This window comes from Roseomonas haemaphysalidis (assembly GCF_017355405.1).
Taxonomy (GTDB): domain Bacteria; phylum Pseudomonadota; class Alphaproteobacteria; order Acetobacterales; family Acetobacteraceae; genus Pseudoroseomonas; species Pseudoroseomonas haemaphysalidis.
Map to the genome: position 1 here is coordinate 169,018 of NZ_CP061177.1, position 55,074 is coordinate 224,091.

At 70.1% G+C, this 55,074-nt stretch carries 57 protein-coding genes (1 of these 57 only partly in view); 12 read left to right on the forward strand and 45 right to left on the reverse strand.

Going from position 1 to position 55,074, the window contains the following annotated elements; translation table 11 throughout:
- On the forward strand, positions 1 to 5,888 hold the 3' portion of the coding sequence (locus IAI59_RS00750) for an Ig-like domain-containing protein (protein WP_207417702.1). The gene continues 3,151 nt to the left of window position 1, outside the view; only the last 5,888 of its 9,039 coding nucleotides appear in the window; the start codon falls outside the window, past its left edge; it ends in the stop codon at positions 5,886 to 5,888.
- A gap of 196 nt (positions 5,889 to 6,084) precedes the next feature.
- Here the strand turns inward: IAI59_RS00750 and IAI59_RS00755 are convergent, their stop codons facing one another.
- From IAI59_RS00755 to IAI59_RS00775, 5 genes are all read right to left on the reverse strand, one after another.
- Positions 6,085 to 8,148, reverse strand: a complete 2,064-nt coding sequence (locus IAI59_RS00755) for a methyl-accepting chemotaxis protein (protein ID WP_207417703.1) — start codon at positions 8,146 to 8,148, stop codon at positions 6,085 to 6,087.
- 73 nt (positions 8,149 to 8,221) lie between these two features.
- Entirely contained in the window at positions 8,222 to 9,826 is a 1,605-nt protein-coding gene (ggt, locus tag IAI59_RS00760) for a gamma-glutamyltransferase (RefSeq protein WP_207417704.1), read from the reverse strand.
- A 2-nt stretch (positions 9,827 to 9,828) separates the two neighbouring features.
- Complete coding sequence (locus tag IAI59_RS00765) at positions 9,829 to 10,686, reverse strand: alpha/beta hydrolase (RefSeq protein ID WP_207417705.1); 858 nt, start codon at positions 10,684 to 10,686, stop codon at positions 9,829 to 9,831.
- A gap of 207 nt (positions 10,687 to 10,893) precedes the next feature.
- Positions 10,894 to 12,507 (reverse strand): ABC transporter substrate-binding protein, encoded by a 1,614-nt coding sequence (locus tag IAI59_RS00770; protein ID WP_207417706.1) that lies wholly within the window; start codon positions 12,505 to 12,507, stop codon positions 10,894 to 10,896.
- 61 nt (positions 12,508 to 12,568) lie between these two features.
- The gene (locus tag IAI59_RS00775) at positions 12,569 to 13,243 is read right to left on the reverse strand and encodes a GntR family transcriptional regulator (RefSeq protein WP_237180745.1); all 675 of its coding nucleotides are present in this window, start codon (positions 13,241 to 13,243) and stop codon (positions 12,569 to 12,571) included.
- Positions 13,244 to 13,566: 323 nt separating this feature from the next.
- Here IAI59_RS00775 and IAI59_RS00780 point away from each other — a divergent pair, with 323 nt between their 5' ends.
- Positions 13,567 to 14,511 (forward strand): LysR family transcriptional regulator, encoded by a 945-nt coding sequence (locus IAI59_RS00780; protein ID WP_207417709.1) that lies wholly within the window; start codon positions 13,567 to 13,569, stop codon positions 14,509 to 14,511.
- A gap of 28 nt (positions 14,512 to 14,539) precedes the next feature.
- Here IAI59_RS00780 and IAI59_RS00785 read toward each other — a convergent pair whose 3' ends face one another.
- Entirely contained in the window at positions 14,540 to 15,283 is a 744-nt protein-coding gene (locus tag IAI59_RS00785) for a tetratricopeptide repeat protein (protein WP_207417710.1), read from the reverse strand.
- 56 nt (positions 15,284 to 15,339) lie between these two features.
- Complete coding sequence (locus IAI59_RS00790) at positions 15,340 to 15,954, reverse strand: DUF1194 domain-containing protein (RefSeq protein WP_207417711.1); 615 nt, start codon at positions 15,952 to 15,954, stop codon at positions 15,340 to 15,342.
- 140 nt (positions 15,955 to 16,094) lie between these two features.
- Between IAI59_RS00790 and IAI59_RS00795 the strand changes: the two genes are divergently transcribed.
- Positions 16,095 to 16,751, forward strand: a complete 657-nt coding sequence (locus IAI59_RS00795; protein ID WP_207417712.1) for an exopolysaccharide biosynthesis protein — start codon at positions 16,095 to 16,097, stop codon at positions 16,749 to 16,751.
- A gap of 40 nt (positions 16,752 to 16,791) precedes the next feature.
- Here IAI59_RS00795 and IAI59_RS00800 read toward each other — a convergent pair whose 3' ends face one another.
- From IAI59_RS00800 to IAI59_RS00820, 5 genes are all read right to left on the reverse strand, one after another.
- Positions 16,792 to 17,343 (reverse strand): cob(I)yrinic acid a,c-diamide adenosyltransferase, encoded by a 552-nt coding sequence (locus IAI59_RS00800; protein WP_207417713.1) that lies wholly within the window; start codon positions 17,341 to 17,343, stop codon positions 16,792 to 16,794.
- A gap of 27 nt (positions 17,344 to 17,370) precedes the next feature.
- A complete protein-coding gene (locus tag IAI59_RS22915; protein ID WP_237181166.1) occupies positions 17,371 to 18,156 on the reverse strand; it encodes an energy transducer TonB in 786 nt (261 codons plus the stop codon).
- Complete coding sequence (locus tag IAI59_RS00810; RefSeq protein ID WP_237180746.1) at positions 18,153 to 19,028, reverse strand: cation diffusion facilitator family transporter; 876 nt, start codon at positions 19,026 to 19,028, stop codon at positions 18,153 to 18,155. Before IAI59_RS00810 ends, IAI59_RS22915 begins: the two co-directional genes overlap by 4 nt.
- A 445-nt stretch (positions 19,029 to 19,473) precedes the next feature.
- The gene (metH, locus tag IAI59_RS00815; RefSeq protein WP_207417715.1) at positions 19,474 to 22,974 is read right to left on the reverse strand and encodes a methionine synthase; all 3,501 of its coding nucleotides are present in this window, start codon (positions 22,972 to 22,974) and stop codon (positions 19,474 to 19,476) included.
- A gap of 15 nt (positions 22,975 to 22,989) precedes the next feature.
- Entirely contained in the window at positions 22,990 to 23,943 is a 954-nt protein-coding gene (locus tag IAI59_RS00820) for an ArsR/SmtB family transcription factor (protein ID WP_207417716.1), read from the reverse strand.
- Positions 23,944 to 23,972: 29 nt separating this feature from the next.
- On the opposite strand from IAI59_RS00820, the gene IAI59_RS00825 reads away from it, so the two are divergent.
- Entirely contained in the window at positions 23,973 to 24,335 is a 363-nt protein-coding gene (locus IAI59_RS00825; protein WP_207417718.1) for a hypothetical protein, read from the forward strand.
- 211 nt (positions 24,336 to 24,546) lie between these two features.
- On the opposite strand, the gene IAI59_RS00830 is transcribed toward IAI59_RS00825, so the two are convergent.
- The 5 genes from IAI59_RS00830 to IAI59_RS00850 all read right to left on the reverse strand — a co-directional run bounded on the left by IAI59_RS00830 (position 24,547) and on the right by IAI59_RS00850 (position 30,847).
- Positions 24,547 to 25,641 carry an SMP-30/gluconolactonase/LRE family protein gene (locus IAI59_RS00830; protein ID WP_207417719.1) on the reverse strand — a complete coding sequence of 365 codons (1,095 nt, stop codon included), beginning with the start codon at positions 25,639 to 25,641 and terminating at the stop codon, positions 24,547 to 24,549.
- A gap of 92 nt (positions 25,642 to 25,733) precedes the next feature.
- Complete coding sequence (locus IAI59_RS00835) at positions 25,734 to 26,249, reverse strand: GNAT family N-acetyltransferase (protein WP_207417720.1); 516 nt, start codon at positions 26,247 to 26,249, stop codon at positions 25,734 to 25,736.
- A 292-nt stretch (positions 26,250 to 26,541) separates the two neighbouring features.
- A complete protein-coding gene (locus IAI59_RS00840; RefSeq protein WP_207417721.1) occupies positions 26,542 to 27,927 on the reverse strand; it encodes an esterase-like activity of phytase family protein in 1,386 nt (461 codons plus the stop codon).
- 141 nt (positions 27,928 to 28,068) lie between these two features.
- Entirely contained in the window at positions 28,069 to 29,679 is a 1,611-nt protein-coding gene (locus IAI59_RS00845) for a DHA2 family efflux MFS transporter permease subunit (RefSeq protein ID WP_237181167.1), read from the reverse strand.
- 4 nt (positions 29,680 to 29,683) lie between these two features.
- On the reverse strand, positions 29,684 to 30,847 hold the full coding sequence (locus IAI59_RS00850) for an HlyD family secretion protein (RefSeq protein WP_207417722.1): 1,164 nt from the start codon (positions 30,845 to 30,847) through the stop codon (positions 29,684 to 29,686).
- 149 nt (positions 30,848 to 30,996) lie between these two features.
- Between IAI59_RS00850 and IAI59_RS00855 the strand changes: the two genes are divergently transcribed.
- The 8 genes from IAI59_RS00855 (at position 30,997) to IAI59_RS00890 (ending at position 39,374) form a co-directional block, all read left to right on the forward strand.
- On the forward strand, positions 30,997 to 31,656 hold the full coding sequence (locus IAI59_RS00855; RefSeq protein WP_207417723.1) for a TetR/AcrR family transcriptional regulator: 660 nt from the start codon (positions 30,997 to 30,999) through the stop codon (positions 31,654 to 31,656).
- Positions 31,657 to 32,013: 357 nt separating this feature from the next.
- A complete protein-coding gene (locus tag IAI59_RS00860) occupies positions 32,014 to 33,144 on the forward strand; it encodes a type III PLP-dependent enzyme (RefSeq protein ID WP_207417724.1) in 1,131 nt (376 codons plus the stop codon).
- A gap of 89 nt (positions 33,145 to 33,233) precedes the next feature.
- On the forward strand, positions 33,234 to 33,698 hold the full coding sequence (locus IAI59_RS00865; RefSeq protein ID WP_207417725.1) for an Lrp/AsnC family transcriptional regulator: 465 nt from the start codon (positions 33,234 to 33,236) through the stop codon (positions 33,696 to 33,698).
- Positions 33,699 to 33,836: 138 nt separating this feature from the next.
- Positions 33,837 to 35,429, forward strand: a complete 1,593-nt coding sequence (locus tag IAI59_RS00870; RefSeq protein WP_207417726.1) for an ABC transporter substrate-binding protein — start codon at positions 33,837 to 33,839, stop codon at positions 35,427 to 35,429.
- Between the two features lie 4 nt (positions 35,430 to 35,433).
- Complete coding sequence (locus IAI59_RS00875) at positions 35,434 to 36,405, forward strand: ABC transporter permease (protein WP_207417728.1); 972 nt, start codon at positions 35,434 to 35,436, stop codon at positions 36,403 to 36,405.
- Between the two features lies 1 nt (position 36,406).
- Positions 36,407 to 37,342, forward strand: a complete 936-nt coding sequence (locus IAI59_RS00880; protein WP_207417729.1) for an ABC transporter permease — start codon at positions 36,407 to 36,409, stop codon at positions 37,340 to 37,342.
- An 8-nt stretch (positions 37,343 to 37,350) separates the two neighbouring features.
- Positions 37,351 to 38,370, forward strand: a complete 1,020-nt coding sequence (locus IAI59_RS00885) for an ABC transporter ATP-binding protein (RefSeq protein ID WP_207417730.1) — start codon at positions 37,351 to 37,353, stop codon at positions 38,368 to 38,370.
- A complete protein-coding gene (locus IAI59_RS00890) occupies positions 38,367 to 39,374 on the forward strand; it encodes an ABC transporter ATP-binding protein (RefSeq protein ID WP_207417731.1) in 1,008 nt (335 codons plus the stop codon). Before IAI59_RS00885 ends, IAI59_RS00890 begins: the two co-directional genes overlap by 4 nt.
- Before the next feature lie 234 nt (positions 39,375 to 39,608).
- Here IAI59_RS00890 and IAI59_RS00895 read toward each other — a convergent pair whose 3' ends face one another.
- From IAI59_RS00895 to rplC, 28 genes are all read right to left on the reverse strand, one after another.
- Complete coding sequence (locus IAI59_RS00895; RefSeq protein ID WP_207417732.1) at positions 39,609 to 40,250, reverse strand: glutathione S-transferase family protein; 642 nt, start codon at positions 40,248 to 40,250, stop codon at positions 39,609 to 39,611.
- Positions 40,251 to 40,263: 13 nt separating this feature from the next.
- Complete coding sequence (locus tag IAI59_RS00900) at positions 40,264 to 41,091, reverse strand: NAD kinase (protein ID WP_207417733.1); 828 nt, start codon at positions 41,089 to 41,091, stop codon at positions 40,264 to 40,266.
- A gap of 137 nt (positions 41,092 to 41,228) precedes the next feature.
- Entirely contained in the window at positions 41,229 to 41,657 is a 429-nt protein-coding gene (gene rplQ / locus IAI59_RS00905) for a 50S ribosomal protein L17 (protein ID WP_207417734.1), read from the reverse strand.
- 27 nt (positions 41,658 to 41,684) lie between these two features.
- Complete coding sequence (locus IAI59_RS00910; RefSeq protein WP_207417735.1) at positions 41,685 to 42,701, reverse strand: DNA-directed RNA polymerase subunit alpha; 1,017 nt, start codon at positions 42,699 to 42,701, stop codon at positions 41,685 to 41,687.
- Positions 42,702 to 42,726: 25 nt separating this feature from the next.
- A complete protein-coding gene (gene rpsK / locus IAI59_RS00915; protein WP_207417737.1) occupies positions 42,727 to 43,122 on the reverse strand; it encodes a 30S ribosomal protein S11 in 396 nt (131 codons plus the stop codon).
- A 1-nt stretch (position 43,123) separates the two neighbouring features.
- A complete protein-coding gene (gene rpsM / locus IAI59_RS00920; RefSeq protein WP_120637997.1) occupies positions 43,124 to 43,501 on the reverse strand; it encodes a 30S ribosomal protein S13 in 378 nt (125 codons plus the stop codon).
- A 304-nt stretch (positions 43,502 to 43,805) separates the two neighbouring features.
- The gene (locus IAI59_RS00925) at positions 43,806 to 44,459 is read right to left on the reverse strand and encodes an adenylate kinase (RefSeq protein WP_207417738.1); all 654 of its coding nucleotides are present in this window, start codon (positions 44,457 to 44,459) and stop codon (positions 43,806 to 43,808) included.
- A 43-nt stretch (positions 44,460 to 44,502) separates the two neighbouring features.
- Positions 44,503 to 45,870: a preprotein translocase subunit SecY gene (secY, locus tag IAI59_RS00930; RefSeq protein ID WP_207417739.1), complete on the reverse strand. Its 1,368-nt coding sequence runs from the start codon at positions 45,868 to 45,870 to the stop codon at positions 44,503 to 44,505.
- A 109-nt stretch (positions 45,871 to 45,979) separates the two neighbouring features.
- Complete coding sequence (rplO, locus tag IAI59_RS00935; RefSeq protein WP_207417740.1) at positions 45,980 to 46,474, reverse strand: 50S ribosomal protein L15; 495 nt, start codon at positions 46,472 to 46,474, stop codon at positions 45,980 to 45,982.
- Between the two features lies 1 nt (position 46,475).
- On the reverse strand, positions 46,476 to 46,673 hold the full coding sequence (gene rpmD / locus IAI59_RS00940) for a 50S ribosomal protein L30 (RefSeq protein ID WP_207417741.1): 198 nt from the start codon (positions 46,671 to 46,673) through the stop codon (positions 46,476 to 46,478).
- Positions 46,666 to 47,283 carry a 30S ribosomal protein S5 gene (gene rpsE / locus IAI59_RS00945; RefSeq protein WP_207417742.1) on the reverse strand — a complete coding sequence of 206 codons (618 nt, stop codon included), beginning with the start codon at positions 47,281 to 47,283 and terminating at the stop codon, positions 46,666 to 46,668. The genes rpmD and rpsE overlap by 8 nt, the downstream gene beginning before the upstream one ends.
- Positions 47,284 to 47,295: 12 nt before the next feature.
- Positions 47,296 to 47,658, reverse strand: coding sequence for a 50S ribosomal protein L18 (gene rplR, locus IAI59_RS00950; protein WP_207417744.1), 363 nt, complete (start codon positions 47,656 to 47,658; stop codon positions 47,296 to 47,298).
- Positions 47,659 to 48,195: a 50S ribosomal protein L6 gene (rplF, locus tag IAI59_RS00955; protein ID WP_207417746.1), complete on the reverse strand. Its 537-nt coding sequence runs from the start codon at positions 48,193 to 48,195 to the stop codon at positions 47,659 to 47,661.
- A gap of 13 nt (positions 48,196 to 48,208) precedes the next feature.
- Complete coding sequence (gene rpsH / locus IAI59_RS00960; RefSeq protein WP_207417749.1) at positions 48,209 to 48,607, reverse strand: 30S ribosomal protein S8; 399 nt, start codon at positions 48,605 to 48,607, stop codon at positions 48,209 to 48,211.
- Between the two features lie 15 nt (positions 48,608 to 48,622).
- Positions 48,623 to 48,928, reverse strand: a complete 306-nt coding sequence (rpsN, locus tag IAI59_RS00965; protein WP_207417751.1) for a 30S ribosomal protein S14 — start codon at positions 48,926 to 48,928, stop codon at positions 48,623 to 48,625.
- 65 nt (positions 48,929 to 48,993) lie between these two features.
- Entirely contained in the window at positions 48,994 to 49,554 is a 561-nt protein-coding gene (gene rplE, locus IAI59_RS00970; RefSeq protein WP_207417752.1) for a 50S ribosomal protein L5, read from the reverse strand.
- Positions 49,551 to 49,868 carry a 50S ribosomal protein L24 gene (gene rplX, locus IAI59_RS00975; protein ID WP_207417753.1) on the reverse strand — a complete coding sequence of 106 codons (318 nt, stop codon included), beginning with the start codon at positions 49,866 to 49,868 and terminating at the stop codon, positions 49,551 to 49,553. The genes rplE and rplX overlap by 4 nt, the downstream gene beginning before the upstream one ends.
- 1 nt (position 49,869) lies before the next feature.
- Positions 49,870 to 50,238 carry a 50S ribosomal protein L14 gene (gene rplN / locus IAI59_RS00980; RefSeq protein WP_207417754.1) on the reverse strand — a complete coding sequence of 123 codons (369 nt, stop codon included), beginning with the start codon at positions 50,236 to 50,238 and terminating at the stop codon, positions 49,870 to 49,872.
- 11 nt (positions 50,239 to 50,249) lie between these two features.
- A complete protein-coding gene (gene rpsQ / locus IAI59_RS00985) occupies positions 50,250 to 50,540 on the reverse strand; it encodes a 30S ribosomal protein S17 (RefSeq protein WP_207417755.1) in 291 nt (96 codons plus the stop codon).
- Between the two features lie 16 nt (positions 50,541 to 50,556).
- Complete coding sequence (gene rpmC / locus IAI59_RS00990; RefSeq protein ID WP_207417756.1) at positions 50,557 to 50,763, reverse strand: 50S ribosomal protein L29; 207 nt, start codon at positions 50,761 to 50,763, stop codon at positions 50,557 to 50,559.
- 4 nt (positions 50,764 to 50,767) lie between these two features.
- Positions 50,768 to 51,190 (reverse strand): 50S ribosomal protein L16, encoded by a 423-nt coding sequence (gene rplP / locus IAI59_RS00995; RefSeq protein ID WP_207417758.1) that lies wholly within the window; start codon positions 51,188 to 51,190, stop codon positions 50,768 to 50,770.
- A gap of 11 nt (positions 51,191 to 51,201) precedes the next feature.
- Positions 51,202 to 51,879 carry a 30S ribosomal protein S3 gene (gene rpsC / locus IAI59_RS01000; RefSeq protein WP_207417759.1) on the reverse strand — a complete coding sequence of 226 codons (678 nt, stop codon included), beginning with the start codon at positions 51,877 to 51,879 and terminating at the stop codon, positions 51,202 to 51,204.
- A gap of 1 nt (position 51,880) precedes the next feature.
- A complete protein-coding gene (gene rplV, locus IAI59_RS01005) occupies positions 51,881 to 52,285 on the reverse strand; it encodes a 50S ribosomal protein L22 (protein ID WP_207417760.1) in 405 nt (134 codons plus the stop codon).
- A 6-nt stretch (positions 52,286 to 52,291) separates the two neighbouring features.
- On the reverse strand, positions 52,292 to 52,570 hold the full coding sequence (rpsS, locus tag IAI59_RS01010) for a 30S ribosomal protein S19 (protein ID WP_109517962.1): 279 nt from the start codon (positions 52,568 to 52,570) through the stop codon (positions 52,292 to 52,294).
- A gap of 5 nt (positions 52,571 to 52,575) precedes the next feature.
- The gene (gene rplB / locus IAI59_RS01015) at positions 52,576 to 53,409 is read right to left on the reverse strand and encodes a 50S ribosomal protein L2 (RefSeq protein ID WP_207417761.1); all 834 of its coding nucleotides are present in this window, start codon (positions 53,407 to 53,409) and stop codon (positions 52,576 to 52,578) included.
- 4 nt (positions 53,410 to 53,413) lie between these two features.
- Positions 53,414 to 53,710, reverse strand: coding sequence for a 50S ribosomal protein L23 (locus IAI59_RS01020; RefSeq protein ID WP_207417798.1), 297 nt, complete (start codon positions 53,708 to 53,710; stop codon positions 53,414 to 53,416).
- A 29-nt stretch (positions 53,711 to 53,739) separates the two neighbouring features.
- Positions 53,740 to 54,360, reverse strand: coding sequence for a 50S ribosomal protein L4 (rplD, locus tag IAI59_RS01025; RefSeq protein ID WP_207417762.1), 621 nt, complete (start codon positions 54,358 to 54,360; stop codon positions 53,740 to 53,742).
- 12 nt (positions 54,361 to 54,372) lie between these two features.
- Positions 54,373 to 55,059 carry a 50S ribosomal protein L3 gene (rplC, locus tag IAI59_RS01030; RefSeq protein WP_207417763.1) on the reverse strand — a complete coding sequence of 229 codons (687 nt, stop codon included), beginning with the start codon at positions 55,057 to 55,059 and terminating at the stop codon, positions 54,373 to 54,375.
- Positions 55,060 to 55,074: the final 15 nt, after the last annotated feature.

Below are 55,074 nucleotides of genomic sequence, written 5' to 3' on the forward strand. Positions count from 1 at the left end.
TGCGCGTGGTGGTGCGCGCGGTGGCCGACGCGCCGCTGCTCACCGTGGCCGACCTGCAGGGCCAGGAGGACGTGCCGCTGCGCCTGAGCGGCCTTGGCGGGGCGCTGCGCGACACGGACGGGTCGGAAACCCTGAGCTTCCTGCTGGATGGCCTGCCGGCCGGCGCCAGCCTCACTGCGGGCACGCGCCAGCCGGACGGCTCCTGGCGGCTGACGGCGGCCGAGCTGGCGGTGGCCGAGCTGACGCCACCCGCCAACCTGTCCGGCAGCTTCGCGTTGACGCTGACCGCGGTGGCGACCGAGCAGGGGGACAGCGCGTCCAGCGCGGCGACCTCGGCCGGCTTTACGCTGCGGCTGGACCCGGTGGCGGATGCCGGCAGCATCGGCGGCGGCAGCAGCGGCTGGGAAGACAGCCCGATCCTGCTGCGCCCGGTGTTTTTCACGCCGGACACCGATGGTTCCGAGCAATGGGCGGCGGTGTCGCGGCTGTCCGGCGTGCCGGAAGGCGCCAGCATCAGCCACGGCCGCGCCGTCGCGCCCGGGGAGTGGGAGGTGCCGACCGCGGCGCTGCGGGCGGGCGAGGTGTTCCTGACCCCGCCGCCCGACAGCGATGCCGACATCGTGCTGACCATCACCACCGTGCTGACCGACAGCGGCAACGGCACCACCGACAGCCGCGTGGTCAGCGGCCGCCACACCGTGGCCGTGGGCGCCGTGGCGGATGCGCCGCTGGTGACGGTGGCCGACCAGCAGGGCAGCGAGGACACGCTGCTGCGCCTGGCCGGGCTGGGCGGCGCGCTGCGCGACACGGACGGGTCGGAAACCCTGAGCTTCCGGCTGTCCGGCGTGCCGGCGGGCGCCAACCTCAGTGCCGGCACGCGGCAGGCGGACGGCTCCTGGCTGTTGTCGCCGGCGCAGCTGGCCACGCTGTCCATGGCGCCGCCGTCGCAGTTCTCCGGCCGCTTCAGCATGACGCTGACGGCCATCGCGACGGAAGGCGCGGACGGCCGGCCCAGCGCCGGCACCAGCGCCAGCTTCACCGTCAGCCTCGACCCGGTGGTCGATGCCGGCAGCATCAGCGGCAAGACCAGCGGCAAGGAAGACACCGCGATCGTGCTGCGGCCCAGCTTTTCCACGCCGGATACCGACGGTTCCGAAACCTGGGCGGCCTTCAGCCAAGTGGCCGGCGTGCCGGCTGGCGCGCGGCTCAGCCAGGGCACGGAGCTGTCGGCCGGCGTGTGGCAGGTGTCCACCGCCGCGCTGCGGGCCGGGCAGGTCAGCGTCACGCCGCCGCACGACAGCGACGCCGACTTCACGCTGCGCATCACCACCACGCTGTCCGACACCGGCAACGGCATCACGGTGAGCCGCAGCGTGACCGGCAGCTACGCCGTCACCGTGGTCGCGGTGGCCGATGCACCGGTTGCCACCGCCGCCGACAGCAGCGGCCTGGAAGACCAGTGGATCGGCCTCACGCTCGGCGCCGCGCTGCGCGACACGGACGGATCGGAAACGCTGTCGGTCAGCCTGCTCGGCGTGCCGGCGGGGGCCAGCCTGTCGCGCGGCAGCCGCGCCGCCGACGGCAGCTGGACGCTGGGGGCGGGCGACCTTTCGGGATTGATGCTGCTGCCGCCGAAGGACTTCTCCGGCCGCATCGCGCTGACGCTGAAGGCCGTGGCGTCGGACCACGACAACAGCACCGCCACCACCACCGCCGCCTTCGCGGTGCAGGTGGCCGGCGTGGCGGACACGCCCGTGCTGCGCACCGGTGGCGTGGCGGGCGCCGAGGACAGCGCCATCGCGCTGCACGCCAGCGCGCTCACCACGGATCTGGACGGGTCGGAAAGCATTGTCGCCTTTCGGCTGGCCGGCGTTCCGGCGGGCGCGGTGGTGCGCGCCGGCGGCACCGTCCTGGTCGCCGAGGCGGATGGCAGCATCCTGGTGCGCCCCGACACCATGGGCAGCCTCAGCATCACCCCGCCACGCGATTCGGACCGTGACTTCGTTCTGCGCATCTCCGCCATCTCGGCCGAGCCCAACGGCAGCCGCGCCGAAAGCCCGCCCACCGACCTCGCGGTGCGCGTCTACGCCGTGGCGGATGCGCCGGTGGTGGCGGGCGCCGGCGGCAGCGGGCGGGAAGACAGCCCCGTCCTGCTCGACCTCGGTGCCGCGCTGCGCGACACGGATGGCTCGGAAACGCTGTCCGTGCTGGTGGGCGGCCTGCCGCCGGGCGCGCGGCTGTCCGCCGGCACCTGGCGCGGCGACGGTCAATGGTCGCTGACGGCGGAGGAAGCGCGCACCGTGTCGCTGCTGCCGCCGGCGGATTTCTCCGGCACCATCGCGCTGCGCGTCACCGCCATCGCGCAGGAAAGCGCCAACGGCGCGCAGGCCCGCACCACCGCCATCCTGCCGGTGGTCGTGGAAGGGGTGGTGGACACGCCGGCGGTGGGCGGCATGGACGGCCATTCCGGCGACTGGGGCGTCATGCGCGGTGCCGAGGACCAGCCCATCGCCCTGCGGCTGGACCCCGGGCTGCGCGACCGCGACGGGTCGGAGCAGGTGGTGGGCCAGGTGGTGCTGGGCGGCATCCCGCCCGGCGCGGTGCTGCGGCTGGCCGATGGCAGCGTGGTGGCCCCGGATGCCGACGGGCTGTGGCGCATCGATGCCGCGCGCATGGCCGGCGTGACGCTGCAGCCGCCGCCCGACAGCGACGACGCCATCGCCCTGACCGTCCGCATGACGCTGCGCGACGGCGAGGCATGGCAGGAGGTCGGCGGCCGGATGCTGGTGGAGCCGGCGGGCGTGGCCGACGCGCCGCTGCTGAGCGCGGCCGATGCCGCCGGCCAGGGCGGCGACTGGGTGCCGCTGGCGGTGGACGCGCGGCTGGCCGACACGGATGGCTCGGAAACCCTGTGGCTGTGGGTGCGCGACCTGCCGGACGGGTTCCAGCTGTCCGCCGGGCGGCCGGCGGGCGCGCAGGGCTGGCTGGTGCCGGCCGACGCCCTGCCCGGCCTCGCGATCCGCGCGCCAGCAGGGTTCAGCGGCGATGTTTCGCTGCGGCTGGACGCCATGGCCGAGGAACGCGGCGGCGACCGGGCGGTCACCGGCACCACGCTGCGGCTGCATGTCGCACCGCCACCCGGCGGCGGCACGGGGGACGGCGGCACGGGAGATGGCGGCGAGCCCTCGCCCACGGTGCCGCTGCCGCCCGTGCTGCTGGCCAGCGCCGGGGCCGGGCAGGAAGACACGGCCCTGGCGCTGCACGTCACCCTGGCGGGCAGCGCCCTCGACGGCCATGCCGAGCGGCTGGGGCTGCGGGTGGAAGGCGTGCCGGCCGGGGCCAGCCTGTCCGCCGGCGTGCGCGATCCGGACAGCGGCGCCTGGATCGTCGCGCCCGCCGAGCTGGACGGGCTGCTGCTGCACCCGCCGGCCGACTTCAGCGGCGACATCCGGCTGTTGCTGCGCGGGCTGGCGGTGCAGCCGGACGGCACCACCCTGAGCACGGAGCAGGCGCTGACGCTGTCCGTGGCGCCGGACACGGATGCCGCGCGCATCACCGCAGCCCCCGGCGCGGCCCGGGAAGGGACGGCCGTGGCGCTCAACCTGCAGGTTTCGCCGGGCGACGCCGATGGCAGCGAGCAGCTGCTGTCCGTCACCCTGTCCGGCCTGCCGCCGGGCGCGCGCATCGCCGAGGGCGAGGGCATCACCGACCATGGCGACGGGCGCTGGTCCGTGGCCACGGCGCAGCTCGGCACCGTGCGGCTGTTGCCGCCGGAGCATTTCTCCGGCCCGCTGTCGCTCACCGTCTCGGCCGTCACGCAGGACCCCGGCGCCGCCAGCCGCACCACCGCGGTTGTGCTGTCGCTGGACATCGCCCCCGTGGCCGATGCGCCCGTTCTGTCGGTGCAGGACGCGCATGGCACCGAGGACCAGGCGGTGCCGCTGGCGCTCAGCGCCGCGCTGGCCGACCGGGACGGCTCGGAAATCCTGTCGCTGGTGCTGGAAGGATTGCCACCGGGCTCGCGGCTGTCGGCCGGCATCAACAACGGCGACGGCAGCTGGACCCTGACGCCGGCGCAGCTGGCCGGGCTGAGCCTGTCGCCGCCGGGCGACTGGAGCGGCCGCATGGCGCTGACCCTGGTGGCGCATGCCATGGAGGGCGCCGATGGCAGCACCGCCAGCAGCCGTGCCGGCTTCGCGGTGGTGGTCGATGCCGTGGCCGACACGCCGTTGATCGAGGTGGCCGCCACCGCCGCCGGGCTGGAGGATGGCGTGCTGCCGCTGGACCTGCGGGCGCAGCTGCTGGACCTCGACGGATCGGAAACCCTGACGCTGCGCGTGTCCGGCGTACCGGCCGGCAGCCGCTTCACCGCCGGCACGGACCATGGCGACGGCAGCTGGACCATTCCGGGCGAGGCGGTGCCGGGGCTCGGCTTTCAGCCGCCCCGCGACTTTTCCGGCACGCTGAGGCTGTCCTTCACCGCCATCGGTACGGAAGCCGATGGCAGCAGCGCCAGCAGTGCCACGCACGACATGCTGCTGACCGTGCGCCCCGTGGCCGATGCGCCGCTGCTGGCGCTATCCGCCGCCACGAGCCAGGAGGACGCGCCGCTGGCGCTGTCCATTGTCGCGGCGCCGGCCGATGCGGACGGGTCCGAAACCCTGTCCCGCGTGCTGCTGCGGGGCGTGCCGGCGGGGGCGATGCTGTCGGCCGGAAGCCGCCAGGCGGATGGCAGCTGGCTGCTGCTGCCGGCGCAGCTGGACAACCTGACGCTGACACCGCCGGCGCATTTCTCCGGCACGCTGACCCTGGCCGTGACCGCCGTGGCCACCGAACGAGCCAGCGGCGAGGAAGCCAGCACCACCGGCATGCTGGAGCTGCAAGTGGCGCCTGTGGCCGACGCGCCCCTGCTGTCCGTGAGAAATGCCACCGGCACCGAGGACCACGCTCTGGAATTGCCGATCAGCGCCGCGCTGGTCGATACGGACGGGTCCGAGCGGCTGCTGGACCTGCGCATCAACGGGCTGCCGGCGGGCTTCGCGCTGTCGGCCGGACATGCGGAGCCGGATGGCGCCTGGAGCGTGGCGGCCAGCGATCTGCCCGGCCTGCGGCTGCTGCCGGCGGCCGACTGGAACGGCACGCTGCACCTCAACGTGCAAGCCGGCAGCGAGGAAGTCGGCAACGGCGCCCGTGCCTTTTCCAGCCGCGACCTGACGGTGACGCTGGCTGCCGTCAACGACGCGCCGGTGCTGTCGCTGGTGGCGGCGCCGCCCGCGGCCGGCGGCACGGCGGAAGCGCCCGTGCTGGCGCAGGTGCAGGCGCAGGACGTGGACAGCCCGCAGCTGGGCGGTGCCGTGGTGACGCTGAGCGGCGGCCAGGGCGGCGACCACCTGGGCTTTGATGGCTTCAACCTGCATCGCACGGACGGGCACCTGATGATCGGCGACACCGGCATCGAGCTGCTGCAAGGCGGCTTCGATGCCGGCAGCGGCCGGCTGGTGCTGCATGGCGCCGCGCCGCCGGAAACCTATGCGGCCGTCTTGCAGTCGATGGTGCTGGAAACAGCGGCGCCCGGCGGGCTGGTGGCGGGGGAGCGCAGCGTCAGCGTGCAGTTGCAGGACAGCGGCGGTGCCGAATCCACCTGGCACAGCGTGACGCTGGCCGTGCAGCCCCCGCCCCCGCCGGTGATGCCCGATGCGCCGGCCGAGCCGCCCGCCGCCGCCCTGCCCTGGGCCGACATCGCGCTGGACCATGGCGGCACGGTGCCGGCCACCGACTGGGCCGATGCCCTGCATGTGGCCGATGCGTCGGCCCTGCCGCCGGTGGCGGATCTGATGCCGGTGGAGCTGGGCCTGCCGCCGCTGGAACACCCGCCGCTGCATCACTGAGGCGAGGGACGCAAAGGGTTCGGGCAGCAATGCCCGGACGTTCCTTCCGGCCCGTTTTCCGGAAGCCGCAGGGTGAACAGAGAAAGGCGACTGCCAAAGCAGTCGCCTTTTCCGAACCGTGGTCGTGCGTCCCCGGCACGCGGGAACAGGCGCGGGCCGGGGAGTTTCCTCCCCCCGACCCTGCGCCCGGCCGGCGTCATGCCACCCGCAGCGCGCCCAGGAAGTCGTCCATCCGCCCGCGCAGGCCTTCCGCGCGCTGCGCCAGCTCGCCGGCGGCGCCGCGCACCTCGGCGGCGGCGCGGCCGGTGCGCTCCGCATCCTCGCTGACGCCGGCGGCATGGCGGGATGCTTCCTCCGTGCCGGCGGCAGCCTGCGCCACGGCGTGGCCGATCTCACGCGTCGCCTCGGCCTGCTGGCCGGCGGCCTCGGCCACCAGGCCGGTCGCCTCGTTCAGCTCGCGGATCATGCGGGCGATGTCGCCAATCGCCTGCACGGTGCGGGCGGTTTCGGCCTGCATGCCGGCGATCTGCTGGCCGATCTCCTCCGTCGCCTTGGCGGTCTGGCTGGCCAGGTTCTTGACCTCGCCCGCCACCACGGCGAAGCCCTTGCCGCTTTCGCCGGCGCGCGCCGCTTCGATGGTGGCGTTCAGCGCCAGCAGATTGGTTTGGCTGGCGATGCCGGTGATCAACTGCACCACGTCGCCGATGCGCCCGGCGGCCTCGGACAGCCCGCGCACCGTGCGGTCGGTGTGCTCGGCCGCCTGGGAGGCCTGCTGGGCGCGGGCCGCGCCGTCGCGCACCTGGCGCGCCACCTCGGCGATGGAGGCCGACAGCTCTTCCGCCGCGGCGGCCACCGTCTGCACATTGCCGCTGGCCTGCTGCGACGCGCCCGCCACCGCCGCCGCGCGGTTGTTGCCGCTGGCCGCGATGTCGACCATGCCGGCCGCCGTGGCGTCCATCTCCGTGGCGGCGGAAGCGACGGCGCGCAGCACGCCGGCGGTTTCCTCCTCGAAGTCGCGCAGCAGGCCGTCCACCCGCGCGGCGCGGGCGATCTGCTGGCGCTGGCCTTCCTGCTGCTCCGCCACCATCCGCTGCCGCTCGGCCGAGCCGGCGCGCAGCGTCTCGACCGCCGCGGCCATCTCGCCCAGCTCGTCGGCGCGCTCGCGCCCGGGCACCACGATGCTCAGCTCGCCCTGCGCGATGCGCGTGACGCTGCCGGTCAGCGCCTGCAGCGGCAGCACCACGCGGCGCAGCAACAGCACGATGGCCGCCGCGGCGATGCCGCACACCGCCACCGCCAGCAGGCCGGCCAGCAGGAACGTCAGCCGCGCCCGGCTGGACAGGGTGTTGGTTTGCGTGATCGCCTCATCCAGCGCCACGTCGCGCAGCGCCAGGATGTCGGCCTGCGAGCGCAGCGACCAGGGGCGGAACTCGGGCACCGTGGTGTTCCAGTTCGCCGCCCCGCCCGCCAGCACGTCGCGCGCCACTTCCACCATCTGGCGCCAGCGCGGCTCGGACTGCGCCTGGATCGCCTTTTGCGCGGCCACCGCGGTTTGCAGCGGCGCGTTGCCGGGCAGCGCCGCGATCAGGCGCTGCATGCCGGCCCAGGACTGCTCCATCCGCCCGGTGAGCTGGTGCATCTCCGCATAGGTCTGCGGCTGCACGGGCAGGCCGCCGATCCAGGCCGTCACGGGCACGCTGCGGCGGCCGATCATGTCGCGGAAGTCCATGGCGCCGCTGGCGATCTCGACCAGCAGGGCGGCGGTGGGCGAGGTTTCGAACACCCGCTCGGCCGCCTCGGCGCCCAGGCGGCGCATCGCGTCGACGGACTGGTTGCGCACCTCCTGCGTCTGGTTCGGCATGCTGGCGTCACGCGCCGCCAGCGGCTTGGCCATCTCGGCCATCGCCCGCTCGCGGATGGCGAGCACGCGCTGCTGCACGATGCGCGCGGCCTCGACCTGGAAGCCGCCCTCGGTGGCGCTGCTGATGGCGTCCTGCAGCGCCTGGTCGGTGCGCGGCGCGGACAGGCGGCTGGTTTCGATGTCCGGCGTGGCGGAGCGCAGCTGGGACGCGAAGCCCCCCACCTCGACCGCCACGGCGGTTTGCGCGCGCTGCGCCGTGCTGACGGCGCGGGTGGCGGCCTGTGCCTGCTCCGCCCGCTGCCAGCCGGACCAGGAGGAAGCGGACAGCCAGATCGAGGCTGCCGCCCCCGGCACGGCCACCGCGCAGAAGCAGGCCAGGAAGACGGTACGGATACGCATGGTGCCCCCTCAGTGCAATCGGAAGCATCAATCTGCGACGCCTCCGCTTGCCGAAGGGTAAAGGCCGGGGCCTTCAGTCCACGCGCATCGCCATGCCGTCCCGCTGCGGGTCGGCGCCGCCGTCCAGCCGCCCGCCCTCGACGCGGATGCCGTGCAGCGCCGCGAAGGCGTAGCCCTGCGGATTGCGCTTGGTGGCGTAGCCATCGGCTTCCAGCGCGTCCGTCACCGCCAGCGGCACGCGGTTGGACACGTCGATGGTGTCCGACACCGCGACCACGCGCGGCGCCGCCACGGCTTCCAGCATGCCCATGCCGAAATCGACGACGTTCATGATGCCCTGCGCCACGGCGGGCGCGATGTAGGAGCCGCCCGGCGCGCCGATGACGATGCGCGGCGCATCCCCCGCGAAGACGATGGTGGGCGCCGCCGAGGAAGAGCGCCGCTTGCCCGGCGCGATGGAGCCGGCGCGGCCGGGGCGCGGGTCGAAGCGGCTCATGGTGCCGTTGTAGATGAAGCCCAGCCCTTCCGTGATGGCGCCGGACGGGCTGCCCAGCGTGTGCGTCAGCGCCACGCAGTTGCCGTGCCGGTCGACCACGGAAACATGCGTGGTGTCGCGCTGCGAGCGGTCCACGCGCTTGACGGACGCGCGCTCGCCCCGGCGGATGCTGTCCGCCTGCTCGGCGGCGTAGTCGCGGGAGATCAGGCGTTCCACCGGCACGTCCACGTATTCCGGGTCGCCCATGTGGGTGTCCTTGTCCACCGTCATGCGCTTCATGGCTTCCGCCAGCAGGCGCACATGCGCCGCGCTGTTGTGGCCCAGCGCCGCGAGGTCGAAGTGCTCCAGCATGTGCAGGATCTGCAGCATGGACAGGCCGCTGGCCGGCGGCGGCGTGGTGGAGATGCGGTGGCCGCGGTAGCTGCCCCAGATCGGCGCCACGACCGAAAGCCTGTAGGCGGCAAGGTCCTCCATGCCGATCAAGCCGCCCTTGGCGCGGAAGTCGGCGCTGATCTGCTCGGCCAGCTCGCCGTGGTAGAACAGCTCGGGCCCGCCGGCGGCCAGCCGCTCCAGCGTGCGGGCCATGTCGGGGTTGTGCAGCATCTGGCCAGGGCGCAGCGCCGAGCCGTCGGGGTTGAAGTAGACGCGCCGCCCCGTCTCGCTCAGGCGCAGCTTGTTGGCGGTGTTGACCTGGCCGCTGCCGCCCTGGTCCTGCGACCAGAACCAGTGCATGTGCGGCCGCACCATGGTGCCGCGCCGGGCCTGCGCGATGGCCGGCGCCATGGCATCCGCCCAGTCCAGCGTGCCGTAGCGCGACAGCGCCTCGGCATAGCCGCGCACGTTGCCTGGGGTGCAGACGGCCAGGTGCCCCTGCTCGCTGATGCCGCCTTCCAGCAGAAAGGCGAAGCCGTCGCGCGACTGGCCCTGCAGCTTGTCCGCCCACATGTCCGCTGTCGCGGCCAGGGGGGCGCGGGCGTAGAATTCCAGCACCTCGTGCACGCCGCGCCCGGGCATGAACACCTGCATGGAGCCGAAGCCGCCGATGCCGCACATCAGCGGGTCCACCACGCCCTGCACAAAGGCGCAGGCGATGGCGGCGTCGATGGCGTTGCCGCCCCGCGCCAGCACGGCCGCGCCCGCTTCCACCGCCTCGGGCTGCGGCGCCACGATCATGCCGGGCATGCTCACGCCCCCCGCCGCGCGCGCAGCACGTCGGCCAGAAAGTCCTTCACCCGGTCCAGCACCTTGATGCGGTCATGCGACACGCCGGGCACCAGGTCGAAGCGCACGGAAACCCCCGCCTTCTCGAAGGACGCGGCAAGCGACCTCAGCCGTTCGGGCCGCGTGGCGCCGGCGTCGTTGGCGCCTTCCATCCAGTAGGTGCCGCCGGGCTTGTGGGTGATCTCCCAGGTTTCCAGGTCGGCATCCCCCACCACCATCTGCACCGGCACCTTGGCCAGCGCCTCGCGGTCGAAGGTGATGCCGAAGCGCTCGCGCAGGTCGCGGATGCCGACCCACCAGTTCTTGTCCGCGTCCAGCAGCGTCACGGAGCCGGCGGCGCCGATGCTGGCGGCCCACAGCGTCTGCGGGTGCAGAATGGCGAAGCGGTGCGCGAAATGCCCGCCGCCGGAAAAGCCGAACACCGCGAAGCGCGACCAGTCCTGGTCGTACTTCTCTGCCACTTCCCGCACCATCTCCAGCAGCAACAGGTCGTAGCGGATGTCGCCTTCCGCCATGTACTTGTAGCCACTGCGCGCGCCATCCCCCCGCACGCCGACCGGAAAGATCGGGCACAGCACCGCCACGTCGTTCCACTTGCCGAATTCCGAGAAGCCGTCGCGGAATTCCAGGAACGAGGTGCGCCCCGTGCCGTGCACGGCCACCAGCAGGTCCACCTTCCTGCCCTTGCCCACCTGCGGTGGCACGTACAGGCAGTACTGGAAGCGCGGGTCCGACCGGCAGGAGAAGATGACAGTGGGGCCGAGGTCGTAGATGGCCCGCGCGCGGGCGGTCGCTTCAGGCGTGGCGGGGGCGTCGGTCATGGCGGTCCTGCGTTTGGTCGGGGGGAGAAAAAGGGGAAGGTCGGGGAACGAAGTCCCCGGGCCCCTTCTTTCTTCTGTCTGTTGTGCGGGCGCCCGGGTGGCGGGCGTGGCGCCCCGCCGCAGCGGCGCGACGGCAGGACAGGCAGCGAAAAGAAGGGGGTTCGGGGGCATTCATTCCCCCGGCCCTGTTGGCGTGACAGCGGCGCTTCAGGCCGGGCTGATGCCCGTCGCCAGCGTGTACTGGTCCGCCCGCGTTTCATAGGTGATGCCGCTGCGGGCCGCCCAAACCGAAACCTCGTGGTGCAGCGGCAGCAGCGCGCAGTCGGTGAAGGCGATCTCGCTGGCCTGGGCCAGCAGCGCGTTGCGCGCGGCCTCGTCCATGGTCAGCAGCGCCTGCTGCACCAGCTTGTCCAGCGCCGGGTTGGAATAGCGGCCGGAATTGCTGGCGCCCATGCCCGCGGCGCGGTCGTAGGTCGCGACCAGGGCCTTCAGCGGATTGGAGGTCTCGCCCGTGTTCACCCCCCAGGCGGACAGCGACATGCTGAACTCCCCCTGCGGGTTCTTGCCGGAATACACCGACCACGGCATCACCTCCGCCTGGGTTTGCACGCCGATGCGGGTGAACATCTGCGCCACCGCCTGCACGATCTTGCTGTCGTTCACGTAGCGGTCGTTGGGCCCGTGGATGGTCATGCGGAAGCCGTCGGGATAGCCGGCCTCGGCCAGCAGGGCCTTGGCACGCGCGGCATCGAAGGCCACCGGCTCCAGCTTGTCCGAGGTGCCGGCGCCGCCCTTGGGCAGGAACTGGCTGGCGATCACGGCATCGCCTTCCATCACCCGCTCCACCAGCGCCTGGCGGTTGACCGCCATGGACAGCGCCTGCCGCACGCGGAGGTCGCGCAGCGGGTTCTTGTCGAGCGGCTTGCCGTCGTGGCCGGTGACAAACGGCGTGACGTCGCGCTTCTGGTCCATGGCGAAGTACACGAAGCGCGAGGAGATGCCGCGGATCAGGTGGAAGCGGCTGTTCTGCCGCACGCGCTGCACGCCCTGGCTGGCCACCGCCTCGATCAGCTCCAGGTCGCCCGACAGCAGCGCCGCCAGCCGCGCGCCGTCATCGGTCACGACGCGCAGGACCACCTCGTTCCACGGCAGCCGGCCGCCCCACCAGCTGTCGTTGCGCGACAGCCGCAGGTGGCTGCCGGGCACGTATTCCTTGAGCACCAGCGGGCCGGTGCCGATGGCCGCGTTGCCGTTGTTGAACTCGGTGGTCGGCGCGTCCTTGTGGTCGGCGCTGATGATGCGGATGCGGCTCAGCGAATTGGGCAGCAGCGGGTCGGGGCCGCTGGTCTCGATCCGCAGGGTCAGCGGGTCGGGCGCCGTCATCGCCTTGATGCTGCGGGTATAGGTGCGGAAGGAGGAGGTGCTGGGCAGGTCGTTGGCGCGGCGGATGGAGGCGATGGCGTCCTCCGCCGTGAAGGCGGTGCCGTCGGTGAACAGCACGTCGGGGCGCAGGCGGAATTCCCAGTGCGTGTCGTCCAGCGCCTGCCAGGAGGTGGCCAGCCCGGGGCGGGAGCCGGACTTGGCGTCGTTGGTCACCAGCGCGTCGAAGATGTGGCTGTTGACGGCGTTGTTGGGCGCGTTGCTCTGGAAGTGCGGGTCCAGCGTGGTGTTGGGTGCCGCCAGCCCGATGCGCAGCAGACCCGCCACGGCGCCCGACCCCTGGGCCAGCGCGGCTTGCAGCCAGCCCCCCGCAGGCGCGGCGGCGGCGGCCCCCAGCGCGGCACGCGTCAGCCAGCGGCGGGTCGGGCGGAAGGCGGTCATGGTGGGTTCCTGACATCGGTTGAAAAGCGGCGGCGCATCAGAACTGGTACCAATTTCGAAGTCAACCGGCGGCCACCAGCCCGCCCCGGCGCCGGGACGGGGGCGCCGCCGCCGCCGGCACGGCCGCCGAGCGGATATGCGCGCAGACCGCGGCGCGGAACGCCGTGCCGTTTTCCGCCGCCAGCGCTTCCACCATGGCGTGGTGCTGGCGGGCGGATTCCTCGGCCCAGCCCGCTTCCGGCCATTGCGTGACCACGGCGGAGGGCATGCGCAGCCGCAGTTCCCGGATCAGCCGCACCAGCTCGGCATTGGGGCACAGCGCCAGCAGCGCGGCGTGGAAGGCTTGGTTGGCTTCATGCTGGTCCAGCAGCGTGCCATGCTGCACGGCGCGGGAAAAAGCCCCGGCCAGCTGCCGCAGGCGCTCCAGCGCGGCGGCATCGGCCCGGCCCAGCATCAGCTCGGCGGCGGCGCCTTCCAGGATGCGGCGCACCTGCCGCAGCTCGTCCAGCCGCGCGGTGTCCAGCCCGTGCACGCGGTAGCCGCAATTGGGCAGCTGCACCACCAGCCGCTGCGCCGCCAGCCGGTCCAGCGCCCGCCGCACGTCGCCGCGGCTGCAGCCATAGCGCTTTTGCAGCACGATCTGCTTCAGCCAGCTGCCGGACGGCAAGGCACCGTTGTGGATGTCGGCGGCGATCGCCGTTTCCAGCAGCAGCAGCGGATCGGCGGGTTTGGTCATGCGGGGCGGCATCCCTTGCGGCGCGGGGCCAGGATAGCGCGGCGGGCGGGCATGGCCCAGGCATGGCTGAATTCGGCAAACGCCCGGACGGCGGGCATGCCCCCCGCCCAGTTCCCCACCCCTCCGGCCCGGGGGCGTATCGGCGCACCGCATCAGCGCGGAGCCGGCAACAGCGGCGCCATGCCGCCGCGCGGCACAAGCGGCGCAGCATCGGCCCAGCGCCGGGCGGGGTGCTTGGCCGAACGGTCGCCGCCGGCCCAGGCACGGCCAAACCCGTGCGCGCTTCCAACGCCGCGCCGGAACGGCCATCATCACCGGCATCAATGGCCGACCTGTCCAGCCTCGACCTCAATCTCCTGCGGGTTTTCGACGCGGTGGCGCGCGAGCGGCACGTGACGCGTGCGGCGCAGCAGCTGCACCTGTCGCAGCCCGCCGTGTCCAATGCGCTGACCCGCTTGCGCCAGGCGCTGGGCGACGAGCTGTTCCTGCGCCGCCCCGGCGGCGTGGAGCCGACCGAGCTGGCCTTGTCCCTGGCCCAGCCGGTGGCCGAGGTGCTGGACCGGCTGCGCGAAACGCTGGCCGCGCACGCGCCCTTCGCCCCCGCCACCTCGGACCGCGTGTTCAGCCTGGGGCTTTCGGAATACGCCGAGGCCGTGCTGGCGCCGCCCCTGCTGGCACACCTGGGGCGGGACGCGCCGGGGGTGCTGCTGGCCATCCAGCATGCCGACCGCACCAATGCCCTGGCCCTTCTGGAACAGGGCGAGGCGCAGCTGGTCATCGGCATGCTGGCGGAACCGCCGGCGCTGTTCACCCGCCTGCGCCTGCTGCCCGAGGCCTTTCTGGTGATGATGCGGGCCGGGCATCCGCTGGCCGGGGGGCCCATGACGGTGGAAGGCTTCGCCGCCTTTCCCCACCTGCTGCATTCCCCCAACGGGTCGCGCGAAGGCGCGCTGGACGGGCCGATGCGCGAAGCCGGGCACCCCCGCCGCCTGGGCGCCGTGGTGGCGCACCTCGCCGCCGTGCCCCCCATCCTGCGGGAAACCGACATGGTGATGGCCCTGTCCGCCCGCCTGGCGCGGCAGATGGCCGCCGCGCACGGGCTGGCGCTGCAGCCCTGCCCCGTGGCCACCCGCCACACCCGGTTGTCGCTGGTGTTCCACCGCCGCTTCGAGGCGGACCAGGGCCATGCCTGGCTGCGGCGCCTGCTGCTGAACGTGGCGCGGGAAGCGACGCCGCCGGCGGAATGCGAGAAGGCCGGCATGGTGTGAAGCGGGCCGCCCCCGCCGGAACAGTGGTTCAGGGCGCCAGCGCCGCCGCGAAGTCGCGCAACGCCGCTTCCGGCCGCGCCGCCAGCCGTGCTGCCATGGCCCGGCGCACATCCGGCGGCCCGCCATCCGCCGCGCGGCGGAACCAGGCCAGGGCTTCCGGCAGGCGCCCATCCTCCACCAGCAGGGTGCCGAGGCTGTATTGCGCGCGGCAATCGCCGGCCTCGGCGGCAGCGGCGTAAAGCCTGCGGGCGCTGGCGGGGTCGCGCGGGGCGTCGTCCCAGCCTTCTTCCAGAAAGCGCGCCAGCACCGTCAGCGACTTGGCGTGGCCCTGCGCGGCGGCGGCGCGGAACAACGCCACCGCGCGGGCACGGTCCCGCGGCACGCCGGCGCCGCGGACATGCAGCGTGGCGAGGTTGTATTGCGCCCAGTCGTGGCCGCGCGCGGCGGCCTGGGCGTACAGCGCCGCGGCGGCCGGGAAGTCGGTGGCAACACCCCAGCCCAGCTCGTGGCAGCGGCCCAGCATGGTGGTGCCGCGCACATCCCCCGCCGCGTGGGCAACGCGGAACCAGCCCAGCGCGGCGGCGCGGTCGCGCGCCACGCCGCGCCCGTCGGCCAGGATCTGGCCGAACAGCAACGCCGCCTCGGCATGGCCGGCGCGGGCGGCGGCGGCGATCCAGCGGGCGGCTTCCGCCGGCGGCCCGGCAAAGGCGGCGGCCAGGCGCCCGGCACTGGCTTCGCGGATCTCGGCAAGGGTGACGGGTGGTGGCGACATGGTCCGGGCTTAGCCGTGGCGCCGGCCAGGGTCCAGCGAATTGCGAACGGCTCGCATCACGCCACCAGCGTGCCGCGGATCTCGCGAAACAGCTTGCGGGCCATGGCATCCGCGAAGTCGGCATAGTCGGCGCAGCTCATGGCAAAGGCGCCGGGGCCGCCGATCACCTCGGCCTCGTAATGTTCCAGGAGGTCCGGCTCCTCGTTCAGCACCGCCAAGCCGTTGATGGACACGCCGGCCGCCACGCCGATGTCGCGCACCGGCCCCGGCGGGCGGCCGAGGTTGTGCCGGCCGTCGCCCGACACGTCCAGCACCAGCCGCGTGGCTTGCGCGTCCAGCCGCCCCAGCAGTCCGAGGCCGGCGGCCATGCCGGGGCCGAGCGCGGTGGCGCCCGCCGGCGGCAGGCGCGGCGCGTTGTCGATGGCATCCGCCAGGGCGGCGGCGCCGGCGGCGTCGGCCACGCGGGTCCAGGGCACCGCCAGTTCCTGTTGCGCCGACCAGAATAGCAGCGACACGGCGATGGCGCCGCGCGGCCCGCCGGTCGCCGCCTGCCGGATCCGCTCCTGCCGGAAGCTGTTGGCGAGGCCGCCGATCATCAGCCCGAATTCGTCGAAATCGACGCTGGCCGACACATCCACCGCCAGGCACAGCGCCAAGTCCACCGCTTGCATGTCCCGCTCCCATCCGGCTGCCGGATCAGATGGGGGTGGCGAGCCATGTCGCAAAACATGACAGATGGTTCATTTTGGCCGATGAAGGCCTTATCTCCCTCGCGGCCGCTTTCCGGTCCTTGCGCGCAACAGGAGCAACGATGCCCCATCAGACCTCGCCCCTGTCCGCCGCCGGCCTTGCCCCTGCAGGGGCGGAAGGCGGGGCAGCCGCGCCGATCTCGCGCATCGTCGCCGAGGTCGCCGCCAGCTTCCCGGGCGAGCGGATCACGCTGGGCGACATGGCGGAAGCCTTTGGCGAGCGCGCCTTCGGGCTGCTGATCCTGCTCCTGTGCCTGCCGGGCATGCTGCCGGGCATGGCCAGCGTGTTCGGCGTGCCGATGCTGCTGCTGGGCATCCAGATGGGGCTGGGCTTCCGCACGCCGCGCCTGCCGGGCTTCATGGCGCGGCAAACGGTGCGGCGGGCGGACCTGCTGCGGCTCGCCTCCGTGACCTCCGGCCCGCTGAAGCGCGTGGAACGCCTGCTGCGCCCACGCCCCGGCTGGTTCACCAGCCGCGCCGGCGAGATGCTGGTGGGCTGGCTGACCGCCTATTCCGCGCTGATGCTGATCCTGCCCGGCCCCGGCACCAACGGCCCGCCGGCCTTTGGCACCATCATCATGTCGCTGGGCGTGGTGGAGCAGGACAGCCGCGTCACCGGCTGGGGCGTGGGGCTGACCATCGCCGGCTGCCTGTTCGCGACAGGCGTGCTGGTGGCGATCTGCCTGTTCGGGATGGCGGCGTTTTCCTGGATCTTTTGAGTACGGGGCAAGGTCGGGAAATGCATTCCCCCGACCTTGCTCACCCCCGCGACGCCCCCGGCACCCAAAGCACGTCCGCCCCCGCGTTCAACCGGCGTGACAGCACGAACAGGTGGTCCGACAGCCGGTTGAGGTAGCGCAGCGCCACCGGGTTCACCGCCTCGGCCGCCGCCAGCGCCACCGCCACGCGCTCGGCGCGTCGGGCGCTGGTGCGGGCCAGGTGGGCGTGGGCCGCGGCGGCGGTGCCGCCGGGCAGCACAAAGGAACGCAGCGGCGGCAGCGCCGCGTTCATCGCCGCCACCTCGGCCTCCAGCCGGGCGCACTGGGTGTCGGCCATGCGCAGGCGCTCGCCCTCCTCGCCCGGCACGCAAAGGTCGGCGCCGAGGTCGAACAGGTCGTTCTGGATGCGGGCCAGCATCGCGTCCTCCTCCCCCGCTGTGTGCAGGCGCAGCAGGCCGAGGGTGGCGTTGCATTCGTCCACCGCGCCGATCGCCTCGATCCGCAGGGTGTCCTTGCTCACGCGGGTGCCGTCGCCCAGCGAGGTCTGGCCGCCGTCGCCGCCGCGGGTGGTGATGATGTCGAGTCGGACCATGGGGGGTGGGCTCCTGGAAGGGTGCGGCTAGCCGGCCGTGGGCCTGAAGGTGGTCCGCCAGTCGCGCGAACTCCAGACCGGCACGCCGTCGCGCACCGCAGGCTCGAAGCGGCAGCGGCGGACGCCGCGTTGCGCGGCGGCATCCAGCTCGGCATGGCCGCTGGACTGCACCACGCGCGCCTCGATCACCCGGCCCTTGTCGGTCAGGCGCAGGCGCAGCAGCACGTCGCCGCCGATGCCGGCCTGGGACAGTGCTGCGGGGTATTCGGTGGCGTCGTTGCAGCCGATCTCACGCGGGCGGGCGGCACTGCGGTCGGGACCGGGCGGCGCCTCGGCCAGCGCCAAGCCGGCGCCGAGGCGGATGGGACCGGGCGCGGCCTCCGGCGGCGGCGGCGGTGCGGCGGGTGCCGGGGGGGGCGGCAAGGGCAGTGCCTGGGGGCGGGGTGGCGGCGGGGCGACAGGGGCCGGCGCGTCCGGCGGGGCAGCTTGAGGCAGGGATGGCCCGGCGGCCGGGGCTGGCGGCGCGGGCTCGGAGGACGCGGGCTCGGGGGACGGGATGTCCGGCGGCGGCGCGGGCTCCGCCGGCCCGGGGGCCGTGGGGGGCGGCGCGGCACCGGCCCCCTGTTCGTCCGGCCCCGCGACGCCCGCGAAGACCAGCGGCACGCCGTAGAGCGGCGGCGGCGGCGGCAGCCCTGGCTCGGCCCGCCACAGCAGCGCCAGCAGCACCGCCGCGTGCAGCGCCAGCGCGGCGGCCAGCGCGGCGCCGCGTAGCCAGGGGCTGTGTTCCGGCCGCGCGGCGGCCCGGACGGTCACAGCACCAGCACGCCCTGGTGCTTGGCCTTGGCTTCCGGCTCCACATGGATGGTGATGACGGCGGCCCCGAGTTCATCCTTCAGCGCCGCCTCGATCCGGTCGCAGATCTCGTGCGATTCCCGCACCGCCATGTCCCCCGGCACCACCAGGTGGAATTCCACGAAGGTGGTGCGGCCGGAATGGCGGGTGCGCAGGTCGTGCATCTCCAGCGCGCCTTCCGCCTCCTGTCCCATCAGCGCCCGGATGCGCGCCAGCAGCGCGGGTTCCACCGCCTCGTCCATCAGGCCACCGACGCTTTCACGCAGCAGCTGCCAGCCGGAAAACAGGATGTTCACCGCCGTCAGCGCGGCCAGCAGCGGGTCGAACCACAGCAGCCCCGTCAGCGCCACGATGCCGACGCCGACCACCACGCCGGCCGAGGTCACGACATCCGAGAACAGGTGCCGCGCATCGGCCAGCAACGCCGGCGAGCGCAGCAACCGCCCTTCGCGGCGCAGCTTCAGCGCCCAGACGGTATTGATGGCCGTGGCGACCACCGAGATGGCCAGGCCGATCCAGGGCACGTCCGGCGCCTGGGGCATCAGCCAGGCGCCCCAGGCCTCCTTCAGGATGAGCAGGGCGGCGACGATGATCAGCGCGCCTTCCAGCACCGCCGAGAAGTATTCCGCCTTGGCGTGGCCGTAGGGGTGGTTGGCGTCCGGCGGCTCGGCCGACAGGCGCACCGCCAGCAGGGCCGCGACGGCGGCAGCGACATTGACCACGGATTCCAGGGCATCGGCCAGCAGCGCGACGCTGCCGGTCAGCCACCAGGCGGCCGACTTCAACCCCAGCACCGCGAAGGCAATGCCCACGCTGCCCGCCGCCAACCTCAATGCCCGATCCGGTACCACCTGCGCCGCTCCAATTCCGCGTGGGGCGCCTTCTAGCGCGCGACCATGAAGAAAGAGAAGAGCACGCACCGCATTTTTCCGAAAGATCGGCTTTTTTGCTGCAAGTTTGGCAAACGGACCCAGGCCTGCGCATCATCTTGCGGCGCTGCCGTGAAGGTGGCGCCGCGCCATGCAAGTGCAGCCGAGGCTACGGCGCGGGCGGCGCATCTGCCTCCTGAAAGGGGCGCCGCCCCTTTCAAACTCTCCCCGCCAGGGCCTCGCCCCCCGGACCCGCTGTTTGTTGCGGCGACGCCGGCGAAAGCAGCCACTGCTTCCCAGGCCATCGATTTCGGGGAAATCCCCGCCCGTCAGCACCGCACCGAGGGAGGGGAGCGCGGAAAGGATTGAGGGGGCAGCGCCCCCCCCCCGAAGGCCGGAGGTGGCCCGCTCAGACGGAAAAGTACTTGGCGCGCGGGTGATGCAGCACGATGGCGCTGGTCGACTGCTCCGGATGCAACTGCCATTCATCGCTGATCGAGACACCGACGCGGTCGGAATCCAGCAGCTTCAGCAAGGGCTCCTGGTCTTCCAGCCGCGGGCAGGCGGGGTAGCCGAAGGAGTAGCGGCCGCCGCGATAGCCCTGGGACAGCATCTTCTCCATGTCGCGGTCGTCCTCGCCGGCATAGCCCAGCTCGGCGCGGATGCGCTTGTGGACGTATTCGGCCATCGCCTCCGCCATCTCGACCGAGAGACCGTGCAGGTAGAGGTAGTCCTGGTAGCGGTTGCCCTCGAACCATTCGCGCGCCAGGTCGCTGGCCTTCTGGCCGACGGTGACCACCTGCAGGCCGATGACGTCGCGATGCTCCGGCCCGTCGTCGATGTCGCGCACGAAGTCGGCGATGCAATCGCCGTCCTCCTTGGGCTGGCGCGGCAGGGTGAAGCGCGCGGCCTCCGTCACGCCGTCCTCCTCGAACAGGATCACGTCGTTGCCCTGGCCGGCGCATTTCCAATAGCCGTAGATGGCCTGCGGCTTGAGGATGTTGTCCTGCTCGGACAGCGCCAGCATGCGGCGCAGCACGGGGCGCAGCTCCTGCTTGGCCCAGGCGATGAACTCCTCCAGGCTGCGGCCCTGCTTCCGGAAGCCCCACTGGAACTGGTACAGGCTGCGCTCGTTCAGAAAGGGCACCACGGCCTTGGGGTCGCTGGTGATGACGCGGCTGCCCCAGAAGGGGGGCACAGGCACCGGCTCGTTCGCCGTCAGGCGCCGGCGGCGACTTTGCGCGTAGTTGACATCGACCGGCGCGAAGCCGCGCGGGTCGGCGGTGCCCAGCACGCGGGTGCTGTTCTTGGACTTGCCGGCGCGCTTCTGCTGCACGGTGCCGAGATAGCCGTCGAAGTCGCTGCCCATGACGCGGTCCATCAGGTGCAGGCCGTCGAAGGCATCGCGCGCATAAGCCACGCGGCCGGAGCTGTAGGCGTTGACGCAGTCGTCCTCGACGAAGTTGCGCGTCAGCGCGGCGCCGCCCAGCAGCACGGGAACCTCCAGCCCCTGGCGGGACATCTCCTCGAGATTCTCCTTCATCACGACAGTCGATTTGACGAGCAGCCCCGACATGCCGATGGCATGCGCCTTGTGTTCCTTCACCGCCACCATCATGTCGGCCAGCGGTACCTTGATGCCGAGGTTGACGACCTTGTAGCCGTTGTTGGTGAGGATGATGTCGACCAGGTTCTTGCCGATGTCGTGCACGTCGCCGCGCACGGTGGCCAGCACGATGGTGCCCTTCTCCTGGCCCTCGATCTTCTCCATGTGCGGCTCGAGATAGGCCACGGCGGCCTTCATCGTCTCGGCCGATTGCAGCACGAAGGGCAGCTGCATCTTGCCGGCGCCGAACAGCTCGCCGACGACCTTCATGCCTTCCAGCAGGATGCCGTTGATGATGTCGAGCGGCTTGAGACCCTGGGCCATGGCATCGGCCAGCTCCTCGTCCAGCCCCTTGCGGTCGCCGTCGACGATGCGGTCCTTGAGGCGGCCCTCGACCGTCTCGGCCTTCACCTTCTTGGCGGAATCCGCCGCCTTGCGGCCGGCGAACATCTCCAGCAGCTTCTGCAGCGGGTCGTAGCCCTCGCTGCGGCGGTCGAAGATCAGGTCCTCGGCGACCTTCACCTCCTCGGCCGGGATGGAGTGCAGCGGCTTGATCTTGGACACATGCACGATGGCGCCGGTCATGCCCGCCTTCACCGCGTAGTCCAGGAACACGCTGTTCAGCACGTGGCGCGAGGCCGGGTTCAGGCCGAAGGAGATGTTGGACAGGCCGAGGATGATCTGGATGTCCGGGAACTTCTCCCGGATCAGCCGGATGCCCTCCAGCGTCCATTCGCCCAGCTTGCGGTCGTCCTCGTTGCCCGTCGCGATGGTGAAGGTCAGCGGGTCGATCAAGAGGTCGCTTTGCGGCAGGCCGTGCTGGTTGCAGGCGAAGTCCACCAGCCGCTCGGCGATGCGCAGCTTGTCCTCCGGCGTCTTGGCCATGCCCACCTCGTCGATGGTGAGCGCGATCACGGCGGCGCCGAACTTTTTCGCGAGTTTCAGCCGGTCCGCCGCAGCGGCCTCGCCGTCCTCGAAGTTGATGGAATTGATGATCGGCTTGCCGCCATGCAGCTTCAGCGCCGCCTCGATCACCGGCGTCTCGGTGCTGTCGATCACCAGCGGCGCGTTGACCGAGCCGGTGAAGCGGCGGACCACCTCGTTCATCTCGGCCATCTCGTCGCGGCCCACGAAGGCCGTGCAGATGTCGAGCGAGTTGGAGCCCTCCCCCACCTGCTCGCGGCCGATCGAGACGCAAGCGTCCCAATCATGTTCCGCCTGCCGCTCGCGCCACAGCTTGGAGCCGTTGGCGTTGCAGCGCTCGCCGATGGAGAAGTAGCTGTTCTCCTGCCGCAGCGACGTCTGGCCATACAGGCTGGCGACCGAGGGCACCCAGTGGTGCGACCGCTGCGCCGGCGCCGGCCGCGCCTTGTTGCCGGAGATCCGGCGCAGCATCGCATCCAGCCCCTGGATATGCGGGATGGACGTGCCGCAGCAGCCGCCGATCAGGTTCAGCCCGTCTTCCTCGACGAAGCGCTGCATCCAGGAGGCCATCTCCTCGGCGCCGAGCGGGTAGTGCGTCTTGCCGTCCACCAGCTCCGGCAGGCCGGCATTGGGCTGGCAGGACAGCAAGCCCGGCCAGTTCTGCGACAGCCAGCGCACGTGCTCGGCCATCTCCTGCGGGCCGGTGGCGCAGTTCAACCCGATCAGCGGCACGTCCAGCGCATGGATGGCGGTGGCCGCGGCGGCGATGTCGCTGCCGACCAGCAGCGTCCCGGTGGTTTCCACCGTCACCTGCACGAAGATCGGGATGTCGCTGTTGGCGCGCGACTTCGCGATCTTGGCGGCGTTGACGGCCGCCTTGATGAACAGCGTGTCCTGGTTGGTTTCCGTCAGCAGCGCGTCGGCGCCGCCGGCGATCAGCCCCTCGCACTGCACCACCAGCGCGGCTTCCAGGGTGTCGTAGTCGATATGGCCCAGCGTCGGCAGCTTGGTGCCGGGGCCGATGTCGCCGATCACCCAGCGGTCGCGGCCGTCGGCAAAGCTCTCGGCCGCCTCACGCGCCAGCTCGACGGACAGCTTGTTGATCTCGAAGGCTCGGCTGCCCAGCTCGAACTCTTCCAGCGTGATCGGCGAGCCGCCGAAGGAATTGGTCAGCACCATGTCCGACCCGGCCTCGTAGTACCCACGGTGGATCTCGCGGACCAGCTCGGGGCGGGACAGGTTCAGCACCTCGGTGCAGTTCTCCTTGCCCCAGAAATCCTTCTCGATTTCCAGCGTCAGCGCCTGGACGCGCGAGCCCATGCCGCCATCGCACAGCAACACGCGGTCGCGCAGGGCATCGAGCAGGTGCGGACGAGCCATGATCAGAAACTTTCGTTAGAACTGCAGGGTCGTTTCGGGAAGCATCGCGGCGGCGGCGGCCATCCGCCGGGCCGGCCACAGCCGCACGGCCAGCGGCCCCGCCACCTCAACCGGCGGCAAAGGCGCGCAGCCGGCCTCGCCCATCCAGCCGGCGATGGCAGCGTCGTCGAAGCCCGGCCAGCGATGCGCCAGGCCGCGCAGCAGGTCGCCGCGCTCATGCGGCGCGAGGTCGATCACCACCAGCAGGCCATCGGGCTTCAGCACCCGCGCGGCCTCGGCCAGCGCCGCCACCGGGTCGTCGGCGTAGTGCAGAACCATCTGCAAGGTGGCGAGGTCGAAGCCCGCATCCGGCAGCGGCAGGCGGTACATGTCGGCCAGCCGCACACTGGCATTCGCCAGGTTGCGCTCGGCCAGCCGCGCGCGGGCCAGCGCCAGCATCTCGCGGCTGGCGTCCAAGCCCAGCACGGCGTCGGCGCGCGGCGCCAGCACGTCCAACAGCTTGCCGGTGCCGGTGCCGATATCCACCGCCCGCGCCACGCGCTTCGGCATCAGCCTGACCAGCGCCGCCTCGATCGCCGGCGCCGGCAGGCCCAGCGCGCGCATCTCGTCCCAATCCGCGCCATGCGCGCGGAAGCTCTCGCTCGCCACCCGCGCCCGCTCGGCGGCGATGCGCGCAGCCGCGCGGCGGTCGGCGGCGATGGTGGCATCGTCCTCCGGCAGGCGGGCCAGCAGGGCGCGGGCCAGCCCGGCCTCGTCGGCCAGCTGGAAATAGGCGTTGGCGCCTTCCGGCAACCGCTCCAGCAGCCCGGCCTCGACCAGCAGCTTCAGGTGGCGCGACAGGCGCGGCTGCGACTGGCCGAGGATGGCGCAGAACTCGCTGACGCAGAAGGCGCCGCGCGCGCAGAGTGCCAGCAACCGCAGGCGGGTCGGCTCGGCGCTGGCGCGCAATTGGGTGAGCAGGGGCTCCATGGGCTTGCGGATGACATAAAGAGTTCCTTATGTCTAGCGCCATGACTTGGTCGCTCGATGCCCGCACCCCCGTCCGCCTGCTGGATGCCGCCACCGAGGCCCCGCCCGGCGCCGTGGTGCTGGCGGAGGATGGCGCCCCCCTGCCCGCCGGCACGGCGCGGGTGGAACGCTACGCCACGCCGGTCGCGACCCCCCACCCCATCGGCTGCGCCTGCTGCCAGCCGCGCAACCCCGTCTCCATCGCACTGGACCGGCTGTTCCTGGCGCGGATGCGAGAGGGGCTGGAGTTCCGGGAGGTGGTGGCGGTGACGGCCACCGAGGCGGGGCGCGCAGCCGTGGCGGCGGCGTTGCAGGGCGACAGCGTGACGGTGGCGCGGTTCAGGGCGGAGTGAAGGCTGGGGGAGAGAATTCCCCCAGACCCCCATCTTTTCTTTGATCTGTTTTACCAGGGCGGCCGTTTCGGGGGTGCGCTGGCACCTCCACCGCCGAAGTGTTCGGCGCGCGAGTCAATTTTTATCAAATCCCGCCCAGCCGACACAGCGCCAACTGACAGAAAAAAGATGGGGGTTCGGGGGAATTCCTTCCCCCGACCTTCCCCCCCCCTCAGCAGAAATGCGCGCCCTTTGTCTCCACCGGCAGCACGTAAAGCGACTGGCTGGCGCACATGAACAACTGGTTCCGCCGCGTGCCGCCGAAGCAGATGTTGGCGCAGATCTCGGGCAGCTTGATCTGGCCGATGCGGGTGCCGTCGGGGGCGAAGACGTGCACGCCGTCGTAGCCCTCCCCCACCCAGCCGGCGGCGACCCAGAGGTTGCCGGCCTCGTCGCAGCGGATGCCGTCGCCCATGCCGGTCTTGCCGTCCATCTCCATGGAACAGAAGGTGCGGGGGTTGCTCAGGCGGCCGCCATCGACGTCGTAGGCCCAGATGATGCTGGCGGCCTCGGGGTAGTGGGACATGCCGGTGTCGGCGACGTAGAGAGTGCGGTAGTCGGGGCTGAAGCACAGGCCGTTGGGCTTGAAGGGCTGGTCCGCCACTTTGGTCAGCTGCCCGCCGGCATCGATGCGGTAGACCGCCTCCTTGATGAAGGGGCGGGGCGAGCTGGCGGCCTCGGGCACCCGGTTGCCTTCGTAGTTCATCAGCGCGCCGTAGCCGGGGTCGGTGAACCAGATGGCGCCGTCGGCGGGGTGGACCACCACGTCGTTGGGCGCGTTGAAGGGCCCGTCGGGGCCGCGCGCGGCCAGGATGGTGAGGCTGCCGTCCGGCTCGTAGCGCACCACGTCCCGCTGGAAGTGGCGGCAGCTGACCTGCCGGCCTTCGCGGTCAAAGGTGTTGCCGTTGGAATAGCCCGACGGCGCGCGAAAGCGGCGGGACACGTGGCGATCCTCTTCCGTCAGGCGCAGGCATTCGTCGTTGGGAATGTCGGACCAGATCAGGAAGCGGCCGGTGGCGTGCCAGGCGGGGCCTTCCGCCCAGCCCATGCCGGTGTGCAGCCGGCGGATGCCGCCGTTGCCGAGGCGGGCGGTGAAGCGCTTGGGGTCGAGCGCCACGATATCGGCATCCGGGTAGCGGGCGGGCGGGGCGCCGGGGCCATAGTCGCGGCTCGCCTGCTGCGCGGCGGCGGGGCCGGACATGGCCAGCACGGCGGCGGCCGAGACGCCGAGCATGCCGCGGCGACCGGCGGTCTGGGTCTGGATCATCGGTGACTTTCCCCTGCTGGCCGGCCTCCTTGCGCGGGCCGGGATGCGGAGGAGAGTGGCACGTCACCCCACCCCCCTGGCAACCGCGGCCGTCAGGCCGGCGCGCGGTCCCCCACGCCGATGGCGCGCTGCATGTAGACCACGTCCAGCCAGCGGCCGAACTTCACCCCCGCCGCGCGCAGCACGCCCACCTGGCGGAAGCCGAGCGACAGGTGCAGGCCGATCGAGCCGACATTCTCGGAATCACCGATCACCGCGAACATCTGGCGGAAGCCCGTGCCCTCGGCATGCTGCAGCAGAGCCGCCACCAGCCCCTTGCCGACCCCCTGCCCGCGCACGTCGTCGCGCACATAGATGGAATCCTCGGCCGAGCAGCGATAGGCGGAGCGGTCGCGGATCTGGGCGTAGTAGCCGTAGCCCTTCACCTCGCCCTCATCCTCGGCCACCAGCCAGCCCCAGCCCTGGCCCTGCACGCGGGACATGCGGGCGGCCATCTCGGCGGCGTCCGGCGGCACCTCCTCGAAGGTGCCGGTGCCGGTCAGCACGTGGTGGGCGTAGATCGCGACCATGGCCGGCAGGTCGGCGGCGGTGGCGTCGCGATAGATCATGCGGGAACTCTCCGGCCAGGGCGACATGGGCCGCGAATCGCCACGGCCCCGCGCCAGGGGTAGGCGGGCGGGGCCTGGGCCGCAAGAGGAAGGCCGGGGGAATGGATTCCCCCGGCCTTCCAGCCTGTTCCTGTTTTGCTTTGGCTTCGCGCGCCAGGGGCGAGGACGGCGCCACCGCTGCCACGTCAATATTGATGTTCGTTGCTGGCGCGACCGTTCCGCCCGCACCGGAACCGCACAGAAAAAAGATGGGGGGCCGGGGGATTCATCCCCCGGCCTGGTGTCCCGGGCTTCAGCGCGCGCGCAGCAGTTCCGGCACGCGCAACAGCACCATCTCGTTGTCGTCGGCCCGCGTCAGATGGCGGCCGGCGCTGAAGGGCAGGTTGTTGTCGTTGCCGACGATGATGGTGTCCGCGTCCACCATCGCCACGTTCTCGATGGTCAGAAAGGGGAAGCCCAGGCGGTCGTCCGGCGCGCCGGCCGCGCGGTCGCCGCGCGTGCGGGCCAGCTTGTCGGGGTCGCGGATATCCAGCAGGTCGATGAAGCCGAGCTTGCGCACGAAGCCCTCGGCATCCACGGCGCCGAGGTCGATCAGCGACACGCGCTTGACCCGCGCGGGGGTGGGAAAGCAGCCGGGCGGGTTGGCGCCGGCCGCGCAGGCGAGCGAGGCATCGCCCTCGCCGTCGTCGCGCTCGATCACCAGGGCGCGGCGGTCGTCGATCATGTTGAAGTCACCGATGGAGACGGCGCCCTCGGCCAGCCGCATCTTCAGGGTGCGGCCGGTCCACTCGCCCTTGGCGGTGTCGAGTTCCAGCAGGCGCAGAAAGTCGCCTTCCGCCCGGTCGCTGCCAGCCGTGTAGAGCGGCTTTTCCAGCAGCGCCCACAGGCGGCTGCCGTCCGGCAGCATGGCCATGCCCTCGTAGCCGCCCGAGCGGCGCGAGCGGAAGTCGGCGCCGGCGGTGGGGGTGGCGCCCACGCTCACGGCCGGGTGGTCGGGCGAGCGCAGCACCTGGCCGTCCAGCACCGTCTGCACCACGCGGCGGACCCGGCCCTCGGCATCGACGTTGAACAGAAAGGGACCGAATTCCTCGCCGATCCAGAAGCCGCTGCCGTCGGCCATGGGCTGGATGCTTTCCGGGTCGAAGTCACCGCCCGTGAGGTAGCGGGCGTCCGTGCCTTCGTTGACGATGCGGAAGGGCACGCGGCGGTCGGGGTCGGACAGGAAGATGGTCCGTTCCACGGCGACGCCGCCCTGGCTGAAGTCGGGGCGCAGCTTGTGGACCATCAGCAGCGCGTCGCCGCTGTTGCGCTTGTTGCCGAAGCCGTTGTCCGTCAGCACCCAGAAGGCGCCGGGCTCGCCCTGCACGGGCTTGATGCCGGAAAAGCCCTGCACCGCCTGGCCGATGAAGGGCAGCGACAGGCCGGTGGGGCGGCCGCCCGGGGCCGGGCCGGTGGTGCCGGGCAGGCTGCCGGCGCGGTCGGCGCGCTGCGCGTCGGCGCCGGTGAACTTGCCGGCCAGCAGCGCGTCGCGCGGCGCGTCGGCGGGCGGCAACGTCAGAGTCAGCGCCGGCAGGATGGCGTGGCCGGCGAGCCGCGCCTCGAAGCGGCGCTCCTCCTGGGCCGAGGCGGCGAGGGCGATGAACGAGAGGGCCGTGGCGGCCAGCAGAATGCGACGCATGGTGGGGCGGTGTCCCGGTTGCCTGTGGCCGGGCTGTTACTGGCGCCGTGTTGCGTGGCGCTGACGGTGGCGTGACGAAATGGCGACGCGGCGTGAGGCAGGTCCGGGGGGAGAATTCATTCTCCCCCCGGACCTGGATGCCTAATGCGCCCCGCCCCCGCCCCCACGCGGCCGCCGCAGCAGCGGCACCAGGGGCAGCGAGATCAGGAAGCAGGCCGCCATGACCAGCAGCGTGTCGTTGTAGGCCAGCACCAGCGCCTGCTGGGTCACCATGGTCTTCATGCGCGCCAGCGCGGCGATCTGCGCCTGAGCCTCGCCCAGCCCGCCGGCCATCAGCTGCGACAGGGTGTCGCGGTAGCGCAGCGCCTCGGGCCGTGCCCAGTTCAGCGATTCGCCCAGGTGCACGCGGTGCAGAAAGGAGCGGTCCTTGACCAGCGTGTTGATCACCGCGAGGCCGACGGCGCCGCCCAGGTTGCGCATCAGGTTGTACAGGCCGGACGCGTTCTTCAGCCGCTCCGGCGCGATGGTGCCGAGCGCAATCTGGTTAACGGGGGCGATGCACATCATCATCGCCACGCCGCGCAGGCCGAGCGGAAAGGCCATCTCGGCGAAGCCGCTTTGCGTGGTCAGCCGCGCCGTCAGCCACAGCGACAGAAAGAACAGCGACAATCCGCAGGCCAGGATCAGCCGCGGGTCCAGCTTGCCCAGTGCCCGGCCGATGACGGGGGCGGCAAAGAACATGCACAACCCGGTGATGAACATCACCTCGCCGATCTGCAGCGAGTTGTAGCCGCGCACGCGCGCCAGAAAGAGCGGGATCAGGTAGACCGCGCCGTACAGGCCGATGCCCATGGTGAAGCTGAACAAGCAGCCGATCGCGAAATTGCGGTCGCGAAAGGCGGCGAGGTCGACGATCGGCTCCGGCCGGGTGAAGGCGCGCCAGAAGAACACCACGCCCGCCACCAGGCACAGCGCCGCGAAGGCCGCCACCGTCTCGTCCTGCAGCCAGTCCCAGCGCGGGCCTTCCTCCATCACGTATTCCAGGCTGCCCAGAAAGGCCGCCATGGCCGCCAGCCCCCACCAGTCGAAGCGCGCCAGCAGCGAGCGGTCGGGCTTGTCGATGTCCACCGTCAGCCAGACGGTGGTGGCGATGACGATGCCGACCGGCACGTTGATCAGGAACAGCCAGTGCCAGGACAGGCTTTCCGTCAGCCAGCCGCCCAGCGTCGGCCCGATGGTCGGCGCCAGCGTCGCGGTCAGGCCGATGATCACCGTGGCGCTGGCCCGCTTGGCCGGCGGAAACAGCATGAAGGAGGCGGCGAAGACCGTCGGGATCATCGCGCCGCCGATGAAGCCCTGAGCCGCGCGGAACACCACCATGGTGCCGAGCGAGGAGGACAGCGCGCAGAACAGCGAGAACACCGTGAAGCCGGCGGCCGACGCCGTAAACAGCACGCGGGTGGACAGGAGCCGCGACAGAAAGCCCGACAGCGGGATCATGACGATCTCGGCGATCAGGTAGGAGGTCTGCACCCAGCTCGCCTCGTCCGGGCTGGCGGCGAGGCCGGCCTGGATCTCGGAGATGGAGGCCGAAACGATCTGGATGTCCAGGATCGCCATGAACATGCCGAACACCATGGCCATGAAGCCGATGCGCGCACGCGGCGTCATGGCCGCCGGGCCCGCCGCCGCGGCGGGGTTGGGCGCGGGGTTCGGCGGCCCGCCGGCACGGTCGGTGGTGGTGGCGCTCACGGCGTCAGAACAGGCTGGCGATGGCGGCCCAGACGCCGCGCGGCGCGTCCGGGTCGGCGCGGGCGTCGACCTCGGCCACCACGGACAGGCCGGGGCGCAGCCGCGCCAGGGCGGCGGCGTCCTGGCCCTGCTCCAGCACCAGCTTCACCGGCACGCGCTGCACGATCTTGGTGAAGTTGCCGGTGGCGTTCTCCGGCGGCAGCAGGCTGAACTGGCTGCCGGTGGCGGGGGCGAAGCTGTCCACCCGCGCGTGGAACATGGCGCCGGGGATGGCATCCACCGTCACCTCCACCGGCTGGCCGGGGCGCATGCGGGGCAGCTGGGTTTCCTTGAAGTTGGCCACCACGTAGAGCCGCTCCGGCGCCGGCGCCACGGCGATCAGCTGCTGCCCCGGCTGCACGTGCTGGCCAAGCTGCGCCGCGCGGTTGCCGGCGATGCCGTCCACCGGCGCGCGGATGGCGGTGTAGGACAGGTTGGTTTCCGCCTGCGCCAGCGCCGCGGCGGCCTGGGCGCGGCGGGCCTCGGCCTGGCGCAGCTGCGCGGCCAGCACGCCGCGCGTCTGCTGCTGCACGGACAGCTGCGCCTGGGCGGCGGTCACCGCCGCCTCGGCCTTGCGCTGGTCCGCCACCACCTGGTCGGAGGATTGGCGCGACGCATAGCCGCCGCCGACCAGCGCCTGGGTGCGCCGCGCGTCGGACGCCGCCCGCACCTGCTCGGCGCGTGCCTGCTCGATCTGCGCCTGCGCCGCGTCGATCTGCGCCTGCTGCTGCGTTTCCTGGGTGGCCAGGGTGGCGATCGCGGCCTCCGCCTCGGCCAGGGTGGCCCGCGCCTGGTCGCGCGCATTGGACAGGTCGCGACGGTCCAGCTCGATCAGCAGGTCGCCGACCTTGACCGGCTGGTTGTCGGCCACCGAGATGGCGGCGACGTCGGCCGAGATGCGGGCGGCGAGCACGCTGATGTCGCCCTGCACGTAGGCGTCGTCGGTTTCGATCAGAAAGCGGCCGGTGCGCCAATACCAGGTGCCGAACACGGCGGCGGCCAGGAGCAGCACCACCGGCACCACGCGCAGCAGCACCCAGCGCACGGGCCGGCGCGGCGGCGCGGGGGGCGGCGTGGCCGAGGCGCGGCTGGCCTCCATCGCGGCGGAGGGAGAAACGGGTGCGTTCATGCACGGGGCCTTGCTGCGCCATTCAGGTGAACTGAACGGTCCAGTGCACCTTGCCCCAGCAAGTGCGCCAGGGCATGCTGCGTGTCAAGACCGGACTGAACCGTTCAGTTCAACCTGCCCCCGCCGCCTGTTCCGGATGCCCGCCCTTTATGTCCGCTGCCATCGACCTGCTGAGCGAACACCAGAGCCCCAAGCGCCGCGCCATCCTGCTGGCGGCGGCGGAGCTGTTCATGGCCGATGGCTATGCCACCGTGGCGATGGACGCGGTGGCGCGCGCCGCCGGCGTGTCCAAGGCCACGCTCTACGCCCATTTCACCGGCAAGGAGGCCTTGTTCGAGGCCATCGTGGTCGATGGCTGCGCCACCATGCGCCTGCGGGCGGAGGCGCTGCTGGCCGGGGCACCGCGGCCGCTGCGGCAGGCGCTGGAGGAGCTGGGCCTGCACTGGCTGCGCTTCATGCTGCGCCCCGAGGTCCGGGCGCTGCACCGGGTCATGATCGCGGAAAGCGGCCGCTTTCCCGCCCTGGCGCACAGCTTCTACGCGGCGGGGCCGCTGGCCATGCAGCAGTGGCTGGCCGCCTGGCTGGCCGCCGCCCAGGCGCGCGGCGCCCTTCCCCCCACGGCCGATCCGGAGCTGGCCGCGGAGCAATTCCTGTCGCTGCTGCGGGGCGACCTGTTTGTCCGCGCCAAGCTGGGGCTGGTGCGGCCGGACGAGGAAGCCAGCCTGCCGGCGCTGGCGGCGCGGGCCGCCGAGGCGGTGCTGCGGCTGCATGCCGCGCCGCAGCAAGCGCGGGCGGACGGATTCGCCTGAAACATCGCTTCGGCGCGGGAGGAAGCCCGTGGCACGGCGCCGCCCAAGGTAACTTTCCGCCATGCAGGGGAGACATGCGGAAAAACACCGGCCACTCCCGCAGAAACCTCTTTCGCGATCCGGGCGTCATCCTTATATGCCCCCTCAGACGCAGTACGCACGTGCCTCTAGGCCCCCGGCAGGCAAGACCAGCCAAAGGTTTACGCAACGACGTCAAGCGTTCTGGCAACCCCGGTGACGGCGCAGGCCCCACCGGCTCTTCTTTGGTCGCTGGTTCGTTCGACCGTTTCGTCAACTTGGGGCTGATCCTGCCATGGGCGGGGGAGGTCCTTCACATTCCGAATGGAAGGGTGTGCGATGACCCCCAAGGTTTCTCAGTTCCTGCGCGACACCGTGCCGGCCACCCCCTGCCTGGTGGTGGATGTGGACCGGGTGGCGGAGAACTACGGCCGCCTCAAGGCGGCCCTGCCGCTGGCGCGCATCTATTACGCCGTGAAGGCCAACCCGGCCGCGCCGATCCTCGGCCGCCTGGTGGACCTCGACTCCTGCTTCGACGCCGCGTCCTGGGAAGAGATCCAGGCCTGCCTGCGCGCCGGCGCCGCGCCGGAGGCGATCTCCTTTGGCAACACGGTGAAGAAGGAAAGCGCCATCAAGGCGGCCTTTGACGCCGGCGTGCGCATGTTCGCCTTCGACTCCGAGCCGGAGCTGCGCAAGCTCGCCCGCTCGGCGCCGGGTGCCAAGGTGTATTGCCGCATCCTGGTGGGCAACGTGGGCGCCGAGTGGCCGCTGTCCAAGAAGTTCGGCTGCGAGGTCGAGATGGCGCGCGAGCTGATGTCGCTGGCGGGCGAGCTGGGCCTCGACGCCTTCGGCATCTCCTTCCACGTCGGCAGCCAGCAGACCCGCACCGCGGCCTATGAGGCGGCGATCGCCAAGGTCGGCCTGCTGTTCACCGACCTGAAGCGCGATGGCGTGAACGTCCGCATGATCAACATCGGCGGCGGCTACCCGGTGCGCTACCGCTCCGAGGTGCCGGAGATCGACGCGATCGGCGATGCCATCATGGGCGCCATGGCCGAGGCCTTCGGCAATGCGCTGCCGGAGATGGTGGTCGAGCCCGGCCGCTTCATCGTCGGCGACGCGGGCGTGCTGTCGTCCGAGGTCGTGCTGGTGTCGCGCAAGGAAAAGGACGACCCGGTGCGCTGGGTGTACCTGGACATCGGCCGTTTCGGCGGGCTGGCGGAAACGGAGGGCGAGGCCATCAAGTACGCCTTCCGCACCGCGCATGACGGTGGCGAGGACGGCCCGGTGACCATCGCCGGCCCGACCTGCGACAGCACGGACACGCTGTACGAGAAGTCTAACTATCGCCTGCCGCTGGCGCTCGACGCCGGCGACCGGGTGGAGCTGCTGGCGACGGGGGCCTACGTTACCACCTATGCCAGCCAGGGCTTCAATGGCTTCGCGCCGCTGGCTGAGCACTACATCTGAGGCTTCCGCCACCCGGCGGAGCGGGCGGGGAGGGCAACCTCCCCGCCTTTTTTGTTTGAAGCGCGTCCCGCGCCGGATATCCTATTGTCATGGACGAAATTGACCGGAACATCCTCGTGGCCTTGCAAGAGGACGGGGCCGCCGGGCTGGCCGAACTGGCCAAGGTCGCGGGATTGTCGGTGTCGGCTACCGCGGAACGCGTGAAGCGGCTGGAAGAGCGCGGCACCATTCGTGGCTGGCGGGCCGACCTGGACCCGGCTGCCATCGGCTGCCCGATGCTGGCCTTCGTGTTCGTGGAGCTGCGCGCCGGCAAGGACGAGACCGCCTTCCGCACCGCCATGCGTGGTGCCGAGCCGGTGCTGGAATGCCACCGGGTGACCGGCGGCTGGACTTACCTGCTGAAACTGCGCCTGCCCGACCTCGCCGCGGTGGAGCGCTTCGTGGCCGAGGCGGTGCGCGGCCATGCCGGTGTGGCGCGCACGGAAACGCTGCTGGCGATCGGCTCGGCCAAGGAGACGTCCATCCTGCCCGTGGCGGAGGCGACCGAGGAGTAGGCTGCCGCCGATGTGACTGAAAAAGAGGCGGAACGGTTTCCACGGGATGACAGTGAAACCCACTTCATCTGGCGAGACATGCCCCCCGCTGCTACAGTGTGGCGGTAAGAAGGCGGCAGCCTCTGGGGGATTTTTTTGATGAAGCAGAGTTACAGGGCGGCCGGTCTGGCCGCCGTTTCGGCGTTGGCCATCGGTTTGTCCTTGCCTGCGCGGGCCCAGAACATCACCATCGCGGTCGGCGCCCAGGTCACCTCGCTCGACCCGCATTACCACGCCCTGTCACCCAACTTCGCCGTCGCCGAGATGCTGTTCGGCGGCCTGACGACCTTTGATTCCTCCGGGCGCCTGCAGCCCGGCCTGGCCGAAAGCTGGAAGCCCGTCGCGCCCGACACCTGGGAATTCAAGCTGCGGCCCAACGTCACCTTCCACAACGGCAAGGCCTTCACCGCCGAGGACGTGGCCTTCACCATCGGCCGCGTGCCCACCGTGCCGAACAGCCCTTCCAGCTACGCCATCTACACCCGCGCGGTGAAGAGCGTGGAGGTGGTGGACCCGCTGACCGTGCGCATGAAGACCGACGGTCCCTATCCGCTGCTGCCGACGGATTTGGCGCAGGTGTCCATGCTGGACAGCGAAACCCACGCCAACGCCACCACGGAAGGCTTCAACGCCGGCACGCTCGCGGTCGGCACCGGGCCGTTCCGCTTTGTGTCCTTCCGCTCCGGCGACCGGCTGGAGCTGGAGCGCAACGACAGCTACTGGGGCCCCAAGCCCGCCTGGTCGCGCGTGTCCTACCGGATCATCACCAACAACGGCGCCCGCATGGCGGCGATCCTGGCCGGCGACGTCGACATGATCGACCAGGTGCCGACCAACGACATCGCCCGGCTGCGCCGCGAGAACCGCGTGCAGATCAGCGAAAAGGACGGGCTGCGGGTCATCTTCCTGGGCACCGACCAGACGCGCGACGGCGAAAGCCCCTTTATCCAGGACAATGACGGCAAGCCCCTGCCGCGCAACCCGCTGCGCGACGTGCGCGTCCGCCGCGCCCTGAACATGGCGATCGACCGCGCCGCCATCGTGGCGCGCGTGATGGAAGGCAGCGCCCTGCCGACCGCGCAGTTCCTGCCCCCCGGCACCTTCGGCTACGTGCCGGGGCTGGAGCCGGCGCGCCCCGACATCGACGCCGCCAAGAAGCTGCTGGCCGAGGCCGGCTACCCCAACGGCTTCCGCCTGAACCTGTCCGGCCCCAACGACCGCTACCTGAACGATGCCCGCATCATCCAGGCGGTCGGCCAGATGTGGTCGCGCATCGGCATCCAGACGCAGGTCGAGGCGCAGCCCTGGACCACCTTCGTCGCCCGCCGCTCGCGCGCCGAGTTCGGCACCTTCCTGTCGGGCTGGGGCACCGCCTCGGCCGAGGCCTCCTCGCCGCTGCGCTCGCTGACGGCGACGCCGTCGCGCGACAAGGGCTGGGGCGGCTCCAACGGCGGGCGCTACAGCAACCCGGCGGCCGACGCCAAGCTGGAAGCCGCGCTGACCGAGCTGGACGACAGCAAGCGCGAGGCCCTGCTGCAGGAGGCGACGCGCCTGACGATGGAGGATGTCGGCATCATGCCGATCCATATCCAGAAGAATGTCTGGGCCATGCGCCCCGGGCTGGTGCACGATGCCCGCGCCGACGAACTGACCCGCGCGCAGGACGTGCGCCCGGCCGCAGGAGCCCGCTGAGCCCATGAGCCTTTACCTGATGCGGCGGCTGTTGCAGGCCGCCCTCGTCATGCTGGCGATGTCCGTCATCGTCTTTGTCGGCGTCTATGCCATCGGCGACCCGATCGAGATCCTGATCTCGCCCGACGCCGACCAGATGGAGCGCGAGCGCGCCATCAAGGCGCTGGGCCTCGATCTGCCGCTGTACATGCAGTACCTGTCCTTTCTGGGCAACGCGCTGCGCGGCGACCTCGGCCGCTCCTTCGTGTTCAACGAGCCCGCCCTGCAGCTGATCCTGCAGCGCATGCCGGCAACGCTGGAGCTGGCCTTCGGTGCCACCATCATGGCGCTGATCATCGGCATCCCGCTTGGCCTGTATGCCGGGCTGAAGCCGAAGTCCTTTTTCTCCAAGTGCATCATGACCGGCTCCATCCTCGGCTTCTCGCTGCCGACCTTCTGGGTCGGCCTGATGCTGATCATGGTCTTCGCGGTGCAGCTCGGCTGGCTGCCGTCCACCGGCCGCGGCGAGACGGTGGAGGTCATGGGCCTGCGCTGGTCGTTCCTGACCTGGGACGGGCTGCGCCACCTGGCCATGCCGGCGCTGAACCTGGCGCTGTTCAAGATCAGCCTGGTGATCCGCCTGACGCGCGCCGGCGTGCGCGAAACGATGCTGATGGACTACGTGAAGTTCGCCCGTGCCAAGGGGCTGACCAACCGCCGCGTCATCTCGGTGCACGTCTTCAAGAACATCATGATCCCGGTGGTGACCGTGGTGGGCCTGGAGCTTGGCTCCACCATCGCCTTCTCCGTGGTGACGGAAAGCGTCTTCGCTTGGCCGGGCATGGGCAAGCTGATCATCGACAGCATCAACGTGCTGGATCGCCCTGTCATCGTCGCCTACCTGATGATCATCGTGCTGATGTTCATCACCATCAACCTGCTGGTCGACCTGTCCTATTCGGCGCTCGACCCGCGCGTGCGGCTGGAGAACAAGTGACATGAGCGCGAGTTCCCTTCCCCAGGGCGGCCTGCCGGCCGCCGCCGCCCCCGTGGCGCCCAAGGTCGAGACGCCGTTCCGCCGCTTCGTTTCGGAATTCTTCGAAAGCAAGTCGGCGATCCTCGGCCTGGTGGTCTTCGTGTCCGCCGTGCTGATCGCGCTGTTCGCGCCGCTGATCGCCCCGCAGAACCCCTACGACCTCGCCCAGCTCGACATCATGGACGGACGCATGGAGCCCGGCACCGTCGGCGGCGCCGGCTTCACCTACTGGCTCGGCACCGACGACCAGGGCCGCGACATGCTGTCCGGCATCATGTACGGCCTGCGCATCTCGCTGATGGTGGGCGTGGGCTCGGCCATCATCGCCTGCGTGGTCGGCGCCTCGCTCGGCCTGCTGGCCGCCTATGCGGGCGGCAGGACCGACAGCATCATCATGCGGCTCGTCGACCTGCAGCTGTCCTTTCCCAGCATCCTGGCGGCGCTGATGATCCTGGCCTTTCTGGGCAAGGGCGTGTTCAACGTCGTGCTGGCGCTGGTGATCGTGGAATGGGCCTACTACGCCCGCACCGTGCGCGGCACCGCGCTGGTGGAGCGCCGGCGCGAATACATCGAGGCGGCGCAGTGCCTGGCGCTGCCGACGCACCGCATCATCTTCCGCCACCTCCTGCCCAACTGCATGCCGCCGCTGATCGTGGTGGGCACCATGCAGATCGCCCGCGCCATCGCGCTGGAGGCGACCCTGTCGTTCCTCGGCCTCGGCGTGCCGATCACCGAGCCCTCGCTCGGCCTGCTGATCTCCAACGGCTACGAGTACATGCTGTCGGGCAAGTACTGGATCAGCTTCTACCCCGGCATCGCGCTGCTGGTGACCATCGTCTCCATCAACCTGGTGGGCGACCACCTGCGCGACGTGCTGAACCCGCGGCTGAAGAAGTGACCGACCGTATGTCCTCTGTGATGCAGGCCCCCGTCGCGGGGTCGCCCACGCTCGAAGTCCGCAACCTGCGCACGCATTTCCATACGCGCGCCGGCGTGGTGAAGGCCGTCGACGACGTGTCTTTCACCGTCGGGCGCGGCAAGGTGCTGGGGCTGGTGGGCGAGTCCGGCTCCGGCAAGACCGTCACCGGCTTCTCCATCCTGGGGCTGGTGGACGAGCCGGGGCGGATCGCCGGCGGCTCCATCCTGTTCCACGGGCAGGACCTGGCGAAGCTTTCGGAAGAGGAGATGCGCAAGCTTCGCGGCAACCGCATCGCCATGATCTTCCAGGACCCGATGATGACGCTGAACCCGGTCCTGCGCATCGACACGCAGATGATCGAGACGGTGCAGGCGCATAGCGGCGTGTCCAAGGAGGAAGCCCGCCAGCGCGCCCGCGACACGCTGGGCATGGTCGGCATCCCCTCCCCCGACGAGCGGCTGAAGTCCTACCCGCACCAGTTCTCCGGCGGCATGCGCCAGCGCGTGGCCATCGCCATCGCGCTGCTGCACCGCCCCGAGCTGATCGTGGCCGACGAGCCGACCACCGCGCTCGACGTCACCATCCAGGCGCAGATCCTGGCCGAGGTGCAGAAGCTGTGCGCCGAAACCGGCACCGCGATGATCTGGATCACCCACGACCTGTCCGTGGTCGCGGGCCTGGCGGACGACATCGCGGTGATGTACGCCGGCCGCGTGGTGGAAAAGGGCGAGGTCGCGCCCGTGCTCGACATGCCGCTGCACCCCTATACCGCAGGCCTGATCGGCTCCGTGCCCAGCCGCAACAAGCGCGGCGAGCCGCTGCGGCAGATCCCGGGCATGACGCCCAGCCTGCTGACGCTGCCGCCCGGCTGCGCCTTCCGCAGCCGCTGCCCGCGCGCCACCGAGATCTGCCAGCAGGAGCCGCCCTTCGGCGAGGTGGCCCCCGGCCGCGACGTGCGCTGCTTCCACCCGATGTTCACCAGCCCTGCCCAGGGAGAAGCCGCATGAGCAGCAGCACCCCCATCATCGAGCTGAAGGGCGTTTCCAAGCGCTTCTCCAAGAAGCTCGACTTCGCCGGCAAGATGCTCGCCAAGCTTGGCGCGCCGGTGAAGGACGAGACGGTGCATGCGGTCGACGGCGTGGACCTCACCGTGACCAAGGGCGAGGTCGTGGGCCTGGTCGGCGAGTCCGGCTGCGGCAAGTCGACGCTCGGCCGCATGGTCGCCGGCATCATGCCGGCCAGCGACGGCACCATCCGCTGGCACGGCAAGGAGCTGGCGGAGCTGACCGGCGCCGATGGCCGTCGTGCCAAGCTGCAAACGCAGATGATCTTCCAGGACCCGATGTCCTCGCTCAACCCGCGCCTGCGGGTGGCCGACATCGTGGGCGAGGCGCCGCTGGTGCACGGGCTGACCACCCGCCGCGAATTCGACGGCTACGTGGACGAGCAGCTGCGCCGCGCCGGCTTCGACCCCAGCCTGAAGCGCCGCTACCCGCACCAGTTCTCCGGCGGCCAGCGGCAGCGCATCGGCATCGCCCGCGCGCTGGCGGTGCAGCCCGAGTTCATCGTCTGCGATGAATCCGTGGCCGCGCTGGACGTGTCCATCCAGGCGCAGATCCTGAACCTGTTCATGAAGCTGCGGCAGGACCTCAACCTCACCTACCTGTTCATCAGCCATGACCTCGGCGTGGTGGAGCACCTGTCCGACCGCGTGGTGATCATGTATCTCGGCCGGGTGGTGGAGGAGGCGGCGTCGGAGGAGATCTTCGCCCGCGCCAACCACCCTTACACCCAGGCGCTGCTGTCCGAGGTGCCGCGCATCGACGCGCGCAAGAAGAGCTTCGCCGGCGTGAAGGGCGAGATCCCCTCCCCCCTCAACCCGCCGAGCGGCTGCCATTTCCACCCGCGTTGCCCGCATGCCTTCGACCGCTGCAAGCTGGAGCGCCCGGCGCTCAAGACCGTGGCGCCGGGGCACCGCAGCGCCTGCCATCTGAACGACCGGGTGGCCTGAGACCTGGGAAACCCCGCTTCGGCGGGGTTTTTCTTTGCCGCGGCGGCAACGGCCAAGGGAGGGGCGACCCGGTCCTTCCCGCGCTCGCGGACAACCGGCCGAAGCCGGTCATGGCATCATGAACGACCTGCCTCATCCCGCCCAGCCGGGCAGCGTGGCTGTCCCGCTCTTGCGAGGCATCGCCGCGCGCCGTCAGGGCCCAGGGACTACCGGCGATCCTGGCCCCCGCCTGTTTCAGTCCTGCGGCAGCTTCGGCCCCGCGGTGGGCGCGGGAGCCTCTTCCGGCCCGGCATCGATGGCGATGGCGCGCTGCAGCGCCGGGCGCTCCTCGCAGCGGGCCACAAAGGCGCTGCGGGTGGCGGTGGCCTCCACCAGCCCGAACTGCAACATCCAGCGCAGTGCCGAGCCCAGCACCACGTCCGCCGCGCTGAAGGACGCGCCCAAGAGCCATGGCCCTTCGGCGAGGCCGGCATCCAGCGTCGCCATCACGCGGTCGTAGTCGCCCCAGCCATAGGCGGTCGGGTTGCCGGTCCAGCCACCCGCCTTTTCCACCACCGCCGGCTCCAGCGTGGCGGAGGCGAACATCAGCCATTGCAGGTAGCGGCCGCGATCGGTGTGGTTGAGCGAGGGGGCCAGGCCGGCTTCCGGCAGGCGGTCGGCCAGCCAGGCGCAGATGGCGGTGGAATCCGCGATGGTGACGCTGCTGCCCTGCGTCAGCACCGGCACCTTGCCCATCGGGTTCAGGGCGCGGAACGCAGGCGTCTGCTGGGCACCGGTGGCGATGTCCACCAACTCACGCTCATAGGCGGCGCCCGCCTCCTCCAGCATCCAGAGCACGCGCAGCGAGCGGGTCCGGGGGGACCAGTAGAGCTTCATGGGGTCGGTTCCTCTAGACCGTGAATTGTTCGGCGATGATGCGTTCGGACAGGCCGTGGTCGGGGTCGAACAACAGCGTCAGGCGGCTGGCGCGGTCTTCCCGCACCTCCACCGAGCGGACGTCGCGCACCTCCACGTAGTCGGCCACGGCGGCGACCGGGCGCTTGGCATGCTCCAGCACCTCGAACACAACCACCGCCTCGCCGGGCAGCAGGGCGCCGCGCCAGCGGCGGGGGCGGAAGGCGGAGATCGGTGTCATCGGCAGCAGGTTGGCGCCGAGCGGCACGATGGGCCCATGGGCGGACAGGTTGTAGGCCGTGCTGCCGGCGGGGGTGGACACCAGGATGCCATCGCAGATCAGCTCCGGCAGGCGCTCCTTGCCGTCCACCAGGATGCGGATCTTGGCAGCCTGCCGGGTTTCGCGCAGCAGCGACACCTCGTTGATCGCCAGCGCGTCGCGCTGCACGCCCTCGCCGTCCAGCGTGCGCATGCGCAGCGGGAACAACGTGGCGGATTGCGCGGCCAGCAGGCGGGCGGGCAGGTCGTCCTCGTGGAACTCGTTCATCAGAAAGCCGACGCTGCCGCAGTTCATGCCGTAGGTGGGCAGGTTGCGACCCAGAAAGCGGTGCTGGGTTTCCAGCATGAAGCCGTCGCCGCCCAGTGCCACGATCACCGCCGCCCGCTCCACCGGGGCATTGCCATGCCGGGCAACCAGCCGCGCCTGCGCTGCGCAGGCGACGTCCGTGGGGGCCGCCAGAAAGGCGATGCGGTCGTGCAGGTCGGCCGGCAGGTCCGGCATCTCGATGCCGGTGGCGCCCGGTCCCATCAGGGCCGCGGTCATGGCTGAGGGTCCGGCATGGGGGGGGCTGCGCGCATGGCCGGGACTGTCGCGCGGGGCGGCGCCGGCAGCAAGCGCAGGAGAACAAAAAAGGGGCGGATGGTTGCCCATCCGCCCCTGATCCGGTCGCTGGAAGCGGCTTACGCCGCGTCCTGCTGGCCCTCGGCCTCGGCATCGGCCACAGGGCCGCTGTCGAGGCCCTTGGCGCCGACATCGCGCTCGACCAGCTCGATCACCGCCATGTCGGCGGCGTCACCGTAGCGGACGCCGGCCTTCAGCACGCGGGTGTAGCCGCCCGTGCGGGTCTTGTACCGCTCGGCGATGGTGGTGAAGAGCTTGGCCACCACCTTCTCGTCGCGGATCTGGGCATAGGCCTGACGGCGGGCGTGCAGGTCGCCGCGCTTGCCCAGGGAAATGATGCGCTCCACGTAGGGGCGCAGTTCCTTCGCCTTGGGCAGAGTCGTGGTGATCTGCTCGTGCTTGATCAGGCTGGTCGCCATATTGCGGAGCATCGCAATACGGTGGGTAGAGGTAACGCCGAGCTTCCGGCCGGCAACCCCGTGACGCATGGGTCTATTCCTTCAAGTGGCCGAAAGTCAGAACGGCTCTTCGATCTTCTTGGCGAGGTCCTCGATGTTCTCCGGCGGCCAGCCCGACACGGTCATGCCGAGGCCGAGGCCCATGGAGGCGAGGACTTCCTTGATCTCATTCAGCGACTTGCGGCCGAAGTTCGGAGTGCGGAGCATCTCCTGCTCCGTCTTCTGCACCAGGTCGCCGATGTAGACGATGTTGTCGTTCTTCAGGCAGTTCGCGCTGCGGACCGACAGTTCCAGCTCGTCCACCTTGCGCAGCAGGTTACGGTTGAAGGGCAGGTCGTCCTGCACCTCTTCCACCTTGCGCTCGCGCGGCTCATCGAAGTTGATGAACAGCTGGAGCTGGTCCTGCAGAATGCGCGCGGCGAGCGCGATGGCATCGTCCGGCGCGATCGTGCCGTCCGTTTCCACCGTCAGCACCAGCTTGTCGTAGTCGGTGCGCTGGCCCACGCGGGTCGGCTGCACCTGGTACGCCACGCGGCGGACAGGGGAGTAGATGGCATCGACCGGGATCAGGCCGATGGGCGCGTCTTCCGGACGGTTCTCGGAGGCGGGCACGTAGCCCTTGCCCACGTCCACCGTCAGCTCCATCGACAGCTTGGCGCCGTCGTCGAGCGTGCAGATGACCATGTCCGGATTGGCGATCTCGATGTCGCCGGTGGTCTGGATCTGGCCGGCGGTGACCTCGCCAGGGCCGGTCGCCGTGAGCTGGAGGCGCTTCGGCCCCTCGCCCGTCATGCGGATCGCCAAGCGCTTGATGTTCAGGACGATGTCGGTGACATCCTCCCGAACGCCCTGCAGGCTGGAGAACTCATGCAGCGCGCCGTCGATGCGGATGGCCGTGACGGCGGCACCCTGCAGCGACGACAACAGGATGCGACGCAGCGCATTGCCGAGCGTCATGCCGAAGCCGCGCTCCAGCGGCTCCGCCACCACGGTCGCGGTGCGGGTCGGCTCCGCCCCCAGCTCGACGTCGAGCTTCTCGGGACGGATCAGGGAACGCCAGTTGCGCTCAAGCAAGTTGATACCTCCTTGCCGCCGTGCCTCAGACCCGGCGCCGCTTGCGCGGGCGGCAGCCGTTGTGCGGGATCGGCGTCACGTCGCGGATGGCCGTCACGTAGAAGCCGACCGTCTGCAGAGCGCGCAGGGCCGACTCACGCCCCGAACCCGGGCCGGACACCATGATCTCCAGCGTCTCCATCCCATGCTCGCGCGCCTTGCGGCCCGCATCCTCGGCCGCGACCTGCGCGGCGTAGGGGGTGGACTTGCGGCTGCCCTTGAAGCCCTGGCTGCCGGCCGAAGACCAGGCGATGGCGTTGCCCTGGCTGTCGGTGATGGTCACGATGGTGTTGTTGAAGGAGGCGAGAACGTGGGCCACGCCGGACGCAATGTTCTTGCGTTCCTTCTTGCGCGGACGACCGCCGCTGGGCTGACGGGCCATGTTACTTGGTCACCTTCTTCTTGCCGGCGATCGCGACGGCCTTGCCCTTGCGGGTGCGCGCGTTCGTGTGGGTGCGCTGGCCGCGGACCGGCAGGCCCTTGCGGTGACGCAGGCCGCGATAGCAGGCCATGTCCATCAGGCGCTTGATGTTCATCGCGTTCTCGCGACGCAGATCGCCCTCGACCCGGTAGTCACGGTCGATCGTCTCGCGCAGCTTGACGATCTCTTCGTCCGTCAGCTGGTTGACGCGCCGGTCCTCGGGGATGCCGAGCTGCTCGCAGATCACCTTCGCATTCGCCGGACCAATGCCGTAAATGTAGCGGAGGGAAATGAGAACGCGTTTGTTGGTGGGGATGTTCACGCCTGCAATGCGCGCCACGTTGCTGCTCCCGGAGCCTCAGGGGCTCTCGTTCAACTGCCCGGCGCCAGATTGCGCCGGACCCAGGTGATCGTTCGCGCCCCGCCAAAGACAGAACGCAAACAGCCTCGCGGCCGGGTTGACCCCGTCCGTAAGAGGCGGCGGTGTACCCGCTCAGTCCGCGAAGAGTCAAGGGTCGAGAAAGAAATGTGACGGCGAGCCGCAACCGCTGGCCCGCCCGGATTCGACAAGGCCCGGGAAAGGTCATCTCCCGGGCCTTGTCGCGGATGGCGGGAGCATGCCCCCGCCTGTCCATCTTGCGTCCTTACCGGGGCGCGCCCAGGATCGCCTCGATCTGCACGGCCACATCGTCCATCGCCGCCATGCCGTCCACCGCCTGCAGCTTGCCCTGCGCCCCGTAATACGGCAGCAGCGGCGCCGTCTGGCGATGGTAGGCTTCCAGCCGCGCGGCCACCGTCTCCGCCTTGTCGTCGGCGCGGCGGACGAATTCGGTGCTGCCGCAGACGTCGCAGATCCCGGCCTTGCGGGTGGGCTTGAAGCTGTCGTGATAGCCGGTGCCGCACTTGGCGCAGGTGAAGCGGCCGGCGATGCGCTCCACCAGCGCATGGTCGTCGACCTTCAGCTCGATCACGTGGTCGAGCTGCAGGCCCTTGTCCCGCAGCATGATGTCCAGCGCCTCGGCCTGCGGCGTGGTGCGGGGGAAGCCGTCCAGGATGAAGCCGCGGGCGGCATCGGGCTTCTCCACCCGCAGCGCCAACATGGCGGTGATGATGGCGTCCGGCATCAGCTCGCCGCGCTCCATGATCCCCTTGGCCTGCAGCCCGATCTCGCTGCCGCTCTTGACCTCGGCCCGCAGCATGTCGCCCGTCGAGATCTGCGCGATCCCGTAGCGGTCTTCCAGGCGCTTGGCTTGCGTGCCTTTGCCGGCCCCCGGCGGGCCGAGCAGGATCAGGTTCATCGGCGACGTGTTCCTCTAGGGTATCCAGCAGAAGCCCGCGCGCTTACCGCGCGCGGGGAGCACCACCGCGACCACCGCCGAGGCGAGACTTGCGAATCAGCCCCTCGTACTGGTGCGCGAAGAGATGAGACTGAATCTGGGCCACCGTGTCCATGGTCACCGACACGATGATCAGCAGCGACGTGCCGCCGAAGTAGAAGGGCACGCCATACTGGCTGATCAGGATCTCGGGCAGCAGGCAGACGATGCAGAGATAGATGGCGCCCACGCCGGTCAGGCGGGTCAGCACGCGGTCCAGGTAATCGGCGGTGGACTGGCCGGGCCGGATGCCGGGGATGAAGCCGCCGTTCTTCTTGAGCTGGTCCGCCGTCTCGGACGGGTTGAACACCACCGCCGTGTAGAAGAAGGCGAAGAAGATGATCAGCGCCACATAGAGCAGCATGTAGCCCGGGCGGCCATGCGCCAGCGCGTTGGCGATGGTGGCCAGCCAGCCATCCGTCTGCCCGGCGCCGGAAAAGCCCGCGAAGGTGGCCGGCAGCAGCAGCAGCGAGGAGGCGAAGATCGGCGGGATGACGCCGGCGGTGTTCAGCTTCAGCGGCAGGTGGGTGTTCTCGCCGCCGAACATCTTGTTGCCGACCTGGCGCTTCGGATACTGGATCGGGATGCGCCGCTGAGCGCGCTCCATGAACACCACGAAGGCGATCACGGCGAGCGCGATCAGCAGAAACAGGATGATGAACACGGTGGACAGCGCGCCAGTACGGCCAAGCTCCAGCGTGGCGACCACGGCGTGCGGCAGGTTGGCAACGATGCCGGCGAAGATGATCAGGCTGATGCCATTGCCGACGCCGCGGGCGGTGATCTGCTCGCCCAGCCACATCAGGAACAGCGTGCCGCCGACCAGGGTGACGACGCAGGAGACGCGGAAGAACATCCCCGTCTCGAACACCGCCGTCTGGCCCAGGCTGCCGCGCATGCTTTCCAGCCCGATCGCCAGCCCCCAGGCCTGGAACAGCGCGATCACGACGGTCAGGTAGCGGGTGTACTGGTTCAGCTTCTTGCGGCCGGACTCGCCCTCCTTCTTGAGGGCCTCCAGGCTCGGCACGGCGCTGCCCAACAACTGCACGATGATGCTGGCGGAGATGTAGGGCATGATGTTCAGCGCGAACACCGTCATGCGGCCCAGCGCGCCGCCAGTGAACATGTCGAACATGCCCAGGATGCCGGAACCGTGCTGGCGCAGGATGTCGGCCATCACGTTGGCGTCCACGCCCGGCACGGGAACATAGGTGCCGATGCGGTAGACGATCAGCGCAGCCAGGGTAAACCAGATGCGCTTCTTCAGCTCGGTGGCTTTGGAAAGCACGCCGAGGTTGAGGTTGGCTGCGAGCTGCTCGGCGGCGGACGCCATGATATCCCGACCCTTCAACATGACTGCGGCGCCGGGAGCATGCCCCACGGCGCCGTTGCCAGCCCTAGACTGCATCACCTAGCGCCCCCTGACACGGGGGCGCAAGGCGTTACGCCTTGGGTGCTTCTTCCTCGGTGGCCACGGGGTTCAGCACGGTGACCGTGCCGCCCGCCGCCTGCACCGCCGCGATCGCCGCCGCCGAGGCGCCGGACACCGTGATGGTGATGGCGCGCTTGATCTCGCCACGCGCCAGCAGGCGAACGCCGACGACCTTGCCGCCGGTGCGGATCAGCCCGGCCTCACGCAGCATCGCCTCGTCGATCGTGCTGCCCGACAAGCGGCCGGACTCGATCGCGGCCTCCAGCGTGTGCAGGTTGATCGGCGCATATTCCTTGCGGAAGATATTGACGAAGCCACGCTTCGGCATGCGCCGGTAGATCGGCAGCTGGCCGCCTTCGAAGCCGTTCAGCGAAACGCCGGTGCGGGCCTTCTGACCCTTCACGCCACGGCCGGAGGTCTTACCCTTGCCCGAGCCAATGCCGCGACCGACGCGCTTGAACTTGTTGCGCGCGCCTTCGTTGTCGCGCAGTTCGTTCAGCTTCATCCTACTTCTCCGTGGTCTCGCCGACCTGGATCAGGTGGGCGACCTTGCGGATCATGCCGCGCACGGCCGGAGTGTCCTCCAGCTCCCGCGTGCGGCGGATCTTGTTGAGGCCGAGGCCGATCAGCGTTTCGCGCTGACCGGGCTTACGGCCGATGGGCGACGCGATCTGCGTCACCCGGACGGTCTTGTTCTCAGCCATTGGCCACAGCCTCCGTACCGGCGGCGTCGTCCTTGCGGCTGCCCAGCAGGTCCGAGACCTTCTTGCCGCGGCGCGACGCAACGGCCCGGGGGCTGGTGCAGCGTGCCAGGGCGGAGAAGGTCGCCTTGACCATGTTGTGCGGGTTCGTGGAACCCGTGCACTTGGCGACGACGTCGCCCATGCCGAGCGTCTCGAACACCGCGCGCATCGGGCCGCCGGCGATGATGCCGGTACCGGCCGGTGCGGCGCGCAGGATGACGCGGCCAGCGCCGAAGTCGCCGATCACGTCGTGATGCAGGGTACGACCCTCACGCATCGGGACGCGGATCATCGTCTTCTTCGCGCGCTCGGTGGCCTTGCGGATCGCCTCCGGCACTTCGCGTGCCTTGCCGGCGCCCCAGCCAACGCGGCCCTTCTCGTCGCCCACGACAACCAGGGCTGCGAAGGAGAAGCGACGGCCACCCTTCACCACCTTGGCGACGCGGTTGATGGTGACCAGCTTGTCCTTCAGCTCGTCGCCGGGCTCGCGCTCGGCGTTGCGATCGGGACCACGGCCGCGGCCACGACGATTCTGATCGTCGCTGCCGCCGCTCCTCGGTTCACGTGCCATGTTCTGTGCTCCTTAGAACGACAGCCCGCCCTCGCGGGCGCCGTCCGCCAGGGCTTTCACCCGGCCGTGATACAGGTAGGGGCCACGGTCGAAGACGACCGCGGTCACACCGGCGGCGATGGCGCGCTCGGCCAGCAGCTTGCCGATGGTGGACGCGGCATCCTTGTCGGCACCGGTCTTGAGACCGTCGCGCTGGGCCTTCTCCAGGCTCGACGCTGCGGCCAGCGTACGGCCGGCCTTGTCGTCGATGATCTGGGCGTAGATGTGGCGGCCCGAACGGAACACCGACAAACGCGGGCGACCGCCGCTCTTGAGGCGAAGCTGGAAGCGCAGCCGCGCGCGACGGCGGGTCTGCAAAGCGAGTTTGTTCGCCATTTACTTCTTCTTCCCCTCCTTGCGGAGGATGACTTCGTCCGTGTAGCGCACGCCCTTGCCCTTGTAGGGCTCGGGGCCGCGGAAGCCGCGGATCTCGGCGGCCACCTGGCCGACACGCTGCTTGTCCGCACCCTCGACCTTCACGGCCGTGGGACGCTCGACGGTGATCTTGATCCCGGCCGGCACGGCGTAACGGATCTCGTGGCTGTAACCGAGGTTCAGCACGAGGTCGTTGCCCTGCATGGCGGCGCGGTAGCCGGTGCCGGTGATTTCCATGGACTTGGAGAAGCCCGTGGACACGCCGATGCACATGCCGTTGATCAGGCTGCGGGTGGTGCCCCACATGGTGCGGGCCCGACGATCCGAGCCCTTGGGGGCCACGGACACTTCGTTGCCCTTGATCTCGACGTCCACCGCATCGGTCACGACCGGGTAGCTCAGCTCGCCGAGCTTGCCCTTGGCGGTGACGATGCCGTCGTTCATCGAGACGGTGACACCGGCGGGAACGGAGACGGGATATTTGCCGACGCGCGACATGCTGATCCCTCCCTCAGAACACGCGGCAGAGGACTTCGCCGCCAACATTGGCAGCGCGGGCCTCACTGTCGCTCATCACGCCGGACGGCGTGGACAGGATGGAGATACCAAGACCGTTGTAGAACTTCTGCAGTTCCTTGATCTTGGTGTAGACGCGCCGGCCGGGCTTGGAGACGCGGGTGATCTCCTTGATGGCGGGCTCGCCTTCGGAATACTTCAGCTCGATGTCGAGCATCGACACGCCGGGGCGCACCTGCTCGGCACGCCAGGCCCGGATGTAGCCTTCGCGCTTCAGGACATCGAGAACATCGGACCGCAGGCGGCTGGCCGGCGACACGATACGGCTATGCTTGGCGCGCTGTCCGTTGCGGATGCGCGTGAGCATATCACCGAGCGGATCGGAGAGAGACATGGTGTGCCCCGTTCCTTACCAGCTGGCCTTGACGAGCCCGGGGATCTGGCCGGTCGAGGCCAGGTCACGGAGCGCGATGCGGCACAGCTTGAATTTGCGGTAGTTGGCGCGGGGGCGGCCGGTCAGCTCGCAGCGCAGGCGCACGCGGTTGCGGGCCCCGTTGCGCGGCAGCTCGGCCAGCTTCAGCGTTGCCTCGAAGCGCTCTTCCACCGACAGCTCGCGATCCATGATCACGGACTTCAGGGCGGCGCGCTTGCCGGCGTGCAGCTTGGACAGCCGCTCACGCTGCTTGTTCTTTTCGATAGCCGAAGTCTTGGCCATACGGTTCTAATCCTCCGGAACCTGCCCGGTCTGGCCAAGTGACCAGCCGGGGCGGTTTTCCAAACTCAGTTGACGAAAGGAAGATCGAAGGCCTTCATCAGGGCCTTGCATTCCTTGTCCGTCTTCGCCGTCGTGACGAACACGATGTCCATCCCCCGGATCTGATCAACCTTGTCGTAGCTGATCTCGGGGAAGATGATCTGCTCCTTGAGGCCGAGCGAGAAGTTGCCGCGGCCGTCGAAGCCCTTATTAGCAGGAAGCCCGCGGAAGTCACGCATGCGCGGCATCGCGATCGTCACCAGACGGTCGAGGAACTCGAACATCTTGGCGCGACGCAGCGTCACCTTGCAGCCGATCGCCTGGCCTTCACGGATCTTGAAGCCCGCGATCGCCTTCTTCGCCTTGGTCTTCACCGGCTTCTGGCCGGCGATGAGCGTCAGCTCGCCCAGGGCGACATCCAGCTTCTTGCCATCGGCGGCGGCTTCGCCGACGCCCATGTTGATCACGATCTTCTCCAGCTTCGGCACCATCATGGGGTTGCCGTAGCCGAACTCTTCCATCAGCTGCTTGCGCACCGTATCGAGGTAGCGCTGCTGCATGCGGGGAAGCGTCTTCGCCTCGCTCATGCGATCACCTCGCCAGAGGCCTTCGCCACCCGGACCTTCTTGCCGTCCTCAAGCACCTTGAAGCCGACGCGGGTCGGCTTGCCGGACTTCGGGTCCAGCAGGGACAGGTTGGAGAGGTCGATGGTCGCCTCCTTCTCCACGATCCCGCCTTCCTGACCCGCGCCCTTCGGCTTGGTGTGGCGCTTCACGATGTTGACGCCCTGCACCACCGCGCGGTTGTCCGCCGGCAGGACCCGCAGGACCTCACCCTTCTTGCCCTTGTCGCGGCCCGTCAGGACCTGGACCTGGTCGCCCTTCTTGATCTTGGCGGCCATGTTACAGGACCTCCGGCGCCAGGGAGATGATCTTCATGAACTTGCGCGCGCGCAGCTCACGGACCACCGGGCCAAAGATACGGGTGCCGATCGGCTCGTTCTGCTTGTTGATCAGAACGGCCGCGTTGCGGTCGAAGCGGATGGCCGTGCCATCCACCCGGCGCACCGGATAGGCGGTGCGAACGATGACCGCGCGCTGCACGTCACCCTTCTTCACCTTGCCGCGCGGAATCGCTTCCTTGACGGAGACGACAATGATGTCGCCCACCGACGCGGTGCGCCGCTTGGAGCCACCCAGCACCTTGATGCACTGAACCCGGCGGGCGCCCGAGTTGTCGGCGACCTCCAGGTTGGATTCGACGATGATCATCGATCGCTACCTCAGACCGTCGCCGGCTCGGCCGCGGCGTCAAAGCCGGCCGGGGCGGGAACAGCCTCGCCATTGCGCGTGACCAGAAGCCAGGTCTTGCGCTTGCTGATCGGACGGCATTCCTCGATGGACACGAGGTCGCCTTCCTTGCACAGGTTCGCGTCGTCATGCGCGGCGTACTTCTTGGAGCGCCGGATGAACTTCTTGTAGAGCGGGTGCATCACGCGACGCTCGACAAGCACCGTCACGGTCTTGTCCTGCTTATCGCTCACGACCCGCCCGGTGAGGACGCGCTTCGGCATTGCCGGGGTCTCCTCGTCAGGCTTTGGCTGCCGAGCGGGTCTGCTCGGCCAGCACCGTCTTAACACGGGCGATGTCGCGACGCACCACCTTGATGCGGGAAACCGCCTCAAGCTGGCCTGTCGCGCGCTGGAAGCGCAGGTTGAACTGCTCCTTGCGGAGGTCCAGCAACATCGTCTTCAACTCGTCCGGGGACTTGCCCCGGACGTCCACGATCTTGGTCATCTGATCAGAGCTCCGCCGCACCCAGACGGGTGACCAGCTTGGTCTTGATCGGCAGCTTCGCGGCACCCAGAGCCAGGGCTTCGCGCGCCGTCTCCAGGCTGACGCCGTCGATCTCGAACATGATGCGACCCGGCTTGACGCGGGCCACCCAGTATTCCGGCGCGCCCTTGCCCGAACCCATGCGGACTTCCGCAGGCTTCGTGGACACGGGAACGTCCGGGAAGATGCGGATCCACACCCGGCCCGCGCGCTTCATGGCGCGGGTGATGGCGCGGCGGGCCGCTTCGATCTGCCGGGCGGTGACCCGCTCCGGCTCCAGCGCCTTCAGGCCGAACTCGCCGAAGGTGAGGCTGAAGCCACCCTTCGCCAAGCCCTTGATCCGACCCTTATGCGCTTTGCGGAACTTCGTGCGCTTTGGCTGCAGCATTTCTCAATACCTTAGCGCTGAGGCGCCTGCTCGGCGGCGCGCTTGTCCTGCGCCATCGGGTCATGGCCCAGAATTTCACCCTTGAAGATCCACACTTTGACACCGCAGGTGCCGTAGGTGGTCTTCGCGGTCGCGGTGCCGTAGTCGATATCGGCGCGGAGCGTGTGCAGCGGCACCCGGCCCTCGCGATACCACTCCATGCGCGCGATCTCAGCGCCACCCAGACGGCCGCCGCAGTTGATGCGGATGCCGCCGGCGCCGAGGCGCATGGCGGACTGCACAGCGCGCTTCATCGCGCGGCGGAAGGCCACGCGGCGCTCCAGCTGCTGCGCGATGCTCTCGGCCACCAGCTGCGCCTCGATCTCCGGCTTGCGGATCTCGACGATGTTCAGCGACACCTCGGCCCCGGCGAGCTTCGCCAGGTCCTTGCGCAGCACCTCGATGTCCGCGCCCTTCTTGCCGATCACGACGCCCGGACGGGCGGCATGGATCGTCACGCGGGGCTTCTTGGCCGGACGCTCGATCAGCACCTTGGACACGCCGGCGCCCTTGAGCCGGGTCTTCAGGGTGTTGCGCAGCTTCAGGTCATCGTGCAGCAGGCGCGAATAGTCGGCATCGGCGTACCAGCGGGAATCCCAGGTCCGGTTGATGCCGAGCCGCAGCCCGATCGGATTGACTTTGTGGCCCATGTTACGCGGCCTCCTGCTCTGCGGGCGCGGTCTCGGCGTTCGCCTCGGCCACCGTGATCGAGAGATGGCTGAACCACTTCTCGACGCGGGCGGCCTTGCCGCGGCCGCGCGCCTGGAAGCGCTTCATCACCATGGCGCGGCCTACCTCGACGCGCGACACGACCAGGCGGTCGACGTCGAGCGAGTGGTTGTTCTCGCCATTGGCAATGGCGCTTTCCAGCGTCTTCTTCATCGTGTCGGAGATCCGGCGCTTGGAGAAGGTCAGGATCGCGACCGCGTCCTGCGCCTTCTTGCCGCGGATCAGCCCGGCAACGAGGTTCAGCTTGGTGGGCGACACGCGGATGTTCCGCGTGACGGCCTGCGCCTCGGTTTCCTTGAGGGCGCGGGGATGCTTCGGCTTGCTCATGATGCCTTAGCCCCTCTTCGCCTTCTTGTCGGACGAATGCCCGGTGAAGGTCCGCGTCGGCGAGAACTCGCCGAACTTGTGACCCACCATGTTCTCCGAAACCTGGACGGGGATGAACTTCTTGCCGTTGTAGACACCGAAGGTCAGCCCGACGAACTGCGGCAGGATCGTGCTGCGACGCGACCAGATCTTGATGATCTCGTTGCGCGTCGAGGCACGGGCCGCATCCGCCTTGTTCAGCAGGTAGCCGTCGACGAACGGCCCCTTCCAGACACTGCGCGACATCGCGGTCAGCCCTTCGTGACGTTGCGGCGACGGACGATGAGGCTGTCCGTGCGCTTGTTGGTACGCGTCTTGTAGCCCTTGGTCGGCTTGCCCCACGGCGTGACCGGGTGGCGGCCGCCCGAGGTCCGGCCTTCACCACCACCATGCGGGTGGTCGACCGGGTTCATGACCACGCCGCGCTGATGCGGCTTGCGGCCCAGCCAGCGCGAACGGCCGGCCTTGCCCAGATGCTGGTTCTGGTTGTCGGGGTTCGACACCGCACCGATGGCGGCGATGCACTCGCCCCGCACCAGGCGCACTTCACCGGACATCAGCTTGATCTGCGCGTAGCCGGCATCCTTGCCGACCAGCTGGGCATAGGTGCCCGCCGAACGCGCGATCTTGCCGCCCGCACCGGGCTTCATCTCGATGTTGTACACGATGGTGCCGACCGGGATCGCACCCAGCGGCATCGCGTTGCCGGGCTTGATGTCGACCTTCTCGCCGGCGACGACCGTGTCGCCCACCTTCAGGCGCTGCGGCGCGATGATGTACGAAAGCTCGCCATCCGCGTACTTCAGCAGCGCCAGAAAGGCCGTGCGGTTCGGGTCGTATTCCAACCGCTCGACCGTCGCGGGCACGTTGAACTTGCGCCGCTTGAAGTCGACCACGCGGTAGGACTGCTTGTGCCCGCCCCCACGGAACCGGACGGTGATCCGACCATGATTGTTGCGGCCGCCGGAGTGGCTCTTGCCCTCCGTCAGCTGCTTGACCGGCTTGCCCTTGAACAGCTCGGAACGATCGATGAGGATCGTGCCGCGCGAGCTCGGGGTGACCGGGTTAAAGTGCTTCAGCGCCATGGCGTTAAGCGAGCCCCGTCGTCAGGTCGATGCTCTGGCCTTCGGCCAGGCGGACGACCGCTTTTTTCCAATCGGAGCGCACGCCCTCACGGCCGCGCACCCGCTTGGTCTTGCCCTTCACGACGGACGTGTTCACGGCGACCACCGTCACCCCGAACAGCGTCTCGACCGAAGCCTTGATCTCCGGCTTCGTCGCGCTCAGCAGGACCTTGAAGGAGACCTGGCCCTGTTCGCCCAGGCCGGCCGCCTTCTCCGTCACCAGCGGCGAGAGGATGGTCTGATACATCATCTCGCGCGACAGGACGGGCTTCTTCGTCTTCGCGGTCTCGCTCACGACAGGCGCTCCTTCAGGGCCTCGATGGCCGAGCGGGTCACCGCCAGCACATCGTGGTTCAGGATGTCGTACACGTTGGCGCCCATGGTCGGCAGGACGTTGACGTGGGGCAGGTTGCGCACGGCGCGGCCGAAGCCGTCTTCCACCGTGGCATCCACCACCAGCGCGCTCTTCCAGCCGAGCGCCTTGAGCTTCACCGCGACCGCGGAGGTCTTGGCGTTCTCGCCGAGCGCGACGTTGTCGAGCACGATCAGCTTGCCCTCGGCGGCCTTCTGGCTCAGCGCGCTGATCAGGCCCAGGCGGCGGACCTTCTTGTTCAGCGAGTAGCCATGGTCACGCACCACGGGACCGTGCACCACACCACCGGTGCGGTACTGCGGCGCGCGCAGCGAGCCCTGACGGGCGTTGCCCGTGCCCTTCTGGCGATACGGCTTCTTGGTCGAGCCCGAAACCTCGCCCATGCCCTTCACCTTGTGCGTGCCGGCGCGGCGCTTGGCCAGCTGCCAGTGCACGACGCGCGCCATGATGTCGGCGCGGGGGGACGCGGCGAAGACCTCGTCGGGGAGGTCGATGTCGCCAGCCTTGCCGTTATCCAGCGTAATGACCGGAACCTGCATTGTCCTGTTTCCTCAGGCCACGGCCGCGGGGAACGGCGCATCGGCATGGCGCGCGCGCTTCACAGCGTCCCGCACCAGCACGTAGCCGCCCTTGGCGCCCGGCACCGCGCCCTTGACCATCAGCAGGCCACGGTCGAGGTCGAAACCCGCGACTTCGAGGTTCTGCGTGGTAATGCGCTCGACGCCGAGATGGCCCGCCATCTTCTTGTTCTTGAAGGTCTTGCCCGGATCCTGACGGTTGCCCGTCGAACCGTGCGAGCGGTGCGAGATCGACACGCCGTGCGAGGCCTCGAGACCGGCAAAGTTCCAGCGCTTCATGGCGCCGGCAAAACCCTTGCCCTTCGAGGTTCCCGTCACGTCGACGATCTGGCCCTTCACGAAGTGCTCCGCAGAGAGCTTCGCGCCCACATCCAGCGTGGCATCGCTGCCCACGCGGAACTCGGCGACCTTCATCGGTGCCTCGACACCCGCCTTGGCGAAGTGACCCTTGTTGGGCTTCGAGACGTTCTTCGGCTTCGCCAGGCCAAAGCCCAGCTGCACCGCATCATAACCGTCCTTCTCCGCCGTCTTCGTCGCCACCACGCGCACCTGGTCCAGGTGCAGCACGGTGACGGGGACAGTGGAGCCGTCATCGTTGAACAAGCGGGTCATGCCCAGCTTCTTCGCGATCAGGCCGGTGCGACCATTCTTCGCGGCCATGGTATGTCTCCCGGC

Coding starts and splice junctions, on each gene's coding strand:
- IAI59_RS00755 (WP_207417703.1), bottom strand. CDS start 8,148: ATGCGTATCCGTACCGTCTTCCTGGCCTGCTTCTGCGCGGTGGCCGTG.
- ggt (WP_207417704.1), bottom strand. CDS start 9,826: ATGCCCGGCATGATCGTGGCGCCGCAGCCCGAGGCGGTGGAAGCGGGC.
- IAI59_RS00765 (WP_207417705.1), bottom strand. CDS start 10,686: ATGACCGACGCCCCCGCCACGCCTGAAGCGACCGCCCGCGCGCGGGCC.
- IAI59_RS00770 (WP_207417706.1), bottom strand. CDS start 12,507: ATGACCGCCTTCCGCCCGACCCGCCGCTGGCTGACGCGTGCCGCGCTG.
- IAI59_RS00775 (WP_237180745.1), bottom strand. CDS start 13,243: ATGACCAAACCCGCCGATCCGCTGCTGCTGCTGGAAACGGCGATCGCC.
- IAI59_RS00780 (WP_207417709.1), top strand. CDS start 13,567: ATGGCCGACCTGTCCAGCCTCGACCTCAATCTCCTGCGGGTTTTCGAC.
- IAI59_RS00785 (WP_207417710.1), bottom strand. CDS start 15,283: ATGTCGCCACCACCCGTCACCCTTGCCGAGATCCGCGAAGCCAGTGCC.
- IAI59_RS00790 (WP_207417711.1), bottom strand. CDS start 15,954: ATGCAAGCGGTGGACTTGGCGCTGTGCCTGGCGGTGGATGTGTCGGCC.
- IAI59_RS00795 (WP_207417712.1), top strand. CDS start 16,095: ATGCCCCATCAGACCTCGCCCCTGTCCGCCGCCGGCCTTGCCCCTGCA.
- IAI59_RS00800 (WP_207417713.1), bottom strand. CDS start 17,343: ATGGTCCGACTCGACATCATCACCACCCGCGGCGGCGACGGCGGCCAG.
- metH (WP_207417715.1), bottom strand. CDS start 22,974: ATGGCTCGTCCGCACCTGCTCGATGCCCTGCGCGACCGCGTGTTGCTG.
- IAI59_RS00820 (WP_207417716.1), bottom strand. CDS start 23,943: ATGGAGCCCCTGCTCACCCAATTGCGCGCCAGCGCCGAGCCGACCCGC.
- IAI59_RS00825 (WP_207417718.1), top strand. CDS start 23,973: ATGTCTAGCGCCATGACTTGGTCGCTCGATGCCCGCACCCCCGTCCGC.
- IAI59_RS00830 (WP_207417719.1), bottom strand. CDS start 25,641: ATGATCCAGACCCAGACCGCCGGTCGCCGCGGCATGCTCGGCGTCTCG.
- IAI59_RS00835 (WP_207417720.1), bottom strand. CDS start 26,249: ATGATCTATCGCGACGCCACCGCCGCCGACCTGCCGGCCATGGTCGCG.
- IAI59_RS00840 (WP_207417721.1), bottom strand. CDS start 27,927: ATGCGTCGCATTCTGCTGGCCGCCACGGCCCTCTCGTTCATCGCCCTC.
- IAI59_RS00850 (WP_207417722.1), bottom strand. CDS start 30,847: ATGAACGCACCCGTTTCTCCCTCCGCCGCGATGGAGGCCAGCCGCGCC.
- IAI59_RS00855 (WP_207417723.1), top strand. CDS start 30,997: ATGTCCGCTGCCATCGACCTGCTGAGCGAACACCAGAGCCCCAAGCGC.
- IAI59_RS00860 (WP_207417724.1), top strand. CDS start 32,014: ATGACCCCCAAGGTTTCTCAGTTCCTGCGCGACACCGTGCCGGCCACC.
- IAI59_RS00865 (WP_207417725.1), top strand. CDS start 33,234: ATGGACGAAATTGACCGGAACATCCTCGTGGCCTTGCAAGAGGACGGG.
- IAI59_RS00870 (WP_207417726.1), top strand. CDS start 33,837: ATGAAGCAGAGTTACAGGGCGGCCGGTCTGGCCGCCGTTTCGGCGTTG.
- IAI59_RS00875 (WP_207417728.1), top strand. CDS start 35,434: ATGAGCCTTTACCTGATGCGGCGGCTGTTGCAGGCCGCCCTCGTCATG.
- IAI59_RS00880 (WP_207417729.1), top strand. CDS start 36,407: ATGAGCGCGAGTTCCCTTCCCCAGGGCGGCCTGCCGGCCGCCGCCGCC.
- IAI59_RS00885 (WP_207417730.1), top strand. CDS start 37,351: ATGTCCTCTGTGATGCAGGCCCCCGTCGCGGGGTCGCCCACGCTCGAA.
- IAI59_RS00890 (WP_207417731.1), top strand. CDS start 38,367: ATGAGCAGCAGCACCCCCATCATCGAGCTGAAGGGCGTTTCCAAGCGC.
- IAI59_RS00895 (WP_207417732.1), bottom strand. CDS start 40,250: ATGAAGCTCTACTGGTCCCCCCGGACCCGCTCGCTGCGCGTGCTCTGG.
- IAI59_RS00900 (WP_207417733.1), bottom strand. CDS start 41,091: ATGACCGCGGCCCTGATGGGACCGGGCGCCACCGGCATCGAGATGCCG.
- rplQ (WP_207417734.1), bottom strand. CDS start 41,657: ATGCGTCACGGGGTTGCCGGCCGGAAGCTCGGCGTTACCTCTACCCAC.
- rpsK (WP_207417737.1), bottom strand. CDS start 43,122: ATGGCCCGTCAGCCCAGCGGCGGTCGTCCGCGCAAGAAGGAACGCAAG.
- IAI59_RS00925 (WP_207417738.1), bottom strand. CDS start 44,459: ATGAACCTGATCCTGCTCGGCCCGCCGGGGGCCGGCAAAGGCACGCAA.
- secY (WP_207417739.1), bottom strand. CDS start 45,870: ATGGCGTCCGCCGCCGAGCAGCTCGCAGCCAACCTCAACCTCGGCGTG.
- rplO (WP_207417740.1), bottom strand. CDS start 46,474: ATGAAGCTGAACGAACTGCGCGACAACGAAGGCGCGCGCAACAAGTTC.
- rpmD (WP_207417741.1), bottom strand. CDS start 46,673: ATGGCTGAGAACAAGACCGTCCGGGTGACGCAGATCGCGTCGCCCATC.
- rpsE (WP_207417742.1), bottom strand. CDS start 47,283: ATGGCACGTGAACCGAGGAGCGGCGGCAGCGACGATCAGAATCGTCGT.
- rplR (WP_207417744.1), bottom strand. CDS start 47,658: ATGGCGAACAAACTCGCTTTGCAGACCCGCCGTCGCGCGCGGCTGCGC.
- rplF (WP_207417746.1), bottom strand. CDS start 48,195: ATGTCGCGCGTCGGCAAATATCCCGTCTCCGTTCCCGCCGGTGTCACC.
- rpsH (WP_207417749.1), bottom strand. CDS start 48,607: ATGTCTCTCTCCGATCCGCTCGGTGATATGCTCACGCGCATCCGCAAC.
- rpsN (WP_207417751.1), bottom strand. CDS start 48,928: ATGGCCAAGACTTCGGCTATCGAAAAGAACAAGCAGCGTGAGCGGCTG.
- rplE (WP_207417752.1), bottom strand. CDS start 49,554: ATGAGCGAGGCGAAGACGCTTCCCCGCATGCAGCAGCGCTACCTCGAT.
- rplX (WP_207417753.1), bottom strand. CDS start 49,868: ATGGCCGCCAAGATCAAGAAGGGCGACCAGGTCCAGGTCCTGACGGGC.
- rplN (WP_207417754.1), bottom strand. CDS start 50,238: ATGATCATCGTCGAATCCAACCTGGAGGTCGCCGACAACTCGGGCGCC.
- rpsQ (WP_207417755.1), bottom strand. CDS start 50,540: ATGCCGAAGCGCGTCCTCACCGGGCGGGTCGTGAGCGATAAGCAGGAC.
- rpmC (WP_207417756.1), bottom strand. CDS start 50,763: ATGACCAAGATCGTGGACGTCCGGGGCAAGTCCCCGGACGAGTTGAAG.
- rplP (WP_207417758.1), bottom strand. CDS start 51,190: ATGCTGCAGCCAAAGCGCACGAAGTTCCGCAAAGCGCATAAGGGTCGG.
- rpsC (WP_207417759.1), bottom strand. CDS start 51,879: ATGGGCCACAAAGTCAATCCGATCGGGCTGCGGCTCGGCATCAACCGG.
- rplV (WP_207417760.1), bottom strand. CDS start 52,285: ATGAGCAAGCCGAAGCATCCCCGCGCCCTCAAGGAAACCGAGGCGCAG.
- rpsS (WP_109517962.1), bottom strand. CDS start 52,570: ATGTCGCGCAGTGTCTGGAAGGGGCCGTTCGTCGACGGCTACCTGCTG.
- rplB (WP_207417761.1), bottom strand. CDS start 53,409: ATGGCGCTGAAGCACTTTAACCCGGTCACCCCGAGCTCGCGCGGCACG.
- rplD (WP_207417762.1), bottom strand. CDS start 54,360: ATGCAGGTTCCGGTCATTACGCTGGATAACGGCAAGGCTGGCGACATC.
- rplC (WP_207417763.1), bottom strand. CDS start 55,059: ATGGCCGCGAAGAATGGTCGCACCGGCCTGATCGCGAAGAAGCTGGGC.